Genomic DNA, 55,336 nt, shown 5'->3' on the forward strand with positions numbered 1-55,336 from the left:
AACACCCACCCTGTGTGGCCGGGGGGGCCGTTTTTTTTATAAACCACCCCCCCGTGGGCTCGGTCAGTTTGCTGGGCGCCCGCTTCCGAGCTCGGAAGCGGGCCAGAACCATGCTCACGGCGGGCGTCAGTGGCGGGTGCGGTACAGGTGCATGGTGATCGGGCCGAAGACGGCGGTGAGGACGACGGAGGCGACGAGCACCCAGACGATCTCCCCGCCGTCGGGGGTGCCGGCCATCAGCCCCCGCACGGCGGTGACGAGGTGGGTCACGGGGTTGATCTCGACGAACCGCTGCAGGGCGGCGGGCATCGTCGACGGGTTCACGAAGATGTTCGACGCGAACGTCAGCGGCATCAGCACCATCATCGACACGCCCATGACGGCGTTCGGCGTGCGCAGCAGCAGCCCCAGGATGGTGAAGATCCAGCTCAGCGAGAAGGCGAAGACGAGCAGCAGCAGCACGCCGAGCACGACGCCGACCACCCCGCCGTCGGGGCGGAACCCGAGGATCAGGCCGAGCCCGATCGTCATGACCGATGCGATCGAGTAGCGCACGGTGTCGCCGAGCAGGGCGCCGACGATGGGCGCGGGCCGCCAGATCGGGAGCGAGCGGAACCGGTCGAAGACCCCCTTGGTGATGTCGGTGTTGAGCGTGTAGCCCGTGTACACGGTGACGATGACGATGGTCTGCACCAGGATGCCGGGCAGCAGGAACTGGATGTACGCGGACGTGGACCCGGCGAGCGCCCCGCCGAACAGGTACGTGAACATCAGCGTGAAGATCACGGGGGAGACCAGCACGTCGAACAGCTGCTCGGGCACGTGCTTGATCTTCAGCAGCGCGCGCCACCCGAAGGTCAGGGTCATCGAGAGCGCGGACGGCCGTGCGGGCGGCTCGGTGAGCGCCACGGCCTGGCGCAACGTCGTGGTCGCGATCTCGGCAGGTTCCGCGGACGTGGTCATCGGGACACCTCCTGGGCGTCGGCGGGCTCGGCGGCGTCGTCGGTCGGCAGCGGCTTGCCGGTCAGGGTCAGGAACACCTCGTCGAGGCTCGGCTGACCGAGCGTGAACTCCGGCACGGCGATGCCCGCCTCCCCGAGCGCGGGCAGCAGCTGCGCCACCGAGCCCGCCCCGTCGTCGGGCACGCGGGCCGACAGGGCGTACGGGTCCGTGGGCAGCGCGGGCTCGGTGCCCAGCACCTTCTCGACGACGCTCGCCGCGGCCGACCGCTGGCCGGCGTCGGCCAGGCGCAACGACACCGCCCCCTGGCCCACGGAGCGCTTGAGCTCGGTGGAGGTGCCCTCCGCGATGACGGTGCCGTGGTCGATGACGGCGATGCGGTCGGCGAGCTGGTCGGCCTCCTCGAGGTACTGGGTGGTGAGCAGCACGGTGGCGCCGTCCGCGACGAGCACGCGGACGATGTCCCACACCTGGTTGCGGCTGCGGGGGTCGAGCCCGGTGGTGGGCTCGTCGAGGAACAGCACGCGCGGGGCCAGCACCAGCGACGCGGCAAGGTCGATGCGGCGCCGCATGCCGCCGGAGTAGGTCTTGACCTGCCGGGGGCCGGCGTCCGACAGGCTGAAGGCGTCGAGCAGCCCCTCGACGCGCCGCCGTGCCGCCGTCCCGGTGAACCCGTACAGGCGGGCCAGCATGAGCAGGTTCTCGGTGCCGGTCAGGTCCTCGTCGACGGACGCGTACTGGCCGGTGAGCCCGACGGCGGAGCGGACGGCGTCGGCGTCGGCCACGACGTCGTGCCCGAGCACGCGGGCGGTGCCGGCGTCGGGGCGCAGCAGCGTGGCGAGCATGCGCACGACCGTGGTCTTGCCGGCGCCGTTCGGGCCGAGCAGCCCGAAGACGCTGCCGGTCGGGATCCGCAGGTCGACGCCGTCGACGGCCTTGGTGACCTGCTTGCGGGTGGTGAAGTGCTTGACGAGCCCTCGGGCGTCGACGGCGAGGTCGTCGCGCGGCGGGCCGGGGTCTGACGCGGACATGGGAGCTCCCGGGATGTCGGTGACGTGCGTCACGTACCAGGCTAGGACGGCCCACCGACGCGGAACTCATCGGCGGGCGCACGGCGCGACCGTCGTGGCAGGGTGTCGCCCATGACGCCGGAGCCCGCGACCCCGCAGCCGTTCGACCCCGACCACCTCGCCGCCTGGGTCGGCACGCAGGCCGGCTTCGCGCGCGTGCCCGGCGTGCAGTACGCGGTCCGCCTCGGGGACGACACCCTCCTCGAGGGCGCGTGGGGCGTCGCGGACGTCACCACCGGGGAGCCGCTGCGCACGGACCACGTGTTCCGGGTGGCGTCGCACTCCAAGACGTTCACGGCGACGGCGGTGGCCCGGCTCGCGGAGCGGGGTGCACTGCGCCTGGACGACCCGTTCGACGCGCACCTGTCCGAGCTCGCCGGGGCCGCCGTCGGGCGGGTGACCCTGCGCGAGGCGCTCGGCCACACCGGCGGTGTGCGGCGCGACGGCACCGACGCCGACTTCTGGCAGCTCGGCGCGCCGTTCCCGGGGCGGGACGCCCTGGTGGCGGCGGTGCGCGCCGACGGTCCGGTGCTCGGCCGCGGCGAGACGTTCAAGTACTCGAACCTCGCCTACGGGCTGCTGGGGCTGGTGGTCGAGGCGGTGGCGGGGACGCCGTTCGGCCGGCACGTGCGGGACGATCTCCTCGGCCCGCTCGGGCTGGACCACACGTCCCCCGAGGTGGGGGACGGCGTGCCCGCCGTCGTCGGGCACTCCGCCCTGGGCGTCGCCGACGACGGTCGGCTGCCGGTCGCTCCCGTGCGCACGGGAGCGCTGGCCGCGGCGACGGGGTTCTCCTCGACGGCGTCCGACCTCACGCGGTGGTTCGCGGCGCACGCCGACGGCTCGGACCTGCTGCGGCCGGAGACGCGGCGCCTGCTGCAGCGGGACGAGTCGGCGATCGACCGCCCGCACGCCCGGCCGCGGCGCTACGGCCTGGGCTTCGAGACGCGCGAGATCGAGGGGCGCCGCGTCGTCGGGCACGGCGGCGCGTTCCCGGGCCAGCTCAGCCGCACCTGGGCCGACCCGGCCGGGGGCGTCGTCGTGTCCGTGCTGACGAACGCGGTCGACGGCCCCGCCGACACGATCGCGACCGGTCTGTTCGCGCTGGTCGCGACCGCCCTCGACGCCGGCGAGCCCACGGCCGACGAGGCCGCGGCCCTGGGCCGCAGCACCGGTCGGTTCGCCAACCTGTGGGGGTTGACGGACCTCGTCCGGCTGGGCCGGGACCTGTGGCTGGTCGACCCACGTCGGGAGGACCCGTTGGCCGGCGCGGAGCGGCTCGTCGTCGACGGCGACGCCCTGCGGCTGCCGGTCGAGCCGGGGTTCGGGGCGCCCGGGGAGCCGGTCGAGGTGCTGCCCGGCGACGACGGCCGCCCGGCGGGGATCGTCGTCGCCGGGGTCACCTCGTGGCGGGCCGAGGAGTACGAGGCCGGGCGCCGCGCGCAGCTCGCCGCCCGGCCCGGGGCGTGAGCGGCTACGGCTCGGGGAACGTCGGGGTGATCGGGTCGAGGCGCGGGGCGGGGGACGGGCGGGGCTCGTCGAACGTCTCGACCGCGATGGTCTCCGGCTCGAGCAGTCGGGCGACGGCGTCGTCGAGGTTGGTGCGGATCGCGGCGACGAGGCCGTCGGCGTCGCGGGCCTCGAAGCGCTCGACCAGCTCGACGTGCGACTCGGCGGCGTCCTTGCGGACCGCGTAGTCCTCGCTGACCGTGAAGCTCGCGATCCGGACCTCCACGATGAGCGTGGTCATCCAGCGCAGCAGCCAGGGGTTGCCGCTGGCGGCGACGAGCGACCAGTGCACGTTGAGGTCGGCGTCGCCCACGCGGCGCGCGTCCTCGCTGCGCTCGGCGTCGACGAGGGCGTCGTGCGCGGCGCGGACGGCGGCGACCTGGGCCGGGGTGGCACGCTCGACGGCGAGGGGCGCGGCCGACGTCTCGACGGTCGTGCGCGCTTCGTACAGCGCCCGCACCCGGTCGGCGCCGATGCGCACCACGCTGAGGCCGCGGCCGGGGGTGGAGCGCAGGAGCCCTTCTTGCACCAGGCGCTGCGCGGCCTCGCGGAACGGCCCGCGGCTGACGCCGAGCTGGCTCGACATCTCGACCTCGCGGATGGGTGATCCGACCGGCAGCGCGCCCGAGTAGACGGCGTTGCGCAGCTCGACGGTGATGAGGTCGACCGTCGACGGGCGGGTCACCGGCGACAGGAACGGCGCGCTTCCGACGGGGGCCGGCGACGATGGGGTCATCTGCTCTCCTTCCAGGCGGTCGGGGGCCGTCCGACCGGGACATATCATCCCGCGCCGCGGCCTCCCGCCAGATCGTGACCCTCTTGTGACCATGGCATGACCGCTTTTTCGGGCGTGCCGAGCCCGTCCGAAGCGATCGTTCGTCCCGGCAACGCCGCTCTGACCTGCGACGACGCCGAACGGAGCGCGTCGTGGCGGCGCGCCCTCGCTGATTGTAGACAATCCGACATGTGGATACATAGATTGTCGTAGCGTCGGCATCACGGCTACGGTGTCGCACCGTCCAGACCAACGGCCCGGCGCGGACTCTCGCCGGGCGACGAAGGGAGACACCGTGTCGTCCACCAGGACCACGAAGCGCCGCCGGGCGTTCCTCGCAGCCGGTTCCGTGCTCACCATGACCGCGCTGGCCGCCTGCTCGAGCGTCGACGACGGCGGATCGGGTGGCGGCGCGGGCACGACGGTCGAGACGCTCAAGGACGCCGGCACCGTCAACGTCGCGTTCAACGGCGAGAAGCCCTACAGCTACAAGGAGGGCGACGAGCTCACGGGCGCGACGATCGCGCTCGACAAGGAGGTCTTCGGCGAGCTCGGGGTCGCCGAGGTCGAGGGCACCCAGACCGAATGGAACTCGCTCATCCCGGGGCTGAACGCCGGCCGCTACGACACCGTGAGCGCGGGGATGTCGATCCTGCCGGAGCGCTGCGAGCAGGCGGCGTTCGCGGAGCCGACCATCATGTACACCACGGCGTTCCTCGTGCCCGAGGGCAACCCCGAGAAGCTCACGGACTGGCAGTCCGTCGAGGACTCCGGCCTCACCATCGCCGTCACGAGCGGCGCGATCGAGGACGGCTACGCCCAGCAGACCGGCGTCAAGACGATCACGGTGGGCGACTCGACCGACGGTCTCAACGCCGTCGTCTCGGGCCGCGCCGACGCCTTCGCGCTGACGGGCATCTCGATCCGGGCGCTCGCCGACAGCACCGACGAGCCGGTCGAGGCCACCGACGCGTTCGTCGCGACCATCGACGGCGTGTCGCAGGTCGGCGCGGGCGCCGAGGTGTTCCGCAAGGGCGACACCGAGCTGCTCGAGGCGTACAACGAGAAGCTCACGCCGATCCTCGAGGACAAGGACAAGTGGCTCGAGATCATGGAGCCGTTCGGCTTCACCGAGGCGGAGTACCCCCCGCCCGGCCTGACCGCGGACATGCTGTGCGAGGGCGACCTCGCGAAGATCTCCGACGAGCTGGGGCTGGATTCCTGACCACATGTCGGATGACTTCCAGGCACTGATCGACCGTCTTCCCCACCTGGGCAGCGCCGTCGTCGTCACGCTCGAGATGACGATCGGCGGTGCCGCCCTCGCCATGCTCGTCGCGCTCGTGCTGGGGTTCGGCTCGCGCACCCGCTCCCTGTGGGTGCGCGGCCCCTCCCGCGTCGTGATCGAGTTCTTCCGGGGCACCTCGCTGGTGGTCCAGATCTTCTGGCTCTTCTACGTGCTCCCGGTGTTCGGGTTCAAGATGGAGGCGCTCGCCGTCGCGATCGTCGCGCTCGGGCTCAACTACGGCGCCTACGCCGCCGAGGTGGTGCGCGGTTCCATCGAGTCCGTCCCGACCGGCCAGTGGGAGGCCGCGACGGCCCTCAACCTCGGCGCGTTCCACAAGGTGCGCCGCGTGATCTTCCCGCAGGCGTGGGCGCTGATGATCCCGCAGCTCGCCAACCTGCTGATCCAGCTGCTCAAGGGCTCGGCCCTGGCGTTCTACATCACCCTGCACGACGTGTACTGGTGGATCGACGAGCTGCAGCGCGACACGAGGGACACCTTCTTCAGCTACGGCGTCGGTCTCGTCATCTACTTCGTGATCGCGTACGTCCTCACGTGGGGCATGAACTGGCTGGAGGAGCGGGCCAAGCGCCGGCTCGGCCGCGGCACGCGCCCGCGCCTGCGTGACGTCTTCGGCCTCAAGCCGGGCGTCCCGACGGAGATCGCCCGCGTGAAGGGGGGTGTGGCATGAACGACGACGCCATCTGGAACTGGGACACGGCATGGGAGGTCCTGCCGGCCCTCCTGCGCGGCCTGGTCATCACCATCGAGGCGACGGTCGTGGGCATGGTGATCGCCTCGATCCTCGGGCTGCTCATCGCCCTGGCCATGCGCGCACCGACGCGGTGGGTGCGCGCGCCGCTGCGGTTCGTCGTCGACTTCATCCGCATGACGCCGCTGCTGGTGCAGCTCGTCTTCGTGTGGCTGCTGCTCGTCGACATCCCGCCGCTCGTGATCGGGTTCGGCGTGCTCGGCGTGCACTACGCGACCTACATGTCCGAGGTGTACCGGGCGGGCATCGAGGCGGTGCCGCGCGGCCAGTGGGAGGCGGCCACCGCGCTGAACCTGCCCAAGGGGCGCACCTGGCGGGCCGTCATCCTGCCGCAGGCGATCCGGAACACGCTGCCCGGCCTGGGCAACTACGCGATCTCCATGTTCAAGGAGACGCCGTACCTCTTCGCCATCACGGTCGTGGAGATGTACCAGGCCGCCCAGCAGTACGGCGCCCTGAACTTCTCCTACATCGAGCCGCTGACCCTGGTCGGGCTGCTCTTCCTGCTGGTGAGCTACCCGACGTCGCTGCTGGTACGCCGGATGGAGACGCGCCTTGCCTGACCCGACGACCTCCCCTGGGAGCCAGAACATGAGCAACACCTCGAACGGCACCCCTGCCATCGAGTTCCGCGACGTCACCAAGCGCTTCGGCGACAACGTGGTGCTCGACGGCCTGAACTTCTCGGTCGCGCAGGGCGACCGCGTGACGCTGATCGGCCCGTCCGGCTCCGGCAAGACGACGATCCTGCGCCTGCTGATGACCCTCGAGGAGGCGAACGGCGGGCTCATCCTCATCGACGGCGACCCGTACACGCACGAGTACAAGGGCGACAAGTGGGTCGAGATCTCGGAGAAGCGCCGCCGCGTCGTGCGCAACCGGGTGGGGATGGTCTTCCAGCAGTTCAACCTGTTCCCCAACATGACCGTGCTGGAGAACATCATCGAGGCGCCGATCCACGTGCTCGGCAAGAGCAAGGCCGAGGCGGTCCAGCGGGCGGAGGAGCTGCTCGAGCAGGTCGGCATGACCGACAAGCGGGACTTCAAGACCAACCAGCTCTCGGGCGGTCAGCAGCAGCGCGTCGCCATCGCGCGGGCGCTCGCCATGGACCCGGAGATCCTGCTGCTCGACGAGGTGACCTCGGCGCTCGACCCGGAGATCGTGGCCGACGTGCTCGGCGTGCTCCGCGAGATCGCCCGCACCACGGACATCACGATGCTGCTCGTGACCCACGAGATGCAGTTCGCCCGCGACGTCTCGAACCGCGTGCTGATGTTCGACCACGGCAAGATCATCGAGGAGGCCGACCCCGAGACGATGTTCACGCACCCCGAGCACGAGCGCACCCAGGAGTTCCTCAAGGCCGTGCTCGGGGGCTGACCCCGGCAGCGCCGAACAGGCGGTTGCTCCCGTTCTCGCGCGTCACAGCGCGTCAGAGCGGGAGCAACCGCCTGTTCGGCGTTCGGAGGTCGGCTCAGGACGCCGGGGTGGGCGTCGGCGTGGCGGCGCCGTCCTGGGCGGAGCCGGACGACGAGCCGGAGCCCTGCTCGGCGTCGGGGGCGGTGCCCCCGGTCCCGGTCCCGGCACCCGTGTCGGAGCCGGTGTCGGTGCCCCCGCCGGTGTCGTCGGAGCCGTCGGCGCCGTCGCCGGTGCCGCCGTCCGAGCCGTCGGTGCCCGTGCCGGTGCCGTCGTCCGTGCCGCCGCCCGTGGTGCCGCCGGTGGACCCGTCGGTAGGCGTGTCCGTGCCGGAGTCGGTCCCGGGGTCGGTGCCGGTCGTGCCGTCCGGGGTGGACCCGTCGGTCGGCTGGTCCGTGCTCCCGTCGGTGGTGCCGGTCGTGGACTCGTCCGGGTCCCGGTCGGTGCCGGAGTCGTCCCCGGGCACGTTCGCCGGGTCCTCGGCGGGGCTGGTCGGGGTGGGCACGGTGGTCGAGTCGTCGGAGTCGTTCGAGGTACGGCTGATGCTCGTGCCGGACCCCTCCTGGCCGCGCACCGCGTCGGACAGCGGCTTGCCGATGACGAGCTCGACGACCAGCACCACGCCCATGACGACGACGAACAGGGCGGCCGCCGACATCGCGAGCACCTTGCCCGTGCCGTGCTTCTCCACGAAGCGCAGCCAGGCGTTGCGAGGCTCGGGCTCCTCCCCCTCGGGGAGGTCGCCGTCGGGCCCCTCATCGTCGGAGCTCTCGCCGTCCGCGGACGCGAGCCCGGCGTCGACGGCGCCGACCGGTCCGAGGGGGCGGGTCTCCCCGAGCGGCGCGGTGGCGTCGAGGGGCTGCGTGCCAGGGACGGTGCCGTCGGCCAGCGTCTCCGTGACGGACCGTCGTTCGACGGTCGGCGCGTCGCCCGGGGTGCCCTCCGCCCGGGCGTCGGCGGCGTCCGACGTGCTGACCACGGTGCCCCGCGCCGTCGTGGCGGTGCCGGTGACGCGCATCGCGGCGGTGCGCGAGCGCGGGGCGGCAGGGCCGGTGCGGGCCACGACCTTGGTGACGACCGGCTTGAGCTGCTCGTGCGTCTTCTCGATCGAGCGGGTGTAGAGGAAGTTGCCGATGACCGTGACGACGCTCGCCAGGCCCGCGCCGATGATCGTCCCGGCGACGCCGAAGAAGGACATCAGCACCGTGGCGCTGACCGCGGCGAGGGCGCTCGCCACCACCTGGGTGAGCGAGAGCCGGGTCTTGGCGGGGGCTTCCTTCGCGTCGTCGTGCGGGTCGTCGACGGGGTCGCCCGGGGCGGGGTTGCGGGGGGAGGAAGAGGTCACGGAGCGTCGGGTCCAGGTCGGGGTCGTCTGTCCGACGCCCGCCGCACCCGCCGGCACGAGGGCCGCGCGCCGCGGGCTCCGGCGTCTGCCGCGGGCGTCCCCAGCAGCCTAGGCCGGGCGTGTGCAGGTCGCAGCGGGCCGTCGTGACCCGCCCCGAGAGGAAGCGCGAAGATCCTGTGATCCCGCAGGCCTGAGGTGGTGCGGGCGCTCGATCGGCTCTGTTCGTCGAGCGGGACGACGCCCCGTCGAGCGCGCGCACCGTCCCGGCGTGCTCAGGACGCGGTGGCGGCCTCCGCCGCGGCGAGCAGGATGCAGGTGGCGACGCCGTCCATCGCGACCCGCACCTCGTCCAGCGGGGGCATGGTCGGCGCGAGGCGCAGGTTCCGGTCGTCCGGGTCCTGGTGGTACGGGAACGTGGCGCCGGCCGGCGTGAGCGCGATGCCGGCCTCCTTGGCGAGCTGCACGACGCGCGCCGCGGTGCCGGGCACGACGTCGACGGAGACGAAGTACCCGCCGTCGGGCCGGGTCCAGGTGGCGACGCCGGCGTCACCGAGCCGCTCGTCGAGGATGTCGACGACGGCGCGGAACTTGGGCGCGAGGATCTCGCGGTGCTTGCGCATGTGGGCGCGCACGCCCTCCGCGTCGCCGAAGAACCGGACGTGCCGCAGGTGGTTGATCTTGTCCGGCCCGATCGAGCGGATGCCCAGGTGCTTCGTGAACCAGGCGACGTTGGCCGGGGACGCCGCGAAGAACGCGACCCCGGACCCGGCGAACGTGATCTTCGACGTCGACGCGTACAGGAGCACGCGGTCGGGGCTGCCGGCCTCCGCGGCGAGGTCGATCGCGTGCGCGGACTTCGCCTCGTGCTCCGTGAGGTGGTGCACGGCGTAGGCGTTGTCCCAGAAGATGCGGAAGTCGGGGGCGGCGGCGGGCATCGACACGAGGCGCCGGGCGACGGCCTCCGAGACGACCGAGCCGTCCGGGTTGGCGTACGTCGGCACGACCCACAGGCCCTTGACCGTCGGGTCGTCGGCGACCAGGGCGGCGACGGCCTCCGCGTCGGGGCCGTCGGGCGTCATCGGCACGGTGACCATGCGGATGCCGAGCTCCTCGCAGATCGCGAAGTGCCGGTCGTACCCGGGCACGGGGCAGACGAACGTGATCTGCTCCTCGCGTGACCAGGGCCGCTCGGAGCCGGGCACGCCGAACAGCAGGGCCTGCACGATCGTGTCGTACATCAGCGTCAGCGAGGCGTTCCCCTGCGCGAGGAGCTGGTCGACGGGCACGCCGAGCAGCTCGGCGAAGATGCGGCGCAGCTCGGGGAGCCCGGCGAGGCCGCCGTAGTTGCGCGTGTCCGTGCCGTCCTCGGCCGTGTGGTCGCCCTCGCCGGGCAGGGCCAGCAGCGGCTCGGAGAGGTCGAGCTGCTCGGCGGACGGCTTGCCCCGCGTGAGGTCGAGCCTCAGGCCGCGGGCCTGCAGGTCGGCGTACTGGCGGCGCAGGTCCTCGAGCCTCTCGGCGAGGCCGGCGGCCTGGGCGGCCTGGGCGGCCTGGGCGGTGGACGACGGCGCGGTGGAACCCTCGGTGCTCACCCCACGGACCATACCGGCCGTGGGTCGGCTGCGGCAGGGCGTCCCACGACCGTGCGGCGACCGTGCGGCGAGCGGTCGGCGCGGCCGGTCAGCGCCGGCGGTCGAGCGCCCGCGCGAGCCGGCCCAGCGAGAGGTGCATGAAGCCCCGCAGGGCGAGCCCGACCAGCGGGGCGGTGACGGCCCGGGGGAGCGGCCCCGCGAGCCAGGCCTCCTCCCACCACACGACGCGGCAGCGGCCGGCATCCATCGGGACGACGTCGAAGCCCGCCTCGCCGAGCAGCACCGGCCCCAGCTTGCGCAGCCGGGTGCGCCCCACCCGTGCGGCGGCGGTGGAGGGTCGCTCCAGCTGCTCCACGACCATCCGGTCGACGATCACCAGGCGACCCAGGGCGCTGCCCGGGTCGCGCCGCGCGCCCGGGCCGCTCGCCATCGTGCAGCGGTCGCCCAGCTCGGGGCCGTGCCCCGCAGGGCTCTGGAGCCGGGTGGCGACCATCCAGCGGGGGTGGGTGCGCAGGTCCGCGACCCAGGCGAACGCGACGGACGCCTCGACCGGGACGACGCGCGCCACCTCGACGCGGTGCGCGGCGGTCGTGCCGGGTGCCGTCACGAGGCGTCGTCCTCCGTCGCGCCGCCGCGCCCCTTGCGGCGCGGCAGCCACCGGCTCGGCGACGTGCGCCGGGGCGCGTCGAGGGCGCGCAGCGTGGGGACGTCGTCGCCCGGCTCGAGCACGAGCTCCACGACGCGGGGGAAGTGCTCGGGCGGCGGGCCGAACGCGCGCCGCGACTGCGCCACGACGCCGTGCCCGAGCGCGCGCCCGCCCGCGACGCCCACCACGAACCCGACGCCGAACGGCAGCAGCCGCCCGAGCGCGAGCGAGCCCTGCTTGGCGACCTGCCGCTTGAGGAACTGGCGGGCGAGGGTCTTGTTGACCCGCTTGATCGTGGTCTGCGGCATGGACGTGAGCAGCACCTTGCCCCACGCCACGGAGGAGCCGCCGATCGCGTTCTCCACGTCCTTCGCGCCCCGGTCGCCCAGCACGGTGGCCAGGAGCAGGGCGCGACGCCGCGGCACGTCGTCGATCTCGATGCCGTGCACGTCGGCGACGGCGAGGGCGAACGCGGCCGACGCCCCGAAGAACGTCGCGACGTCGCCCGTGGTGAGGGCCGTCGCCGCGGCCGTCCCGACCGACGGTGCGGCGGCCGCCGCGCCCACGGCGCCCCCCGCCGTCGTCAGCAGGGTCAGGTACTCCTTCTCGAGGATGCGCACGATCCCGGCCGGGTCGGCCTCGGGGTTGCGCGCCCGCAGGCGGTCCACGTGCTTGTGGATCGCGGCGGACGGGATCGTCACGGCCTTGTCGAGGAGCGCGTCGAGCAGCGGCGTCGGCCGGTACCGCGCCCACTCCTCGCGGCGCGCGGCCGGGTCGCGGACCTCGGCGACCTCGTCGCCCGGCCCGTCGCCCGCCCCGTCCGGGCGCACGACCTCGTCGCCCGGCGTCGGGCCCTCGTCACCCCTGCCGCGCGCGGTCACGACGCGGCGTCCTCCGTGTCGCCCTGCGCCTCGTCGGGCGCCGGCTGCTCGAAGACCGCCGGCGGCACCAGCGCGCCCGCCTTGAGGGTGCGGCCCACGGTGCAGGCCCTGTCGATCGAGCGCTGCGCCAGCAGCAGGGTCTTGTTCCGCGTGGCCTCGTCGAGCCCCGACAGGTCGATCTCGAAGCGTTCGGTGAGCACCGGGTAGCGGTCCTCGTCCAGGTCCTTCGCGTCCTCGACCCGGATCACGGCCTCGTACGCCTCGCCGAGCACCCGGGCGAACTTCGTGTCGCTGCTCATGCCCGCGCACGCGGCGAGGGCCACCTTGAGCAGCTCGCCCGGCGTGAAGACGGCGCCGGCCTCCACCGGTCCGATCTCCACGCTCGCGCCGCGGGCCGTGTGGCCGCGGTAGGTGCGGTTGCCGGTGCGCTCCACCCACAGCGGGTCGGTGGGCGACGGGGTCACGGGGGCTGCGGTGTCGGGCACGGTGCTCTGGTCCGTCATGAGGTGATCCTCCCACTGCTCGTCCGGGGAAGTCCGGGACGTCCCGAGGAGAACGTGCGGGCCGCGCGTCCGATTCCGGTGTGGCCGGGGTCACACGGGGGAGCTGTCACGGTCCGCCGCCGTCCCCGGTCGACAGGGTGCGGGGCGGCCACCGGGCCGTCCGCCGCAGGGACACCTCAGAAGCACCGCAGAGAGGACAGGCTCATGAAGATCGTGGTCGTCGGTGGGACGGGACTCATCGGGACGCAGGTCATCGCACACCTCACGGAGGCCGGGCACGACGCGGTCGCCGCCGCGCCCAGCACGGGCGTGGACACCCTGACCGGCGAGGGCGTGGACGCGGCGCTCGCGGGCGCCGACGTCGTCGTGGACGTGTCGAACTCGCCGTCGTTCGCGGACGACGACGTGCTGCGCTTCTTCACGACGTCGACGCGCACGCTGCTCGACGCCGAGAAGCGCGCGGGCCTGCGGCACCACGTGGTGCTCTCGATCGTGGGCACGGACCGCAACCCGGACTCCGGGTACCTGCGGGCCAAGGTGGCGCAGGAGGAGCTGGTGCGCTCCGGCGGCGTCCCGTGGACGGTCGTCCGCGCCACGCAGTTCTTCGAGTTCGCGCCGCGGATCGCCGACGGCGCCACGGTCGACGGGGAGGTGCGCATCCCGCCGGTCGGGTTCCAGCCGATCGCGTCGGCGGACGTGGCGCGGTTCGTGGCCGAGGCGGCCGCGGGGGAGCCGCGCGACGGCGTGCTCGAGATCGCCGGGCCGGAGCGGGTCCGGTTCGACGAGTTCATCGCCGCGGCGCTCGCGGCGTCGGGAGACGCCCGCACGGTCGTGGCCGACCCGGCCGCGCCGTACTTCGGGGCCGTGCTCGCCGCCGACTCGATCGTGCCGCAGGGCGACGCCCGGCTCGGTGCGGTGACGTACGCCGACTTCGCCGGGGCGCGGGCGTAGCGTGGCCGCATGACGTCGCGTCCCGACGCGCCCGAGCGCCCCGGCCCCCTCGGCGACACCGGGGGCACCGGGGCGCTCGACGCGTTCCTCGCCGTGCGGCCGCAGCTGTTCGGCATCGCCTACCGGATGCTCGGGGGCGTCGCGGAGGCGGAGGACGTCGTGCAGGACGCCTGGCTGCGCTGGCAGGGCACGGACCGCGACCGGGTCCGGAACCCGGCGGCCTTCCTCACGACGGTGACGACGCGGCTCGCGATCAACGCGGCGACGTCGGCCCGCGCCCGGCGCGAGACGTACGTGGGCCCGTGGCTCCCCGAGCCGGTCGACACGTCCGACGACCCGGCGCTGGGTGCGGAGCGCGCGGAGGCCCTCGAGCTGGCGACCCTGCTGCTCATGGAGCGGCTCACGCCGGTGGAGCGGGCCGTGTACGTGCTGCGGGAGGCGTTCGGCTACCCGTACGGGCGGATCGCGGAGATCCTCGACCTCACCGAGGCGAACGCGCGCCAGCTCGCCCGCCGTTCGCGCGACCGGCTGGGCACGCGCGAGGCGGTGCCCGTCGACCCCGGCGAGCACCGGCGCCTGCTCGACGAGCTCGTGGCCGCCGCGCACGAGGGGGATCTCGCGCGCTTCGAGCGCTACCTGGCCGACGACGTCGTCGCGCGGCCCGACGGCGGCGGGCGGGTGCACGCGTCGCGCGTGGACCTGGTCGGCCTGGCGCGGGTGTCGCTCTTCCTCGACAACGTGTGGCGCAAGTTCTGGGACGCCGGCACGGTGCGCCCCGTCGAGGCGAACGGCCTGCCCGCCGTCGTGGTCGACCTGGACGGCGCACCGTTCGCCCTCCTCGCGCTCGACGTCGCCGACGGGCGGGTCCAGCACGTGTACGTCCAGGTCAACCCCGACAAGCTGACGGGCTACGCCACCGCCTCCTGAGTGTCCCGGGCGGGACCCACCGCCTCGCCGTCGGGCGTGGTGGCCGCGGCGAAGGCGGCCCGGGGCGTCTGCACCGACGCGAGGGAGACGACGTCGCGCCCGAAGGCCGCGGCGGTGAGCCAGACCGCGAGCACGCGGGCCTTGCGCTCCCACGTCGGGATGGCGAGCAGGTGGTACCCGCGGTGCATCAGCCACGCCAGGCGGCCGCGCAGGACCAGCCGGCGGAGCTGGAAGATGCCGGACCCCAGACCCAGCGTCGCGATCACGCCGAGGCTGCCGTGCACGTACGGCCGCGACGGGCGGCCGTGCAGGCTCGCGACCAGGTTCCGCGCCAGGCGCCGGCCCTGCCGGACCGCGTGCTGCGCGTTCGGCACGGCGAGCGCGCCGGGCCGCGCGACGGCGAGGTCCGGGACGGCGGCGCCGTCGCCCGCGGCCCACGCGTCGTCCACGGGCGCGTCGTCGGTGCCGACCCGCAGGTCGGGGCGCACGACGAGGTACCCCCGCCGGTCGACCGGCAGGTCGGTGTGCGTCGCGACCACCGGGTTCGCGGCGTTGCCCGCCGTCCACACCAGCAGGCCCGACGCGAACGACTCGCCCGTCGAGAGCCGGACGACGCCGCCGGCAGCGGACTCGAGGCCCGTGCCCAGGTGCACGCGCGCGCCACGTCGTTCGAGCTGCTCCACGACCCAGCGGCCGGGGCGGTCGGTCACCTCCGGCAGGATGCGGTCGCTCAGCTCCACGAGGTGGAACCGCAGCTCGGCGGCGTCGATCTCGGGGTACCGGGGGAGCAGGTCGTGGGCGAGCGACAGCAGCTCGGCGAAGCCCTCGACGCCGGAGAACCCGCCGCCGACGAACGTCACGGTCAGCAGCCGCTCCCGCTCCGGCCCGCGCGGCAGGCTCGCGGCCCGGTCGAACGACGTCAGCAGGCGGTCGCGGATGGCCACCGCCTCCTCGACGTGCTTCATCCCGATCGCGTGCTCCGCGACCCCGGGCACGGGGAAGACGCGCGTCACCGCGCCCGCCGTCACCACGACCGTGTCGTAGGGCAGGCGGTACGGCTCGCCCGAGCGCGGCCGCACGACGACGACCCGGTCCGCGTGGTCCACGCGCACCACCGACCCGTCGACCAGCCGCGTGCGGCGCAGGTGGCCGCGGTGGGCCACCGCCGCGTGCCGCGCCTCGACGGACCCGGCCACCACCTCCGGGAGGAACGGCTGGTAGGTCATGTACGGGCGCGGGTCGACGAGCACCAGCTCCACCTCCTCGCGCCGCAGCTCTCGCCGCAGCCCCTTCTCCAGCTCCCGGGCCGCCGTGAAGCCCGCGTAGCCGCCACCGACGATCACGATGCGTCGCATCACTGCCTCCTGTGCCGCGCCCGTCGGGCGCTCTCACCACGTCGACCACGCAGCGTGCCGCTCCGTGACGGTCGGGTGGTGTGATGTCGGAGACGTCGTGGCGGACGTCGGGCGGACCGTCGGACGACGCGCGGTCCCGACGCCGCCGCCGGCCTCCCGGGGGTCGTAGGGTTGCCGCATGGCTGCCATCCCCACCCCGTACGAGGACCTCCTGCGCGACGTGCTGGAGCACGGCACGCACAAGGCGGACCGCACGGGGACGGGCACGCGCAGCGTGTTCGGCCGGCAGATCCGCTACGACCTGCAGCAGGGGTTCCCGCTGATCACCACCAAGCGGGTGCACCTGAAGTCCGTGGCGTACGAGCTGCTGTGGTTCCTGCGCGGCGAGTCCAACGTGGGCTGGCTGCAGGAGCACGGCGTGACGATCTGGGACGAGTGGGCGTCGCCGGAGGGCGAGCTGGGGCCGGTGTACGGCGTGCAGTGGCGGTCGTGGCCGACGCCGGACGGGCAGCACGTGGACCAGATCGCGGGCGTGATCGACCAGATCAAGGTCAACCCCGACTCGCGCCGCCTCGTCGTCAGCGCGTGGAACGTGGCCGAGCTCGCCGACATGGCGCTGCCGCCGTGCCACCTGCTGTTCCAGTTCTACGTGGCCGACGGGAAGCTCAGCTGCCAGCTGTACCAGCGCTCCGCCGACCTGTTCCTCGGCGTGCCGTTCAACATCGCCTCCTACGCGCTGCTCACGCACATGGTGGCCGCGCAGACCGGGCTCGAGGTGGGGGAGTTCGTCTGGACGGGCGGCGACTGCCACGTCTACGACAACCACGAGGAGCAGGTCCGCACCCAGCTGGAGCGCGACCCCTACCCGTACCCGACGCTCCGCCTCGCACCCCGGGACTCGATCTTCGACTACGCGTACGAGGACATCGAGGTGCTCGGCTACCAGCACCACCCGGGCATCAAGGCCCCGGTCGCCGTCTGACCCCGGCGACGACGTGATCGGTCTGATCTGGGCCCAGGCGCGCGACGCCGCGGGCCGGCCCGTCATCGGTGCCGCAGGCGAGATCCCCTGGCGCGTGCCCGAGGACTTCGCGCACTTCAAGGCGACGACGGCGGGGCACCCCGTCGTCATGGGGCGCCGCACCTGGGAGTCGCTGCCGCGCCGCCCGCTGCCCGGACGCACCAACGTCGTCGTGACGCGGCGGCCGGGCTGGTCCGACGACGGCGCCGTCGTCGCAGGCTCCGTCGGCACGGCCCTGGCGCTCGCCGCCGCGGCTCCCGGCGGGGACGAGGTCTGGGTGATGGGCGGCGGCGAGGTCTACGCCGCGACGCTGGCGCTCGCGGACAGGCTCGTCGTCACCGAGGTCGACCTGGAGGTCGCGGGCGACGCGTTCGCCCCTGTCGTCGACGCCCTGACCTGGAAGATCGCCGACGACGGCGCGTGGGCGACGTCGTCCGGCCCGGGCGCACTGCGCCATCGCGTGCGCACCTACGCGCGCGCCCTCGGCACCGCCTGACAGCCGGCCCGCCCTCGAGGCGGTCGGCTCGCGAGGCGCGGGCCCTCCTCGTCTCCGGACGGCCCGGCAGGCCGTGGCGCGGGCGCGCTCCCACCGCGTCCAGGCATCGCCAGATCACGATCTCGACACCGATCGGTGGAAGGCGCTTGCCGATTCCGGTACCCGTCCGGTACGTTTCCGAGAAACCGGTTACCGGCGCGTTTCACCACGGAGCGCGGACAGCTCGAGGAAGAGCAGAGGGGCACGCCAATGGTGGTTGTGATGAACGAGGGGCTGCGGCGATGAGCGCGGTCACCGCCGCGAAGACCGCGGCTCCGACGACGCCGACGTCCGGTGGCGCGACGCCGGCGCGACCGGAGCGCAAGCGGGTGTCCGCGCTGTGGAAGCACAAGGCGCTCTACCTCATGGCCGTGCCGGGGATCCTGTACTTCCTGGTCTTCAAGTACGCGCCCATGGGTGGCCTGGTCATCGCCTTCCAGGACTACATGCCCTTCCTCGGCATCGGCGGCAGCCCGTGGGTCGGCTTCGACCACTTCGTGCGCTTCTTCTCCGAGGACACGTTCCTGGTGCTGCTGCGCAACACCGTGGTGATCTCGCTCCTGCTCCTGATCTTCTCGTTCCCGGTGCCGATCATCCTGGCGCTGCTGCTCAACGAGGTCCGCACCAAGGTCTTCCAGCGCAGCGTGCAGACGGTCATCTACCTGCCGCACTTCATGTCGTGGGTCATCGTCGCGTCGATCTTCTACGTGCTGCTCTCGACCGACGGCGGCGCGGTGAACAACCTCATCGTCGAGTGGGGCGGCCAGCCGGTCCCGTTCCTCACGGACCCCGACTGGCTGCGACCGCTGTACGTGGGCCAGGAGATCTGGAAGGGCGCCGGCTGGGGCACCATCGTGTACCTCGCCGCCATGACGGCGGTGGACACGCAGCTCTACGAGGCCGCAGAGCTCGACGGCGCGGGCCGCATGCGCCAGACGTGGCACATCACCCTGCCGGCCATCCGGCCCACCATCATCGTGATGTTCATCCTCGCCATCGGGGACTTCCTGGAGCTCGGCTTCGAGCACATGTTCCTCGTGATGAACTCGCTGAACCGGTCCGTGGGCGACATCTTCGACACCTACGTGTTCACCACGGGTATCCAGAACGGGCAGCTCAGCTACGCCGCCGCGGTCGGCCTCTTCAAGGGCCTCGTCGGCCTGATCCTCGTCGTCATGGCCAACCGGCTCGCGAAGAAGTTCGGCGAAGAGGGCGTCTACTGATGTTCTCGTTCGAGGGCTTCGTCCGGATCAACACGTTCCTGACCGGCGTGTACCGGTTCGCCTACCTCAACGTGCTCTGGCTCGCGACGACCGTCCTCGGGCTCGGCCTGTTCGGCGCCGGGCCGGCGTCGTACGCCCTGGCCTGGTACGTGGACGGCTGGTTCCGCCACGGCGAGACGCCGCCGGTCGCCCGGGCCTTCGTGGCCGGCGTCCGGGAGCAGCCGTGGCGCGCCATGGTCGTCAGCTGGATCCTCGCGGGCGCGGGCGCCGTCATCGTCACCAACGTCTTCCGTGCCCCGAGCTGGACCGTGCAGGCGCTGAACGTCGTGGCGCTCGTCGTGCTCGCCGTCGCCGCCGCCTACGTGTACCCGGTCATGGTCGCGACCGACGTCGCGCCCGTCGGCCGGCAGCTCGCGAGCGCGCTGCTGATCGGCTTCGGCTCGCTGCACTGGACCATCCTCGGCACCACCGCCGTCGCCCTCACGGGCTGGCTGCTGTGGCAGTTCGCGTCGCCGTTGCTCGTGCTGTTCGGGGTGGGGATCCCGGCCTGCGCTGTCGGCGTCGTCACCCGCATCGTCTTTCGTCCCCTGGCGCAGGTCCCGGAACAGCCGGACACCCACGCGCCGTACCGCAGTTCCATCGACGCGCCTGTGACGGAGCAGGTGGCATGAGAAAGAGGAGTCGCACCATGAGGAGAGGCATGTTCGTCAAGGGCGCGGCGGCGGCAGCCGTCGCCGCGCTGGCCCTGACCGCCTGCGGCAACGGCGGGTCCGGCGACGAGGCCGAGGCCGACGACGGCCCCATCAGCTGGATGACGATGCTCCACACGCCGACGACGCCGGAGAAGGACGGCGTCATCGAGTCGGCGCTCGAGGAGTACACGGGCCAGAAGTTCGACATGCAGTGGGTGCCGGACGCCTCGAAGGAGGAGAAGATCAACTCCGCCCTGGCGTCGGGCAAGCTCGCCGACATCGTGTCCCTCACGATGACCGACAGCACCCAGGTGCGGCAGGCGCTCGGCTCCGGGCAGTTCTGGGACGTCGAGAGCTACCTCGCCGACTACCCGAACCTGGCGAAGATCGACCCCGACACGCTCGAGGCCGCGAAGCTCGACGGCAAGCTCTACGGGGTGCCGTTCCAGAAGATCAAGGCGCGCTACGGCGTCCTGGTGCGCCAGGACTGGCTGGACAGCCTCGGCCTCGAGGTGCCGCACACGATCGACGACCTCACGAAGGTGGCCGAGGCGTTCACGACGGACGACCCGGACGGCAACGGCAAGGACGACACCACCGGGTTCATCGACCGCGAGGAGAGCTTCCTCGTCGGGTTCCGGTCGCTCTCCGGATACTTCGGCGCGGGCGACAAGTTCGAGGTCACCGCCGACGGCCAGGTCGTGCCCGCGTTCACCACCGACGCCTTCAAGGAGGCGATGGAGTGGTACCGCGGCGTGTACGAGAAGGGCGCCGTGAACCAGGAGTTCGTCACCGTCCAGAAGCAGAACCAGCAGGACGCGATCGCCCGCGGCAAGGGCGGCATCGTCGTCACCGGCCTGTTCGAGGCGAAGAACTACATGGCCCTCGCGGAGAGCGCGGACCCGAAGACGCCCATGAAGTGGGCGCTGGTCAACGACATGCACACCGCTGACGTCGAGCACCGCATCCTCACCGACACGGGCGGCGGCATGGGCGGCTGGCTCGCCATCCCGAAGACCGAGGTGAAGAACGAGGCCGAGCTCAAGAAGGTCCTCTCGTTCATCGACAAGCTGCTGGACGAGGAGGCCTTCGGCCTCATGACCAACGGCATCGAGGACACGCACTACACGATCGACGGCGACGGCGTCGTGACGATCACCGACCAGACGGCGTGGGAGCAGGAGGTGCAGCCGTACTCGTCGTCCCGGCCCTCGGAGAAGGTCGTGACGTACAAGAGCACCGCGCCGTACGTCGACGAGGCGAACGAGAAGATGGCGGAGCAGGAGCCCGCCGTCGTCATCAACCCGGCGCAGTCGCTGTCGTCGGACACGTTCGACCGGCAGTGGTCGACCATCGAGGAGCAGGTCAACGACGCGTACAACCGGTACCTCACCGGGCAGATCGAGATGGCCGACTACGAGGCCGTGATCGAGGGGCTCCGCGGCCAGGGCCTCGACCAGATCATCGAGGAGTACTCCGCCGCGTACGCCAAGGTGAACGGCTGACCACCCCCTGATGCCGTGAGCGGGCGTCCGGCCCCTGTTCCGCCCCGTTCCGGGGCCGGACGCCCGCTCGCAGCACCGGGCACGACGACGACCGAGAGGCCACACGTGCACACCCTCGACGAGACCCTCGCCACGGCCACGTTCCAGGCGGCGATCGACGACGCCGCGGCCGCCGGCGGCGGCACCGTGGTGGTGCCCGCCGGAACCCATCGCACCGGGGCCCTGCGCCTGCGCTCCCACGTGGAGCTGCACCTCGAGGCGGGCGCGCTCCTCCAGTTCGTGCCCGACCCCGCGCTGTACCCGCCGGTCGACGCCCGCTGGGAGGGCGCCCCGGCCACGATCCACTCCCCGTGCCTGTACGCGGCGGGCGAGACGGACGTCGCGATCACCGGCTTCGGCACCATCGACGGCGGCGGCGCCCCCTGGTGGGACACCTTCCGTCACGACCGCGCGTCGCTGGCCCACCCGCGGCCCACGCTCGTCGGCCTGCACGACTGCACGCGGGTCACGGTGCGCGACGTGCGCCTGACCAACTCCCCGAGCTGGACGGTGCACCCGCTGCGGTGCGACGGCGTCACCATCTCCAACGTCGTCATCGTCAACCCGCCGGACTCGCCCAACACGGACGGCATCGACCCCGAGTCGTGCCGCAACGTGCGGATCAGCGACTGCCACATCGACGTCGGCGACGACTGCGTGGTCCTCAAGGCGGGCACCGAGCGCGACCCGGAGCGGATCGCCTGCGAGAACGTCGCCATCACCAACTGCACGATGGTGCACGGCCACGGCGGCGTCGTCATCGGGTCCGAGATGAGCGGCGGCGTGCGGAACGTCGTCATCAGCAACTGCGTCTTCGAGGGCACCGACCGCGGCATCCGCATCAAGTCGCGCCGCGGGCGCGGGGGCGTGGTCGAGGACGTCCGCGTGACGAACGTCGTGATGCGGGGCGTCATGACCCCGTTCGTCATCAACCCCTTCTACTTCTGCGGGCCCGACGGCAAGGAACCCCACGTCGCGGACCGCGCCCCGCACCCGGTGGGCGACGCGACGCCCGTGTTCCGCCGTATCCACCTGACGCACATCACCGCACGTGACGTGCACGCCGCCGCCGGTCACCTCTACGGCCTGCCCGAGCAGCCCCTGACGGACGTGACGCTCGACGACGTCACGATCTCCTACGCCGCCGACGCCGTGCCCGGCGTGCCCGCGATGGCCGACGGCGTGCCGGAGATGCGACGCGCAGGCCTCCACCTGGGCTTCGTCGCCGACTCCGACGTGTCGCGCGTGCGCATCGAGGGCTGCGAGGGCCCGGGCGTCGTCGTCGAGGAGAGCCCGACGCTGCGGCTGACGGAGGTGCGGGTCGATGGCGAGCGTCTCGATGCGTGACCGGGTGCGTGAGCCCGTGCGCGCCGGCGCGGCGCCGGACGGCCACGGGCCGACGATCCGGCGCACGGCCGAGACCTGGGTGACCGTCGCGGGCATGGTGACGTCGGCGGTCTTCCTCGGCGGGTTCGCGCTGGTGATGAACCGGGCGGACGAGCAGACGTTCCTCGACGCGGTGTACCCCGCGATGACGGGCGCGGGCATGCAGGTCGAGGCCGCGGACGCCTACGACGCCGCGCGCACGCTCGCCGCGTGGTTCGGCCTGACGCTCGTCGTCGTGCTGCTCGTCGCCGCCGCCGGGATCTACGTCGCCCACCGCCGTCCCGCCCGCCGGTCGACTGGCTGGTGGTTCCTCGGGGCGGGGCTGGCGTGCCTGTTCGGCAGCCAGCTCGTCCTCTACCCGATCGCCTTCCTCTTCTTCGTCGCCGCGGGGCTGTTCGCCGTGCGGCCGACCGACCCGCCCGCCGGCTCCACCGCCGCGCGGGCCACCGACCGCACGTCCGAGACCGGGAGCACCTCATGAGCAAGACCCTCGCAGCGCCGCGAGCCGCCACCCGTGAGCGCAGCCGCATCCACCGGCCCACCACCGGGATGCGCGTGTTCCGGGTGGTGAACGTCATCGTCCTGAGCGCCTTCGCGCTGATCTGCGTCCTGCCGTTCATCAACGTGCTGGGCAGCTCGCTGGCGACGCCGGGCGAGCTCGCGACCCGCCCGTTCGTGCTCATCCCGCAGACGTTCACGCTCGACGCCTACCGGTACATCCTGTCGACGTCGACGATCTTCCGGGCCATGGGCGTCTCGGTGTTCGTCACCGTGGTCGGTACCTTCGTCAGCCTGCTGCTGACGTCGCTGATGGCCTACGCGCTGTCGAAGCGGTACCTCAGGGGCCGCCGCGTCATCAACTTCCTCGTGGTGTTCACGATGCTGTTCAGCGGCGGCATGATCCCCACGTTCATCGTGGTGAACAGCCTCGGGCTCATCGACTCGCTGTGGTCGCTGATCCTGCCGGTGGCGATCAACGCGTTCAACTTCGTCATCATGCGCAGCTTCTTCCAGGGCATCCCGGACAGCCTGGAGGAGGCCGCCCGCATCGACGGCTGCTCCGACCTGGGCGTGTTCCTGCGCATCGTGCTGCCGCTGTCGCTCGCGTCGATCGCCACCATCGGCCTCTTCTACGCCGTCTACTACTGGAACACGTACCAGGCCGCGATCCTCTACATCAACGACTCCACGAAGTGGCCGATCCAGGTGCTGCTGCGCCAGATCGTCATCGTCGCGAGCGGCATGAACGCCGACGAGAGCGCCGTGGACGTCGTGCCGCCGGCGCAGTCGGTGAAGATGGCCGTCATCTTCGTCGCGACGCTGCCGATGCTGATCGTCTACCCGTTCGTCCAGCGGTTCTTCGTCAAGGGCGCGCTGATCGGCTCCGTGAAGGGCTGACGGGGCCCGGGCGGTGCCGAGCCCACCCACCGAAACGACCTGCGACGAGGCAGGTGCGACGAGAGGAGACGCATGATGCGACGAGTCCCGGTAGGGGGGCCACGACGGGCCGGTCGGGCCGGCGCGGTCGGGGCCGTGCTGGTGACGGCTCTGGCCCTCACCGCGTGCGGCGGCGGGTCGGGCGGGGGCGGCGAGGCGAGCGCCGAGGGGCCGATCACCTGGATGGCCACGCTCCACACGCCGACGACGCCGGAGGCGGACGGCCCGATCGAGTCCGCCCTGGAGGAGCACACGGGCGAGGAGCTGGAGGTGAGCTGGGTGCCGGCGGCGTCGTCGGCGGAGAAGCTCAACGCCGCCCTGTCCACGGGCAAGCTGGCCGACATCGTGTCGATGGCCCCGGCGGACAGCGCGCTCGTGCGGCAGTCGCTGAAGTCGGGCATGTTCTGGGACGTCGAGGACTACCTGGCGGACTTCCCGAACCTGTCGAAGATCGACGAGCAGACGACGGCCTCCGCCCGGATCGACGGCCACCTGTACGGCGTGCCGGTCCAGAAGAACAAGGCGCGCTACGGCGTCCTGGTGCGCCAGGACTGGCTGGACAACCTCGGGCTGGACGTGCCGCACACGATCGACGACCTGACGGCGGTGGCCGAGGCGTTCACGAAGGACGACCCGGACGGCAACGGCAAGGACGACACCACCGGCTTCCTCGACCGCGAGGAGAGCTTCGACCTGGGCTTCCGCTCCCTGAGCGGCTACTTCGGCGCGGGCGACGACTTCACGGTGGACGACGCCGGCCAGGTGCACGCGGTCTTCGCGAGCGACGAGTTCAAGCGCGCGATGGAGTGGTACCGCGGCGTCTACGAGTCCGGGGCGGTGAACCAGGAGTTCGTCACGATGCAGAAGACGAACCAGCTCGACGCCATCGCGCAGGGCAAGGGGGGCATCGTCGTCACCGGTCTCTTCGAGGCGAAGGGCTACCTCGCGACCGCCCAGGACAGCAACCCCGAGACGCCCATGGAGTGGGCCCTCGTCAACGACATGACACAGGGCGACGTGCCGCGGCGGATCCTCACCGACACGGGCGGCGGCATGGGCGGCTGGCTCGCGTTCCCCAAGGAGTACGTGAAGTCCGAGGCGGAGCTGAAGAAGGTCCTCGGGTTCGTCGACAAGCTGCTCGACGAGGAGGCCTACGGCCTCATGACCAACGGCATCGAGGGCACGCACTACGAGGTCGACGGCGACGGCGTGGTCTCGATCACCGACCAGACCCTCTGGGAGCAGGAGGTGCAGCCGTACGCGTCGTCGCGCCCGTCCGAGAAGGTCGTGACGTACAAGAGCGCCGAGCCGTACGTCGACGAGGGCAACGAGAAGATGGCGGAGAACGAGGAGTACTCCGTCGTCAACCCGACGCAGTCGCTGACCTCGGAGACGTACGACCGGCAGTGGACCACGCTCTACGGCGAGGCCAAGGACGCGTACAACCAGTACCTCGTCGGCCAGATCGACATGGCGGAGTACGAGGCGCTCGTCGACGGTCTCGGGGGCCAGGGGCTCGACCAGATCCTCGAGGAGTTCACGGCCTCCCACGCCGAGGTGAACGGCTGACGCCCGCCGGCTGACGCCGCCCCACCCTGGCCGAGCCCGTCGGGACCCTTGGTCCCGGCGGGCTCAGCCGTCGCTCGGGGCGAAGGCGGCGTGGAACGTCCACCGCGGGTCGAGGGTCTCCCCGAAGCCCTGCGACTGGACGGCGAGCGTGCCGTCGTCGGCGAGGGCCAGGCGCAGCCGGAGCGTGGCCAGCTCGTCGCCGTGCGTCCCCGCGCGCACGTCGAGGGTGCCGGGGGCGGACCAGCCGGCCGTGACGACCGCCGCCTCGGCGCCGATCGCGGTGGTCAGCGGGCCGGCGGTGTCGAGCGTGATCGACCAGCCGTCGGACGACGCGAGGGTGCCGCCGCGGGCCCCGACGGCGAGCGTGAGCTCCGCCGGACCCGCGCCCGGGGTGCGGCTGGTCCAGGTGCCGCCCAGCGGGCGGACGTGTGCGGCGTCGTGCCGTGGGGCGGGCCAGGCGAGCGTCGTGACGGCGGCAGCGGCCGGAGGAGCGGCGGCGCCGCGGCCCGCCCGCGCCAGCCCGCGCGCGGGCTCGACGAGGTGGTCGAGGACGAGGTCGAGCAGCTTCTGGTCGCCGCTCGCCGCGGCCTGGGAGTCGGCCGTGACGACCACGGCGACCCGCAGCTCCGGGTCGCCGTAGACGATCTGCCCGCCCAGGCCGAACATCAGCCAGCCGCCGACGGGCGGCAGCCACAGCTGGTACCCGTACCCCGCGCGGAAGGGTCCGCCCCACGTCTGCGTGGCGGGGTGCGACTGCGGCGCCGTCGCGGCCGCGAGGTAGTCGGCCGGGAGCAGCCGCGCGCCGTCGTGCACGCCGCCGTCGTTCAGGAGCCGGGCGAGCCGTGCCAGGTCGTCGGGGGTGCAGATCAGGCCGGAGCCGCCGTGGCTGAAGCCGTCGGGGCCGGGCAGGAAACGCAGGCCGGGGGAGACCCCGAGCGGGTCGAGCACCCGCGGGCGCAGGTAGTCGGCGAGCGTGCCGCCGGTGGTCCGCTCCACCAGCGCGGCCAGCGTGTACGACGCGCTGGTGTCGTACGTGAACAGGGTGCCCGGCGGGTGCGTGGGCCCGACGCGGAAGTACGACTCCAGCCAGCCGCCCTCGCGGACCTTGTACGTCGTCGAGCGGTGCGGGCCGACCATCGCCAGCATGTGCCGCAGGGTCGTGGCCTCGAGCCAGGGGTGGGCGGGATGGCCGTCGACGAGGTCCGGGAAGTGCTTCACCACGGGGTCGTCGAGGGAGAGGCGCCCCTCCGCGGCGAGCAGCCCGACGGCCAGGCCCGTGACCGTCTTTGACACCGAGTACATCCGCTGCGGGACGTCGTGGCCTCGGGTCGGGGCGCTGGCCGCGACCGGTCGGTCGTCGCCCACGCGCACGTCGACGGTGTGCAGGGCGATGTCGAGCGCGACGGCGCGCTCGACGAGCGGGATCAGGTCGATCATGCGGTCAGCCTAGTAACCGCTTTCCGGTCGTGACCAGGGCCCTCGCCGCCCCGTCGGGGTCGCGGCGAGGACCCGGCTCAGACCAGGTCGCGGACGGCGGCGTACTGCTCGCGCACCACGGGCCGCGGGTCGGCGTCGAGGGTGGTGGCGACCGTCGTCGACCAGGAGGGCGCCGCGGCGGCCGGGTCGGCGGCCGCCGAGAGCACCCATGCGGCCTGGCGCGCGGCGCCGTCGGCCACGTACTCGCCCGGCTCGGGCACGCCGATCGAGAGGCCGAAGACCTGCGTGGCCACCTGCTGCACCGCGGGGGACTGCGCGGCGCCGCCGATGAGCATGACGCGCTCGATCGGCACGCCCTGGGCGCGCAGCGCGTCGAGCCCGTCGGCCAGGCCGCAGAGCATGCCCTCGACGTACGCGCGGGCGAGGTGCTCGCGGGTGGACGTCGCGAGGCGGACACCGTGCAGCGTGCCGGTGGCGTCGGGGCGGTTGGGGGTGCGCTCGCCCTCGAGGTAGGGCACGAGGACGAGGCCGTCGGCGCCCGCGGGTGCGGCCAGCGCGAGGTCGGCGAGCTCGTGCACGTCGACGCCGAGCACGGCCCGGGCGGCGTCGAGCACGCGGGCCGCGTTGAGCGTCACCGCGAGCATGAGCGCGTTGCCGGTGGCGTCGGCGAAGCCGTTGATGGCGCCGGAACCGTCGGCCGTCCGCGTCGGCGCGACCGCGGACACGACGCCCGAGGTGCCGATCGAGATCGCGATGTCGCCGGGCGTCATGCCCAGTGCGAGCGCGGCGGCCGCGTTGTCGCCGGCGCCGGGGCCGATCAGGGCCCCGCCGTCGACGTCGGCGCCGGCGACGGACGCGTGCGCGACGCCGCCCGACTCGGCCGGGCCGAGCACGCGGGGGAGCGTGACGTCGTCGCGCCCCAGGGCGAGCTTGAGCAGGTCGGGCCGGTAGGCGCCCGCGCCGCCGTCCGCCTCGGCGTCGTAGTAGCCGGTGCCGGAGGCGTCGGAGCGGTCGGTGAACAGGGCGTCGAGCTGCGGGCCGAGCGGCGACTCGCCCTCGGGCCCGTAGCCGGCGATGCGCCAGCTCAGCCAGTCGTGGGGGAGCGCGACGGCCGCCACGCGTGCGGCGTTCTCGGGCTCGGCGTCCCGCAGCCAGCGCACCTTGGTGACGGTGAGGGACGCGACGAGCACGGAGCCGACGGCGTCGGCCCAGGCCTGGGCGCCGGCCTCGCGGTCGCTGTCGCCGAGCTCGGCGATCAGGTCCTCGGCCGCCGCGGCGGAGCGGGTGTCGTTCCACAGGATGGCGTCGCGGACCACGCGCCCCTCGGCGTCGAGCGCGACGAGGCCGTGCTGCTGGCCGCCGACGGCGATCGCGGCGACGTCGTCGAGGCCGCCGGCCTCCTGCGCCGCGGCGCGGAACGCGTCCCACCAGTGCTGCGGGTCGATCGACGTGCCGTCGGGGTGCTTGGCCGTGCCGGAGCGCACGAGCCGCCCGGTCTCGGCGTCGCGGACGACGATCTTGCAGGACTGCGTGGACGTGTCCACGCCGGCGACGAGGGGCATCGTTGCTTCCTTCGAGGTCTCTCTGGGTGGGACGAGGACACCGGCCCGGCGTCCTCGCTGGTCGAGCCTGTCGAGACCGTGTCTCGACAGGCTCGACCAGCAGGGTCGACAGACGGGTTGTCAGCCGATGAGGTGGCGCAGCGCGAGCTGGTGCAGACGCACCAGACCGTAGTCGCGCTCGGCGACCGCGTCGATGTCGACGTCCTCGTAGGCGGAGCGGTCCGCGAGGAAGGCGTCGAACGACTCGCCCTCGGCCAGGGTGGGCTCGCCCAGCTCGAAGATGCCGGCGTGCTCGAACGCCTGCTGCACCTCGGCGTCGGCGCGGTACGCCTTCGCCTTGGCGGCGAGCATGTCGTACGTCTCCATGTTCGCCTTGGCCGACTCCCACACGCCGTCGAGGTACTCGGTGCGGCTGGGCTTGTAGTCGAAGTGGCGCGGGCCCTCGTAGCGCGGGCCGCCGTTGGGGAAGCCGTTCTCGAGCATGTCGACCGTGAAGAAGGCGCTCAGCAGGTCGCCGTGACCGAAGACCAGGTCCTGGTCGTACTTCGGGCCGTGCTGGCCGTTGAGGTCGATGTGGAAGAGCTTGCCCGCGTACAGCGCCAGCGCGAGGCCGTGCGTGTAGTTGAGGCCGGCCATCTGCTCGTGGCCCGTCTCCGGGTTGAGGCCCACGATGTCGCCGTTGTCGAGCGTGTCGATGAGGGCGATGGCGTGACCGATGCTCGGCAGGAAGATGTCGCCGCGGGGCTCGTTCGGCTTGGGCTCCAGCGCGATGCGCAGGTCGTAGCCCTTCTCCTTGATGTAGGCGGCGACGGTGTCGATGCCCTCGGCGTAGCGGGCGTGCGCGGCGTGCAGGTCCTTGGAGTTGTCGTACTCCGTGCCCTCGCGGCCGCCCCACATGACGAAGGTGGAGGCGCCCATCTCGGCGGCCAGGTCCGCGTTGCGCAGCACCTTGCGCAGGCCGTAGCGGCGCACCTCGCGGTTGTTCGAGGTGAACGCGCCGTCCTTGAAGATCGGGTGCGTGAAGGTGTTGGTGGTGACCATCTCGCAGACGAGGCCGGTCTCCTCGGAGGCCTTCTTCACCGAGTCGATGTGCTTCTGGCGGTCGGCACCCTCGGCGCCGAACGGGAAGACGTCGTTGTCGTGGAACGTGAAGCCCCAGGCGCCGAGGTCGGCCAGCTTGCGGATGGACTCCGCCGGGTCCAGGTCGGGGCGGGTCGCGGTGCCGAACGGGTCGGCCGCCGGCCAGCCGACGGTCCACAGGCCGAACGAGTACTTGATGTCGCTCACGGATCTCTCCTCGTCGAGTTTTGTTGTACGGCTGAACTATTGCGCGTCGCTGGGCTAGAGTCAACACGTGCCAGCCACCTCGACGACGACGCCCGCAGCGGCGCCCCGCGTGCCCGACGGCGGGGCCGCGTCGCGCCAGCACACGCTCCGCGAGCGGAACCTGCGCCTCGTCGCCGCGGCCGTGTTCGAGGCCACCGCACCACCGTCGCGCGCCGACGTCGCCGCCGCCACCGGCCTCACCCGGGCCACCGTCTCGACCCTCGTCGACCGGCTCGTCGCCGGCAGGCTCGTGGCCGAGCTGCCGCCCGTCGCCGCCCAGCGCGCCGGCCGCCCCGCCGTGCCGCTCGTGCCCGCCGGGCGGTCCGTCGTCGGGCTCGGCCTCGAGGTGAACGTCGACTACCTCGGCGCGCGCGCCCTCGACCTGGTGGGCGACGTCGTCGCCGAACGAGTCGTCACCGGGTCGCTGCACGACTCCGACCCCCGCGAGGTGCTCGCCCGGCTCCGGACGATCGCCACCGAGGTGATCGCCGAGGTCGAGGCCGGCGGCATGCGCGTCGCCGGGGCGCGGCTCGCGCTGCCCGGGCTCGTCGACGTGCGCGGCGCGCGGCTGGAGGTGGCGCCCAACCTGGGCTGGTCGTCGGTCGAACCCGTGCCGGAGCTCGACCTGCGGGCCGGCGACGGGAGCGCGCTCGACGTCGAGGTGGCGAACGAGGCCAAGCTGGCCGCCCTCGCCGAGCTGGCCGGCGACGTGCCGTCGTCCTTCCTCTACGTCTCCGGCGACGTCGGCGTCGGCGCGGGGATCGTCGTCGACCGGCACCTGTTCCTGGGGGAGCGGGGCTGGAACGGCGAGATCGGGCACGTCGTCGTGGACCCCGCCGGCCCGCGCTGCTCCTGCGGCGCCACGGGCTGCCTCGAGCAGTACGCCGGCAAGGAGGTGCTGCTGCGCGGCGCCGGCCTGCCGTCGTCGGCGCCCGTGCACGCGATCGTCGACCTGCTGCGCGCCGGCGACGACGCCGCCCTCGCCACCGTGCGCCGCGGCGGCCGGGCGCTCGGCGCCGCGCTCGCGACGTTCGTCAACCTCGTCGACGTCTCCACCATCGTGCTCGGCGGCGCGTACGCCGAGCTGTTCGGCTGGGTCGGGCACGTCGTCGAAGGGGTCGTCGAGGAGCGCGCCCTCGCCGCGCCCTTCGCGCCCGTCGACGTGCGCCCCGCCGCCGCCGGACCGCACGCCGCCCTCACCGGCGGAGCGCGCGAAGTGCTGCGGTCGGTGGTCGCCGACCCGGCGCGCTGGGTCTGAAGGCGGGTGGCCCTCCTGGTCGAGGCCGCCTTAGCGGCAGGCGGTCGTCGGCGCCGCGCGAAGCGGGCGCTAGGCTGTGGGTCGCCTTCTTCGTCGAAGGTGCCGGCGCTTGTAGCTCAGTGGATAGAGCAACCCTCTCCTAAAGGGTAGGTCGGAGGTTCGAATCCTCTCAGGCGCACTTTGGTAAGGCGTTCGCAATATGCGCAGGTCAGGAGTTCGGGCGGCTGCGCGGCTCGTGCGGGGAAGCAGGCTTACGCTGACGTCGTGACTTCCCCCGACGTCGAACCTCGCCTGGACACCGCCGATCCCGCAGAGCAGTTCGCCGCCTACCTCGACTACTACCGTGCCGCCGTGGCGCGGAAGTTCGAGGGCCTGACGGACGACCAGCAGCGCACGAGCCTGCTGCCCTCGGGGTGGACGCCGCTGGAGCTGCTGACGCACCTGGTGCACATGGAGCGGCGCTGGTTCGTCTGGGGCTTCCTGGGCGAGCAGGTCGCGCATCCGTGGGGCGACAACGTCGACGACGCCCCGGAGAGCCGGTGGCACGTGCCCGACGACGTGGGCCGCGACGATCTCATCGCGGCGCTGCACGCGGGCGGAGCGCGGACGCGCGACATCCTGGCGAGCCGCGACCTCGCCGCGCGGGCCGCCGTCGGTGGGCGGTTCACGGCGGACGGCGAGGTGCCGACGCTGCTGTGGATCTGCTTCCACGTGCTGCAGGAGTACGCCCGGCACGCAGGGCACCTCGACGTCGTCCGGGAGCTGGCCGGCGGCGCGACAGGCGAGTAGCGCGGTGCTTTCCCATGCGCACCTACTTGCCGTATTGGAAAGTGGTTGATACTTTCGCGAGCATGACGGACGACCTCGCGCCACGCCCCGCCGAGGCCGCCGCCCTGCTCGAGCAGGCCGAACGAACCACCCTCGTCGGGAGGGTGGATCGTGTGGTGTGGACGTGGGTGGCCGTCGCGGTCGGGGCGCTCTGGGGCGGGTTCTCCCTCGCCCGCTGGTTGCTTCCCGGCCGGACGACGGAGCCGGTGCAGTACCTCGTCCCGCTGGCGGTGTTCGTCGGGTTCGTGGTGCTGCTGTGGCGTGTGGCCGACCTCCGGTCCCGCGCCACCCCGCACATCGGCTGGATGACGCGGATGTGGCCCGCGCCGCTGCCCCTGCTCATGTATGTCCCGACCGATCTCGTCGTGCACCATGCCGGGCTCGACCCGATCCGGCCGGTCGTGGTGGGTCTCTGTGCGTTCCTCGTCGCGCTGCCGTGCCTGGCCGCGGCCCATCGCATCTGGTGGGACTCCTGGGTCCCGGGACGGGGTACCCGGTGAGCGACCCGACCCCGCGCGAGGCGCGTCGGCTACTGGATCGGGCGGTCGCCGTCCAGATGGCGTACCTCGTCGCGATCGTGGCGTTCGCCCGGCACCGGGAGCGGGCGGCGTGGACGGTGCCGCGCGGCGCGCGCCGCATCGCCGTCGTCGCCGGGGCGTGGATCCGGAAGGAACCGGGCCGATGAGCGCCGACGACGGCGCCCAGGAGCACCCTCGCCACCGCCTCGACGACGTGATCCACGCGCCGGTGCGGTTCAGCATCGTCGCGGCGCTCGCGAGCGTCGACGAGGCCGTCTTCGGCGTCGTCCGCGACGCCGTCGGTGTCAGCGACTCCGTCCTGTCGAAACAGGTGTCCGCGCTCGAGCAGGCCGGCTACGTCGCGGTCCGCAAGGGCGCCGTGGGCCGCAGGCCGCGCACCTGGCTGCGCCTGACCCCCGCCGGGCGCCGGGCGTTCCGGAGCCACCTGGACGCGTTGCGCGACATCGCCGCGACCGGGCTCGACGACAGCGCCACCGAGGAGTAGCCGAGCTACCTCGCCGGGATCTGAGCTACCTCGGGGCTCGCGGTACTACCTCGCGGGCTCTGGAACTACCTCGCGGAACTTTCCACAACCTCGTGGAGTCTCGGACCACCTCGTGGTCAGTCGGCCTGGGCGTGCGCGATGTGCGCGAGCTGGCGCCACACGAGCACCAGGGTGAGCCCGGCGCCGACGAAGCCGAACCACATGGGCGCGGTGAGACCCCAGTGCTCGGCGAGCACGCCGCCGATCGCGTTGCCCACGACGATGCCGCCGAACACGCACATCATGTAGACCGACCCGACCCGGCCCTGGAAGCGGGTGGGGGTGGCGCGCTGCCGCACCGTGTTGGACACGGTGCCCCACACGAAGGAGTAGGCGCCGAAGACGAACAGGATCGCCATCGCGGCCCAGCCGGTCGTCGCGAGGGCGAGCGCGAGGTGGAACAGCACCTCGAGCGTCAGGCACACCTTCATCAGGGCGGACAACGACCATCGCCGCTCGAGCGAGCCGTACGAGAACGTGCCGATCAGCCCGCCGACGGCGGCGGCCGTGGTGAGCAGGCCGTACCCGACGGGTCCCATGTGCAGGTAGTCGAGCGAGTACTTCACGAGGATGCCCCACGGCGCGGCCCACGTGGCGTTGAAGACGAGGATCACCAGCGCGAGGGTGCGCACGGGCGGGTTGGTCCAGATCCACCGCAGGCCCTCGGAGATGTCGTGCCGCACGCGGCGGCGGCCGTCGTCCAGCCTCGCGTCGGGCGCGGGCGGCACGGGTGTGAGCACGACCTTGCTCACCAGCAGCACCGCGAGGAGCACGGTCAGCACCTGCGCGGCGAACGGCCACGCGGCTCCGGCGGCGAAGAGCGCCGCTCCCAGCGGGGGCCCGACGAGCTGGTTGGCGGTGAGGAACCCGGCCTGCAGCCGCGCGTTGCCGATGCCCAGGTCGGCGGGGCGCACGAGCATGGGCAGCAGGGTCTGCGAGGTGGTGTCGGCGAACACCTCGGCCACGCCCATGAGCAGCATCGCCGCAAGGACCACGCCGATGTTCACGTGCCCGGTCACGATCACCACACAGAGCGCGGCGACGACGACGGCGCGCAGCAGGTTGGCGACGATGACGAGGCGGCGCCGGTCCAGGCGGTCGGCGAGCACGCCGGCCCACAGGCCGAACACCAGCCAGGGCAGGCGCTGCAGCATCGCGGCGAGGGCGACGAGCATGGCGGAGCTCGTCTGCGACGCGACGAGGAGAGGGCCCGCGGCGAGGGCGACGCCGTCGCCGATGTTGCTCACCCAGGACGCAGACATCAGCCACCGGAACCCGATGCCCATGCGGGCGGGAGCCACCGCCTCGACCACTCGTCTCACGGGCGTCCAGCCTAGGTGCCCGGGGCGGATGACCCCCCTCTGATATTCCTCAGACCGCTTGCAAGGTTCGCCCCCGTGCCTTATTGACGAGGTCACGACGGCGCGGCACACTCTCGGGTGACGGCGCGCATCGCCCGCCCCCTGCGCGGTGCGCGCTGTCCCTTGCCGGGCCGAGCCCGGCCCGACGCCCCTTCGGACCCCCCGCCGAGGGGGCGTCAACACGCTCCCGTCCTCCACGCCCCCTTGCGGGTCGCTCGGAAGCGCGTGCTCCGGCGGTCCTCGGCGCGCCGACACCGGCGCGGGGGCCGCCCGTTCTACCGTGCTGGCGTGAGAGCCGCCCGACGATCCACCGCCACGACCGCGGTCGACCCCTCTGCCGGGGCACCCGCCGCGCCGGACCCGTCCCTGCGGACGGGCGCGGACGGCGGCCCGGCGACGGGAGCCGACACCCCCGACGACGCCTCCGCGCGCGGAGGCGACGACCGTCAGGCCCCGCGACCACCCGGGACGCCCGGCACCGACGGCCGCCGCGCGAGCGCGTCGTCCGAGGCGGCGGCGTCCGTCGAGGCCGCCACGCGCCGCTGGCGCGCGTCCCTGGTGGAGATGGTGGGCGGCTCGTCGCTGTCCGACGTGGGCCTGCTCGGGGAGGCGATCGTCGATCTCTCGAAGGCGCACCCGAACGGGGTCGCCGGGCTCTTCGCGGGGCGCCCGACCCGGCTGTCGAACCTGGTGCGCGAGGGCGAGGCGCTGCCCGCCGCGCGGCGTCGGGCGCGGGCGGTGGCGGCTCGTGCGGCCGAGCACGCGTCGCGGTACGGCGTCGCGCCCACCTACCTCGCGATCGGCGTCGCCACCTGGACCGAGCACGACGACGGGCCCGAGGTCCCGTTCGGCGGCGGCGGACCGCAGCGGCACGACGTCGCGGCGCTCGCGCGGGTGGCGTCGTCGGGCACGACGGCGGCCCCCGGCGCGGACGGCGACCCCGCCGACGACGCCGATCGCGGGAACGGCGACGCGGACGCCCACGGTGCGGCACCGGGCGCGGCGTCGTCGACCGACCAGGACGGCGGTCCCGCGACCGCCGAGGGCCCCGCGGCACCGGAGGACCAGGACGCCGAAGGGCCCGCGCTGACGACGTCGATCCCCGTCGTGTCGATGGCCGCCCGCGAGCCTGCCGCCGCGCCGCGCGCGACGCCCTCGGACCCCGACGCCGCGGCGCCCGCCGGCCGTGTGGTGCACGCGCCCGTGGTGCTGCGGCCGGTGACGCTCACCCCGCGCGGGGACGGCGGCGCCGACTACGACCTCACGCTGGAGCCGACGGTCGAGATCAACCCCGTCGTGGCGCGCACGCTGCGCGCGCACGGGGCGCTGCTCGACCCGGCGGCGCTGGCCAAGGCGACCTTCACGCTCGCCGGCTTCGACCCGACGGACGTGCTGGCGCGCGTGGCGGCGCTGGGCGAGGCCGTGCTGGACGACTTCGAGCTCGACCGGCGCGTGCTCGTCGGCACCTTCGTGCACCCGGGGCAGGCGCTGGTGGACGACCTCGACCAGCTCGCGCCGTCGCTGCACCGGCACGAGGTGGTCGCGGCGCTCGCCGGCGTGGACGACGCGGCGCAGCGGCTGTCCGCGCTGGAGCTCCCCGCCGTGCGCCGGGGCGACGCGGACCCGACGCGCGAACGCGGCGTGGGCGACCTCGACCCGCAGCAGCGCTCCGTCCTGGACGCCCTGGCCACGGGTGGCCACCTGTTCGTCGACGCGCCCGTCGGCTCCGACGTCGCGGGCACGCTCGCGGCCGTCGTCGGCGAGGCGACCGCCGCGGGCCGCTCCGTGCTCTACGTGACGGGCCACCGCCGCGCCGCGGACCGGCTCGCGCTGCGGCTCGAGTCCCTCGGCCTGGAGAGCCTCTTGCTCGACGTGCCGCCGCACCCGACCTGGCGCGAGGACGTGACCCGCCGGCTGCTGTCCGCGATGGCGAGCGAGCCGGAGCAGGTCGACGTGGACGGCGCCGCGCGCGTCCGCGACGCGCTGATCGGCACCCGCTCCCAGCTCACCGGCTACATCGAGGCGTTGCACCAGCCGCGCTCGCCCTGGCAGGTGTCCGCGTACGACGCGCTGCAGGCGCTCGCGCGCCTCACCGCCGAGCGGCCTGCGCCGTCCACCACCGTGCGGCTCGCCTCGGAGTCGGTGCTCGCGCTGCTGCCGGAGCGGCGCCGCGAGATCGCCGCCGGCCTGGAGCGGGCCGCGGCGTTGGGCGCGTTCACCCTGCGACCGTCGTCGACCCCCTGGTACGGGGCCCAGCTGCTCTCCGACGACGACGCGCGGCAGACGCTGGTGCGCGTCGAGCGGCTGCGCGACGTCACCCTGCCCCAGCTGCGCCGCCAGCTCGCGTACACGGGCGAGGTCACCGGCCTGACGACGCCGACGACGGTGCGCGGCTGGGGCGAGCAGCTCGCGATGCTCGGCGGCATGCGCAGCACGCTCGACCTGTTCCACCCGATGGTCTTCGAGCGGACGGCGGCCGACCTCGTGCAGGCGACCGCGTCGCGGCGCTGGCGCGCGGAGCACGGCATCGAGATGGGCTGGTTCGCGCGCCGCCGGCTGCGCAAGCGCGCCAAGGACATGGTGCGGCCCGGCGTCCGGGTGCCGAACCTGCACGAGGCGCTGGTGCAGGTGCAGGAGCAGCGCGACGTCTGGGCCGAGCACGCGCAGCGCGGCGGCTGGCCGACGCTCCCCGAGGGGCTGGCCTCCATCGAGGACACCTACGAGGCCGTGCGCATCGACCTCGAGGCGCTCGAGCCGGTGCTGGCGTCGACCACCCTGGGCGGCCACCTGCTGGACCTCGACCTCGACGGCCTCGCCGAGCGGCTGCAGCGGCTCGCGGGCGACTCGGACGCGCTGACCGTGCTGCCCGAGCGGACCAGCCTGCTGCGCGCGGCGCGGTCCGCGGGCGTGGGCGACCTCGTGGACGACCTCACCGACCGGCGCGTGCCCGGCGACCTCGTCGCCGCGGAGCTCGAGCTCGCCTGGTGGTCGTCCGTCTTCGAGCAGCTGCTCGCCGCCGACCCGGTGCTCGCCGGTCAGGACGGCGTCGGGCTCGACGCGCTCGCCCGCCGCTTCCGCGACCTCGACCGTGAGCACCTCGCCGCGCTGTCCCAGCCGGTGCGGGTCGCCGCCCGGGCGCACCTCGGGTCGGCGATGCGGGAGGACCGGGACTCTGCCGAGGCCCTCTTCACGGAGCTCATCGAGGGCCGGATGACGACGCTGCGCGACCTCGCGGAGCGGCACGGCGACATCCTGCGCCGCCTCCGGCCCGCGCTGGTCGCGACCCCCACCCTGGTGCCGCACCTGCTGCCGGAGCACCGCACCGCCGACGTCGTGATCCTCGACGCCGTGCAGCACGTGCCCACCGAGGTCGTGGTGCCGGCGCTGGCGCGCGGGCGGCAGGTCGTGGTCGTGGGCGACCCGCGGTCGGCGTCGGGCTCCAGCGTGCACGAGCTGTCCGCGCTGCTGCCCACGGTGACGCTGCAGCCGCACGAGCACAGCCGCGACCCGGAGCTCACCCGTCTGCTCGCCGCGCACGGCTACGAGGGGCTGCTGCGGCCGGCGCCGCTGCCGCGCGCCGAGTCGCTGGTGCACCTGGACGTCGTGGAGGGCACCGGCATGCCGGACCCGGTCTCCGGCAGCGTCGAGAGCACGCAGGCCGAGGTCGACCGCGTGGTCGAGGTGTCGATCGAGCACGCCCTGACCCGACCGGAGGAGACGTTCGCGATCGTCACCGTGACGGCCGCGCACGCGGACCGGGTGCGCGAGGCGCTCCTGGCCGAGGTGCGTTCGAACCCCGCGCTGGCGGCGTTCTTCTCGGGCTCGCGGCCCGAGCCCGTCGTCGTCGCGGACATCACCGGGGTGGCGGGGCTGTCGCGCGACACCGTGCTGCTGTCGGTCGGCTTCGGCCGCACGCCGCACGGCCGTGTGCTGCACCGCTTCGGCGTGCTCGGCGAGGCCGGGGGCGAGGCCATGCTGGTCGGCGCGCTGGGCGCCACCCGCAAGCGGCTGCACGTCGTGTCCTGCTTCACCGCCGACGCGCTGGACCCCGAGCGCCTGCGCAGTGCCGGCCCCCGGCTGCTCGTCGAGGCGCTGGAGCTGGCCGAGCGCCGGTCCGGCGTCGCCGACCAGGTGCGGCTCGGCAACGGCGTCGACGTGGGTCGCGCGCCCGACCGGCTGCTCGTCGACCTCGGCGAGCGGCTGTGGAAGCTCGGCTACCTCGTCGAGACCGACTACGGCGCCCCGGACGGCGACCGCATCCCGCTGGTCGTGGGGCACCCCGACCTCCCGGGCGAGCTGCTCGTCGCCGTGCTCACCGACGACGCCGCGTACGTCGCGGAGCCGTCCGTGCGGGTGCGCGACCGGCAGCTCGCGGAACGGCTGGAGCGCCTGGGGTGGGTCGTCACCCAGGTCTGGTCCGCCGCCGCGTTCCTCGACCCCGACGGCGAGGCCGACCGCGTGCGCCGCCTCGTGCAGCGCGTGCGCGACGAACGGATCGGCACCGCGGGCGGCGTCGTGCCCCCGCGCGAGGTCGTCGTCCCGGTGCTGCCGGACGAGGACGAGCCGCCCGCCGACCTCGGCGTCCCGCCCGACGTCGTCGTCGAGGTCGCCCCGGAGGTCTCGGCGGAGGACGTCGACACGGAGGTCTGGGTGGAGGACGTCGTCACGGAGGGTGTGTCGGTCGACGGCGTCGAGGCGTCGCGCGACGAGGCCCCGGAGCACGAGCCCTCGGAGCACGAGCCCTCGGAGCGCCAGGGTGCCGAGGCCGTGAGCGACGTGCCCGAAGGTGACCTGGCCGAGGGTGTCGTGGCTGAGGGCGACGCGAGCGCGGGCGAGGGCGGGCCGGAGGACATCGCCGTGGGCCTCGACGCCGTGCACACCGACGCCGACTCAGACACCGACACCGACAAAGACACCGACGCCGACAAAGACACCGACGCCGACACCGACGCCGACACCGACGCCGACACCGAGACGGATGCCGACGCCGGGACGGACCGCGGGTCGCGTCCCGACGCCTGACCGCCCGCCTCCGGCGGACGACGGCGGCCGACGGGCGATGCCCGACAATGGTCGGGTGAGCGAATCCTCCGACCAGCCGCGTCCCGAGACCGGCGGCCCGACGGACGCGGCGGTCCCGCGCAGGCGCGTGCGTCGCCGCGTGGTCCGGCAGGGCACCGAGCGGGAGACGGTGCCGGGCGAGACCGCCGACGACCGTGGCGGTCACGACGACAACGACGACCGCCTGCTGCGCGACGTGCCGCCGCACTGGGGCCGACGCTGACGCCGCCGCCGGTCGGGCCCGGAGACGAGGTCTCGACGCGCTCGGCCGGCGGCGCGTGGCGGTATCGCGGGGGTCAGTACTGCGAGCGGCCGGACTGCGCGGCGAGCAGGTCGCGGATCTCCTGCAGCAGGACGGTGTCCTGCGCCAGCGGCTCCGGCTCGACCTCCTGGCCGCGCGCGCGGCGCTCGGCGAGCTTGTTCAGCGGCATCACGATGGCGAAGTACAGCGCCGCCGCGACGATGAGGAAGCTGAGGACGGCGTCGAGGAAGCCGCCGACCGACAGCACCGAGGCGCCGATGCCGTCGTGCGGGCCGCGCAGCGTGATGTCCCAGAGGTTGGTCAGGTCGGGCTTGCCGAAGATCGCGCCGATGATCGGGTTGAGGATGTTGTCGACCATCGCCGTCACGACGGCCGTGAACGCGCTGCCGATGATGATGCCGACGGCGAGGTCGACGACGCTCCCGCGCATGATGAATTCCTTGAAGCCTGCGAGCATGCCCTTCACGTGATTCCCCCTGTGGTGTGTGCGCCCGGGCGAACCAGGCGTGGACTGACGGTCGCCGATTCTCGCGGGGGATGCGGCGGGCTGCAACGCCAGGGGTGGTCGTGTCACCGCACGAGCACCGCTCCGACGGTGCCCCACCCGGAGGCGGCGGACAGCCCTGGGGCCTCGTCCTCGGTCACCGCCACGAGGGTGACGTCGGCGCCCTGGGGCGTCCTGGTCGCGCCCGACAGCAGGCCGCCGTCGGCCGGCTCGGCGGCGTCCGGTCGCGGCAGGACGAGCGCCCGCCGCGCGAGGTAGGCGTCGTCCGGGTCGGTGTCGTCGGTGTCGTCGCTGCCGGAGGCCCGCGCGGCCTCGCCGGTCAGGACCAGGTCGACGCGGTCGCCCGGACGCAGCCAGCCCGCCGCGGTGTCCTCCAGCCGTACGGGAACCACGACGGTCCCCCGCGGGGCCTGCGCGACCACGCCGCCACCGGGCAGCAGCCCGAGGTGGAGGGGGAGCCCGGCGGGCAGCGCGGTCACCGGCGTGCGCCCGACGAGCTCGGCGGGGTCCGTGGCGACGCCGTCGGGGGCGAGGGCGACGTCCACGGCGACCGTGGTGAGGTCCGCGGCGGCGACGGGTTCGCCCGCGGGGAGCGCGCGGGCGGGGACGACGACGTCCAGCGTGGGCGGCGGAGCCGGCCGCACGGCCTGCACGACGGCGGCGGCCGCGAGGCCGCAGCACGCGGCGGCGAGCACGAAGCGGGCCCGCCAGAGGACGGACCGCAGCCGGCGCGCGGCCCGGCGTCGTCCTCCCGGGCCGCCGGGCTCCGGCGGGCGCGCGGACCCGGCCCGTGGTTCCGGGCCGCGGCGGGCGGCGGGTCGGGGGAGCGTGTCGAGCAGCGGCATGGCGGCGACGCTAGGTCGCCCGGCCTCCGCGCGTCGGCGTGGTGCGCAGGCCTGTGGACACCGCCGGCCTGGGGGCAGCGTCCACGCTCGGGAGCGCCGCGGCGTCGTCGTCGGCAGGGTGCCGCCGGACGGTCAGGACGAGGCGGCCTTGGAGGTGCTGGACGACCCGGACGACGAGGTGCTCGACGAGCTCGACGTGCCGGTCGAGGACGAGCCGCTCGAGGACTCCTTGCCGGACGAGCTGCCGGAGGAGCTGCCGGTAGAGCTGCTCGCCGAGGAGGAGCTGGAGCCCTTGCCCGACCCGGAGCGCGAGTCGGTGCGGTAGAAGCCCGATCCCTTGAACGTCACACCCACGGAGCCGTACTGCTTGCGCAGCGTCCCGCCGCACTCGGGGCAGACGGTCAGCGAGTCGTCCGTGAACGACTGGTGGACGTCGAAGGCGTGGCCGCAGTCGGCACACCGGTACGCATAGGTGGGCACGTGATCTCCTCGGGGCGGACGCCGGCACCCTCGCCGGGACGGCGGGATGCTGGCACTCAGGTGATGCGAGTGCCAATCATACGCCGGACGGTAGTCTCGCCTGCGTGTCAGCGACCGTCACCCCTGCAGAGCCCGGAAACCCGTCCGACCCCGACCCCTCCCAGGACGTGACGGAGACCGAGGAGGCACCCCGCCGGCGCTCGCGGCTCCGCAGCGCCGTCGTCGGTGTCGCCGTCGTCGTGGTGCTGGCTCTCGTGGCCGGCACCGTCTTCACCGTCGTCACGCTGCGCCGGCCGCTGCCGGACCACAAGGGCTCGCAGCAGGTGCCGGGTCTGAGCGCCGCCGTCGAGGTGCGTCGCGACGCCCAGGACGTGCCGCAGGTCTACGCGGACAACCCCGAGGACCTGTTCCGCGCCCAGGGCTACCTGCAGGCGCAGGACCGCTTCTTCGAGATGGACTACCGCCGCCACGTGACGTCCGGCCGCCTCGCCGAGCTGGTCGGCGACGTCCCGGCGGCGATCGAGGCGGACAAGGTGACCCGCACGTTCGGGTGGCGGCAGGTGGCCGAGCAGGAGTGGCACCTCATCTCGGACGACTCGCGCGACTACCTGCAGGCCTACGCGCAGGGCGTGAACGCGTACCTCGAGAGCCGCGACCCGGAGGAGCTCGGCGTCGAGTACACCGTGCTCGGGGCGCGCGTGGACGTCGCCGAGCCGGAGCCGTGGGACCCGGTCGACTCGCTCGCCTGGCTCAAGGCCATGGCCTGGGACCTGCGCGGCAACTACGACAGCGAGCTCGATCGCGCCCTGGCGTACAGCACGCTGGGGGAGACGGACCTGGTCGACGAGCTCTTCCCGGCGTACGGGGAGAGCGGCAACCGGCCGGTGCTGCGCAACCGCGACCTGGCCAACGAACGCCCCGCGGCGCAGCAGCAGGGTGACGGCGCTGGGGCCGACGCAGGGACCGACGCGGGGACGGACGCCGAGCTGACGTCGGCCCTCACGGGCCGCGCGGTGGGCGGCGGTGGCGAGGCCACCGCCGCGCTGGGCGCCGCCGTCGAGTCGACGCGCAGCGTGCTGGAGGCGGTGCCGGTGCTGGTCGGCAGGGGCGACGCGGCGGGCTCCAACTCGTGGGTCGTGTCGGGGGAGCACACCGAGTCGGGCGAGCCGATGCTCGCGAACGACCCTCACCTCGCGCTGTCCGCGCCCGGGATCTGGTCCCAGGTGGGCCTGCACTGCAACGAGGTCTCCACGGAGTGCCCGTTCGACGTCGCCGGCTTCTCCTTCGCGGGCTTCCCGGGCGTGGTCATCGGGCACAACGGCGACCTCGCGTGGGGCCTGACCAACATGGGCGCCGACGTCACGGACTTCTTCATCGAGCGGGTGCGCGGCGACACGTGGCTGAAGGACGCCGGCGCGGAGCAGTGGGAGCAGCTCGACACCCGCGAGGAGACCATCCGGGTCGCGGGCGGCACCCCGGTCGACCTCACGGTCCGCAGCACCGAGCACGGCCCGATCGTCTCGGACGTGCTCGACGTCGGCGACGTCGTGGGCTCGCCGACCTCGGAGGGTACGGAGTTCGGCGAGTACGCCGTCGCCCTGCAGTGGACGGCGTTGCAGCCCGGCCGCACGGCCGACGCCGTCTTCGCGTTCGACACGGCGAAGGACGCCGACGACGTGCGTGCCGCGGCCGCGCTGTTCGAGGTGCCGGCCCAGAGCATCGTGTTCGCCACGACGGACGGGCACATCGGGTACCAGGCGCCGGGCCGCATCCCGGTCCGGTCCGAGGTGAAGGGCCCCGTGCCGTCGGACGGCACCTGGCCGCGGCCCGGCTGGGACCCGCGCTACGACTGGCAGGGCTGGGTGGACGCCGACGACATGCCCCGCGCCCTCGACCCCGAGGAGGGCTTCGTCGTCGCGGCCAACCAGGCCGTGCTGCGCGACGGGACGCGCCCGTACCTCGCGGACGACTGGGACTACGGGTACCGCTCGGAGCGCATCCGCACGCTGCTCTCGCAGCAGATCGCGGCCGGCAGGCCGTTCACGGCCGAGGACATGAACCGCATCCAGAACGACGACTGGTCGGCGTTCGCGGAGGCCCTGGTGCCCACGCTGCTCGACATCGACCTCGACGACTCCTACGTCGCGGCGGGGCAGGACCTGCTCGCGGACTGGGACTACCGGATGGACGCGGACTCCCCGGCGGCCGCGTACTTCGCCGCGGTGTGGCGCAACCTCCTGCAGGAGGCGTTCTGGGACGACCTGCCCCCGAGCATGCGTCCCGACGGCGGGTCGCAGTGGCTCCTGGTGGTGAAGTCGATGCTCGACCGGTCCGAGGACGCGTTCTGGGACGACCGCACGACGGCGAACGTCGTCGAGTCGCGCGACGAGATCCTCACGCGGGCCCTGACCAGCGCGCGCCGCGACCTCACGGTCGAGCTGTCGAAGGAGCCGACCGACTGGGACTGGGGCACGCTGCACACGCTGCAGCTCGAGCACCCGGTGATCGGCGGCGAGGGCGTGCCCGCCCTGGTGCGCGACCTCGTCAACCCCGACCCGGTGCGGATGCCCGGCGGCTCGTCCATCGTCAACGCCACGGGGTGGGACGCCGGCACGGGCAGCTTCGCCGTGACGACCGGCCCGTCCATGCGGATGGTGGTGGACCTGGCCGACCTGGACGCGTCGACGTGGGTGACCGTCACCGGGGTGTCCGGCCACCCGGCGTCGTCGCACTACGACGACCAGCTCGACGACTGGGCCGCGGGGAAGACGTTCGCGTGGCCCTTCACCCGCGAGGCGGTCGAGGAGGCGGCGGAGACGCGCACGACGCTCGTCCCCTGACCGCCCCGCGGCGGGGCCCTGACCGCGGCGCCGGGATCAGAAGTCGTCCGCGAAGGCCTCGCCGTAGGCGTCGGCCCACGACAGCTGTTGCGCCAGGTCGCGGGCGTCGGTGACCTGTCCCGATGCCGCGGCCGGCGGGGTCCCGGAGTCCTCGAGCAGCGTGATGCCGATGACGGCGGTCGCGGTCGCTGCGACGAACGCCACCCCGAGCGCCACGGCCGTGCGGCCCGGGCCGCGCAGCCAGCGGCGCACGAGGCCGTGCGGGCCGGACGGGTCGTCGGCCCGACCCCCCTCCGAGGTGTCGCGGCTGCTGTCGCCGGCGCTGCCGTCGGCCGCGAGGAGGGCGTCGAGCTGACGAGGCGTGAGGCGCTCGAACGCGTCGACGACCGCCGGCGAGAGGCTCCGGCCGGCCCGGCGGTCGACCTCGCGGAATCGGTCGAGCGCGTCCCGGTCGGCGCGGTCGAGGCGGGGTGCGGTGGTCATGGTCGGATCTCCTGGTTCTCGGCTGCGGCTGGTGTCAGCGGCCCGGCGCGCGGGTCACGACCTGCTGGAGCACCCAGCCGTTGCCGTCCGGGTCGGCGAACGACGCGTAGGTGGCGTAGCTGTCCGCGGCCGGGTGCGGCCCGGGCACGCGGTGGGCGTCCCCGGCCCAGTGGAAGACGCCGTCGGCGTCGTGCCACAGCTCGCTCACGTCGGCGCCGCGGCCGCGGAGCTCCTCGCGGGCCGCGGCGATGTCGGTCGTGACGAGGTGCAGGCCCTCGAGCGAACCGGGGGCCGCGTCGGTGAGGTGCTCGCCGAAGATGATCGACGTCCCGGAGCCCGGGGGCGTGACCTGGACGACGCGCAGACCGCGGTCGCTGCGGAAGTCGGCGTCGAGCCGGAAACCCAGCCCCGTGTAGAAGTCCTTGGCCCGGTCCACGTCGGAGACGGGCAGGACGACGATCTCGAGCGTGAGCTCCATGGTGTTCCTCCGGTTCGGCGACCGGCGTTACCGGTCTGACTGGTGACGACTCTGCTCTCGGTCGCGTCACCTGTCAAAGTGGTGATGATCACGCCGTGCTCGACTTGCGGGCACACCTCGTCACCGGCCAGGATGGTGACGTGATCCATGCCTTCCCCTGCGGCACGCCGGCGCTGGACTTCGTCGGCACGCTCCGCGCGCGCCGCAACGACGAGCCCACCGAGAAGCTCGCGTCCGTCGCCGACCTCGACGCCTGGTGCGCGGAATCGGGCCTGCTGGACGGCGCCCCGGCGCCGGACGCGGGCGACCTGCGGCACGCCGTCGAGCTGCGCGAGGCGATCTACGCGCTGGTCCGGGCGCGCCTGCTGGACCGCCCCCTGCCCGCCGAGGCGGTCGGGACGGTCAACCGGTACGCCGCGCACCCTCCGCTCACCCCCGTGCTGACGGAGGCGGGATGGTCCCGGGTCGGCAGCGCCGCACAGGTGCTGTCCCAGCTCGCGCGCGAGGCCGTCGAGATCGTGGGCGGGGACGCGGCCGCGCTGCTGCGCGAGTGCGGGCGGCCGGAGTGCACGCAGGTCTACCTCGACCACTCCCGCGGGCGGCGCCGCGAGTGGTGCTCGATGGCCACCTGCGGCAGCCGGATGAAGGCGGCGGCCTACCGTGCGCGCCGGCGCGCGGGCGTGGACGCCTGAACCGTCAGGCCTCGCCGACGGCGGGAAGCTCCCGCCAGCCGTCCGGGGTGACGACGGCGTGCACGGGCACGTCGTGCTCCTCCGCGGGCAGCGGGTGGGTGGCGGAGTCGTAGAGCTCCTCGGGGAAGACGAGCGCGACGACGGGGACGCCCGGGCGGCGGATCTTCAGCAGCCGGTCGTACCAGCCGCCGCCCTGGCCGAGGCGGACACCGCGGTCGTCGACGGCGAGGGCGGGCGCCACGACGACGTCGGCCTGGGTGATGGCCTCGGCTCCGAGGGCGGGTCCGCTCGGCTCGGGCGGCCGTCCCGGGGCGCGCTCGAGCAGGTCGTCGGGGCCGGTGTACTCGGCCCAGTCGCGGGCCAGGCCCGCGCCGAGCACGGGCAGGAGCACCCGGGCGCCGCGCGCGGCGAGCCGCTCCAGCAGGACGTGCGTGCCCGGTTCCGTGGGACGCGAGACGTAGGTGGCGACGACCGCGGCGTCGCGGACGGCGGGCACCGTGGCGAGGACCTCGGCGAAGGCGTGCGCGGCCTCGTCCCGCAGGCGCGGGGAGCGCTCGGCGCGGTGCGCGCGGATGGCCCGGCGGAGCTCCTCCTTGGCGTCCGCGGCCTCCATCCCGGCGACGACGGGGTAGGGCTGGTGTGCTCTCGATCCGTTGCGGTCGCCGTGCATGGGGCCATTGTGGCAGGGTCCCGTCCGGGGAGTTCCCGGCGCGCGCCGGAGACGCACAGAACGGCTCCGGCCCGCGGGCAGGGGTGGAGCGTCGGGACGGAACGAGGTGGCATGACGCACAAGCTCGCCCGGGGATGGGCCGTGTCCCGGCCCTGGCCGGTCACGCTGCGCGAGGACGGGCCCTCGGGCACCGTCGTGCTGCGCCCGCTGCGCCGCAAGGACGGCCCCGAGTGGCTGCGCCTGCGGTCGGCGAACGCGAGCTGGCTCGAGCCGTGGGAGGCGACCTCGCCGGGGGAGCGGCCCGCCGCGTCGACGTTCGGCGACTACCTGCGCGCGCTGTCCGCGCAGGCGCGCGCCGGGACGACGCTGCCGTTCGCCGTCGAGCTCGACGGCGCCCTGGTCGGGCAGCTCACCGTGTCCCAGATCGTCTACGGCTCCCTGTGCTCCGCGAGCATCGGGTACTGGGTGTCGCGCGACGTCGCGGGCCGCGGCGTGATCCCGACGTCGGTCGCGATGGCGGGCGACTACTGCCTCGCGATGCTCGGGCTGCACCGCATCGAGATCAACATCCGCCCCGAGAACGCCCCGAGCCTGCGGGTCGTGGAGAAGCTCGGGTTCCGCGACGAGGGCGTGCGCGAGCGCTATCTGCACATCCAGGGCCGGTGGCGCGACCACCGCACCTTCGCCCTCACCACCGAGGACGTGCCGGAGGGCCTCCTGGCCCGTTGGCAGCAGGTGCGCGACGGCGACTGACGCCGTCGCGCGGGTCCCGGACCCGCGACCCGACCACGGACACGCCGCGACGGCGTGCGTCCGCGGCGTCGTCGCGTCCCCTACCGTCGTGACGTGGAAACGTCGGCGGCAGGACTCGCGGTGCTCGCGCTGTTCGTCCTGTGGCTGGGCTTCTGGGTGCCGCACCGGCTGCGGCACCGCCAGCAGTTGCAGGACGCGCGGGTGGAGGACAGGTTCTCCGGCGGGCTCCGGGTGCTGGCGGTGGCGGGTGCGGGCGGCACGCGCGGGGTGACGACCCCGACCGGCGGCGCGACGCCGCTGCTGGTGCCCGGCACGTCGTCGGAGGGCGGACGAGGGGAGCGACCGATGGGTCTGGACGACGACGGGGGCGCGTCGCGTGCCCTGACGGCCCCGCGCGCCACGGGGCAGGGCGATCGACCGCGCGAGTCCCGCCTCGCCCTGCTCGAGCAGCGCGCCGCGAGGGCACGCCGTCGGCTCCTGCTGACCGTCCTCCTGCTCCTTGTCACGATCGGCGGCTGGGTCGTCGTCGGCCTCGGCCTGGTCGGCTGGTACGCCGGGGCCGCGCCCACCGCGCTGCTGCTCGTCGTGCTGGTGCTGGGCCGGGTCGCGGTGCTGCAGGCCCGGCGTGCCGACGCGCGGTGGGTCGCGGAGCGCAAGGCCGCCCAGCGGCAGGCGACCGAGGCGCGGGCGCTCGCGAACGGAGGGCCGCACGCGCCGCGCAACCGCCCCCGGGTGACGGGCCACGCGGTGCGCCCGTCGACGACGCACACGCAGCTCATCCCGCGCGTGGCGGCGCCCGCCGACCAGTCCGCCGCCCGCACCTCCCCGCGGGCGACGCGGCGCACGGAGCCCGCCTCCCCGGGCCCGCGCGCGACCGTCCCCGCCGCCGACGCCCGTGGCGAGGAGAGCGCGGAGCCCGAGCCGGTCACGGTCCGCCGCGCCGCCGCGTCGTCGGAGCGCCTCGTCTTCGACGTCCGCGCCGACGAGCCGGCGGCGACGCCGGAGCCCGTCGTCGTCGTCGACCCGGGGGAGCGGGGTGACGGAGCGCCCGCCGGGCCGCCGCCGGTCGGCAGCGAGCCGTGGGAGCCCGTGCCCGTGCCCCTGCCGACCTACGTCACGAAGCCGGCGGCCCCCCGGCGCGAGCCGCGGCCGCTCGCGGCCCCGGGTGTAGGCCGTACGTTCCCGGCGGGCGACGCCGCGCGCGGCGCGGCGCTGGCCGCGACCGTCCGCGCGACGCTCGGCCCGACCGCGACGCCCGCCGGGGCACCGGTCGCCGAGCGGGCTCCCGGCACCCTGGGCGCCGCGTCGTCGACCGCCGACGGCACGACGGACCTGGCAGCGGCGGACGAGCCGCGACCGCGCACCGAGACCCTCGGCCTGCCGCTGGACGAGATCCTCGCCCGGCGTCGCGCGGCGGGCTGAGCCGATTTGGCGACCTGCGGTGACCGGGTGCTAATGTTGGCACCGCTCTCGGGGCTATGGCGCAGTTGGTAGCGCGTCTCGTTCGCAATGAGAAGGTCGGGGGTTCGAATCCCCCTAGCTCCACCGAAGGCCGACGGCCGCCGCACCTGGTGCGGCGGCCGTCGTCGTTCCCGGGCGCCTTTCGAACCCGCCGCGGGTCAGGCCGTGCGACGCGAGAGCAGCGCCGCGACGAGGAAGCAGAGCGCGCCGGCGAGCGTCCCGGCCTGGTCCCACCACGCGCTGAGGTAGGTGCCCGTGGAGGGCTCCACGTACGCCCCGACGGCAGAGGCGGCGAACGCCACCGAGCCGACGGCGTTGAGCCAGGTGCCGTGCCAGGTCCGGGCGTCCAGGTCCCACAGGTGCCCGCGGTCGCGGGTCGCGACGATCGCGCACGCCGACGAGACGAGGAACGCGACCGAGCCGTACGCGTCGGGCTTCCAGCCCGCGCCGAGCCGTCCCGGGTCCGCGACGGACGCGGCCAGGGCAGCGACCGTGCTCACGTTGAAGCACACCGTGCCGACGAGCTGGACCGCGGCGGCCCACCAGTCCCACCGGTCGGCGGGGTGCGTGCCCCTTCGGGGCGGGCGCCGGCCGCTGAGGCTCAGCTGCACGACCGCGGCGGCGGTGAAGAACACCGACCCGACGACGAACGTGACGCCCGCCCCGACCTCGCCGACCGCGTCGGCGTAGGGCGGGAGCGCCCCGACGAGGAAGCACAGCGACCCGACGGCGAAGCCCCACGCCTCGCGGCGCAGGCGCCGGCGCGAGGTGCTGTCGACGTCCTGGCCCGCCTCGGACACCTCTGCAGCGTAGGAACGGGGGCGGGCGGCCTCAACCGCCCGGCCGCTTTTCACCCCGGTGCGGTCCTCACCAGCGGCGGCGCACCGTCGCCTTGCCGCCGGTGACGAGGCTGCGGGCCGGCACGTCGTCGGCGACGACGGCCCCGGCGGCGATCACGGAGTCCCGGCCGATGGTCACGCCCGGCAGGACGGTGGCCCCGGCGCCGATCCACACGTTCTCCTCGACGACGATCGGGCCGCCGGTGAGCCACACCCTGCGGTCGTCGGTGTCGACCGGGTGGCCCACGGTGATGAACGTGACCTTCGGCGCCACCATGACGCGCTCGGCCAGTCGGATCCCGGCATAGTCGAGGAACGTGCAGTTCTGGTTGACGAACACCCGCTCGGCGAGGTCGAGGTTCAGCCCGTGGTCCGTGTAGAAGGGCGGGTAGATCGTCGTCCTCGACGGCAGCGGACGGCCGAGGATCTGCTCGAACAGCTCCGCCTTGCCCGCCTCGTCGTCGAACGGCAGCACGTTGAGGCGGGAGGTGAGCTCGGTGGCGCGCAGCACCCGCTCGGACATGGTGCGGAACTCGGGGCCGTGGATGCGCAGGAGGAGGTCGCTCGGCATCCCCCGATGGTGCCGGGCGGGTGCGACATCGCCTGCTCACGACCGTCGGGACCCGGGCGCCTCCCAGGGGAGCCGGGTGGTCACCGGCTCGGGCGCGGGCAGCGGCGCGCCGACCGTGCCACGAGCGGCCGGTCGCGGGGCTGCGCCGAGGCGGACGACGGCGGTGCGGTCGTCGATGCGGACGGCGGCGAAGGCACCGTGCGCCGGCACCTCCGGCGGCACCGGGACGGCGTGCCGTCCGGCCGGCAGGTCCGCGTCGACGAGCGCCACGGCGTGGGGGACCGGGTCGGGCGGGACGGGCACGGCCCAGAGTGCCGTGGCCGTGACGTGCGCGGGGTCGGCCAGCGTGACGTGCAGCTCGCGGGCCTCGGCGTCGTGATCGACGCCGGGCACCGGGCCGCCGACGATCTGCTCCACCTGGGCGGTGAGCAGCGGCGCCATGCCGCCGAGCCCGCTGTGGAACCGGACGTCGGGGTTGCGACGGAGCAGCTCCGCCTCCAGGAGCTCGCGCTGCCGAGGCGGCACCTGGCCGCCGAAGAGCACGAGGTCGAGGTCGCGGGAGTCGTAGTCCTCGAGCACCCGGTCGAACTGGTTGGTCGCGTTCGCCGCGATGCCGCGGGCGCGCAGCATCGCGACCGTCTCGGTGAGGGCTCGGGCGCTGCGGCCCACCACGAGGACCCGCGTCGTGCTGTCGCTCATCGTCCTGCTCCTTTGTTGGAACGTCCAAGATTGGTACAACCAACATACATCAATCGTGGGTCGTCCCAACATCCAGCTAGGCTCGGGGCATGCGCGAGCCACTCCCTCCCCGCCGCACGCCCGACCGGCAGAAGGATCGGCCGACGTGGCTGCTGGGGCGCGCCGCGGCGCGGTCGTCCGCCTTGCTCGCCGGCGCGTTCGCCGAGCACGGCGACGGTCTGCGTGGCTACCACTACCGGCTCCTGGCCGCGCTCGAGCAGTGGGGGCCGGAGAGTCAGGCCGACCTCGGGCGGGACACCGGCATCGACCGGAGCGACGTCACCGGCGCGCTCCGGGAGCTCGAGGACCGCGGCCTGGTGCGGCGGGAGGCGGACGCGACGAACCGGCGCCGCAAGATCGTGTCGGTCACGCCGTCCGGCCTCGCGGTGCTCCGGGAGCTCGACGGCGTCCTCGACGGCGTGCAGGAGGCGCTCCTCGCGCCGCTCTCCGCCGCCCAGCGGCGGCAGTACGCGGAGATCATGGCGCTGCTCGCAGGCTCCTGACCGGCGCGGCGTCCCGACCGTCCGGCGCGTCCTGCCGCGCGGGTGTGACGAGGTCGTGGAGGCCGTCGACCAGCGGTCGGTGGATGCGCAAAGATGAGGGGCGTGCCCCTCCGGAACGTCCGATTCGTCCTGCCCGTCGTCCTGACCGGTGCACTCGCCCTCACCGGCTGCGCGGCCTCGCCGCCCGGCGAGGCGGCGAGCCCGTCGACGGGCGCCCCGGCCGTCGCGGTGCGCGACCTGTCCACGCACACGGTGCTCCTCGACGCCGCCGACCCGGCCGATCTCGCGCTCACGACGAGCCAGACGGTCTTCGCTCGCTCGGAGGTCGTGGTCCTCGCCGACGCGGACGACGCGGGGGCGCGGGAGGCCCTGGCCGCCGCGGCGGTGGCCCTGCACGCCCCGGCCCTGCTGGCCGACGGCGCCGGGCCGGGCGTCACCGAGGAGATCGAGCGGCTCGGTGCGCGTGCGGCGGTCGTCGTCACGGGTGACCAGGCGGGACCGGGCGACGGGGACGCCGACGGCACGGACGCCTCGGAGGCTCCCGACGGTGACGCCGAGGCCGACCCGGGTGCGGCGGCGCGCCAGGTCGCGGACGCCGCGGGCGTCCAGGCGATCACGGTGAGCCCCGACGTCGTCGTCGGCGAGGACGGCGAGGAGACCGAGGGCGACGGCGCGGGCCCGACGCTCGAGGACGACGACCTGGAGGATCTCGTCGATCGCCTCGACTCCCTGCTCGGCGGGGGCCCGGGGGCCTCCCCGTCCGCGTCGGGGGGGACCGAGGGCGCGCCGCGGCTGCTGCGAGAGGTGCTGGCGCTGGTCGACCCGCAGGAGGGGCAGGAGGCCGCGATCGCCTCGCTGCGTGCGGCGGGGGCCGTGACGACCGAGGTGCGCGGCGGTGACCTCGCGTCCCGGCGCGTCGTCGAGACCGTGGACCGGGCGCAGGCGCTCACCGTCGTGGGGGTGGGTCGGTCGTTCGGCGACGCCGGCACGTTCGCCTGGCGCGTCGCGGCCGCGGAGCGCGCCGCGCTGCTGCCCACCGGCTCGCAGCACCTGCTGCCGGCGCGGTATGTCGCCGTCGACGCGACGGTCTGGGACGACCCGGCCGCCGCCGTCGCCCGCGCACAGGCCGCGGCCGCCGCGTACGCGCCGGGCGAGGACGCGCCGGACGACGCTGCGGACGACCCCGTGGTCCCGACGCTCGTGCTGCCGGTCAGCGCGACCGCGAGCGGCCCGGGCGAGGACGGCGACTGGGTGACGCAGGAGGACGTGGAGTCCCTGCGCCCGCTGGTCGACGCGGCGCGGGACGCCGGGGTGTACGTGCTGCTCGACGTCGGCGCCGGCACCGCGCCGGTGGTCGAGCAGGTGCGGGCGGCCGAGGCGCTGCTGCGGACGCCCGGGGTGGGGGTCGCCCTGCACCCTGAGGCCCGGGTCGGCGACGGCGCCGCGACGACGTCCCACCAGATGACGGCGGCCGAGGTCGGCGAGGTGACCACCTACCTGGCCGACCTGGTGTCGCGGGAGGGCCTTCCGCCGGCCCTGCTGGTCGTGCACCAGACGCGACCGGAGTCCGTGCCCGACCGGTCCCTGCTGCGCTCGGTGCCCCAGGTGGAGACGCTCGTCCTCGCCGACCTGACCGGCGGTGCCACCACCGGGGAGTGGGTGTGGAACCAGGTGAGCGCCGACCTGCCCGACGGCGTGCACCTCGGGTGGTCGGGTCCGGCGTCCGGGGTGACGGGGCCGGTCGTGCCGTCCGATCCCGCGCCGGTGCTGATCGCCACCTCCTGACGGGCGGCGGTCGTCGCGCGGCGTCGTTGACAGGGGTTCGGCCGATTCGGCAGGATCGCTAACGTAACGTTTCGATCCTCCGTCGGCGCCGACCGGGTGCCGTCGGCCCGCGCCCCTGGAGACCGATCATCGTGCTGTCCCTGATCCCGTGGCCCACCGTCGTCGACGGGCAGGACGCCGCCCCGCTCGCCCTGGACGTCGCCCGTCTCGTCGTGCCCGACGACGCCCTCGCCGTCGTCGCGGCCGAGCAGCTCGAGGCGGTGGGCGTGCGTGTCGTCGACACGGTGCCGGGCCAGGAGCCCGCCGAGGCGGACGGCGCCACGCCTGTCGTGCTGCGGCTCGACGCCGCCGCCGGGCCCGAGGGCTCCGACAACCCCGAGCGATACACGCTGCGGGTCACGACGGCGGGCGTCGAGGCCACCGCGCCCGAGCCGGTCGGCCTGCTGCACGCGGTGCGCACGCTGCGCCAGCTCGTCCCCACCGCGGGCGAGGCGGGTGCTGCGCGCGAGGTCCCCGCCGTCGTCGTGCACGACGCCCCCCGGTACGGCTGGCGCGGGCTGTCGTTCGACGTCGTGCGGCACTGGTTCGGGCCCGAGGACATCCGCGCCGTCGTCGACCTGGTCGGCGCGTTCAAGCTGCGCGTGCTGCACCTGCACCTCACCGACGACCAGGGCTGGCGGATCGAGACGCCGTCGCGCCCCGAGCTGGAGAAGGCGTCCGACAGCCAGGTGGGGGGCGGCACGGCCGGGTTCCTCACGGTGGACGACTTCCGCGAGCTGCAGGAGTACGCGGCGGCGCGGTTCGTGACGATCGTGCCCGAGTTCGACATGCCCGGGCACATCAACGCGGCCACGCAGGTGTACGGGGCGCTGACGAAGGACGGCCTGCCCACCGAGCCGTACGACGGCATCGAGGTCGGCTTCTCCCGGCTCTGGTTCGACAACCCGGCCACCGAGCCGTTCCTGCGCGACGTCATCGGCGACGTCGCCGCCATGACGCGCGGCGACTGGGTGCACGTCGGCGGCGACGAGGTGCACACGATGGAGGTCGAGGAGTTCGCGAGGTTCGTCGAGCTCGCTGCCCGGATCGTGCGCGAGCACGGCAAGACGCCGATCTTCTGGCAGGAGGGCGCGCGCGGCCCCGTCGAGCCGGGCACGCTGCTGCAGTACTGGGAGCCGAAGGGCGAGGAGTTCGCGCGCTTCGTCGCGGCGGCGCAGGCGGGCGCGCGGTTCATCATGTCCCCCGGGAACCACGCCTACCTCGACATGAAGTACACGCCGGAGCACGAGCTCGGCCTGCACTGGGCGGGGTACGTCGAGCTGCGCGACTCGTACGACTGGGAGCCGACCGCCGTCATCGACGGGCTGCCCGCCGACGCCGTCGAGGGCGTCGAGGCCGCCGTCTGGACCGAGACGATCACCACCCGCGACGAGCTGTTCTCCATGCTGCTGCCGCGCCTCGGCGCCGTCGCCGAGGTCGCCTGGACCGCTCCCGAGCGCAAGGACTGGGACGGGTTCCGTGCCCGCACCGCGGCGCAGGCGCCCGCCTGGCGTGCCGGCGGGTGGGCGTTCCACCAGACCCCGCAGGTCGACTGGCCGACCGTCTGAGCGAGGGGAGCGCCGTCAGGCCCCGGGGCGCACGGACTGCCGGAGGAACTCGAGCACCGCGGCGACGCGGTTGTTGGCCCCGTCCGGCAGGTCCAGGCGCTTGTAGACGCTGGTGAGGTGGGCCTCGACCGCCTTCGGCGTGATGCCGAGCTCGGCGGCCACCCGGCCGTTCCCACGTCCCTCCGCGACGAGCTGCAGCACCCGGAACTGCGCCACGGACAGCAGCGCCAGGGGCGTGTCCGACCGCGGCACCGAGCGGCTCACCAGGGCCGGGTCGATCACGACCCGGCCCTTCCCCACCGCGGTCACGGCCCGCACGAGCTCGCCGGGCTGGGCCGACGACCGCTTGGACAGGTAGCTCCACGCGGTCGGGGCGGCGGCGCTGATCGAGCGCACCAGGGCGAGGAGGTTGTGGCTGGACACGAGCAGGATCCGCAGCGCGGGGTCCCGCTCCTGGAGGGCGCGCCCGAGGGCGATGCCGTTGCCGTCCTCGAGCTCGATGTCGAGGAGGGCGACGTCGGCCTCGGCCGGCCGGATG

53 protein-coding genes, 2 tRNA genes and 1 pseudogene (1 of these 56 cut by a window edge) are annotated in these 55,336 nt (G+C 73.9%); 33 read left to right on the forward strand and 23 right to left on the reverse strand.

Annotated features, from left to right (window positions below):
* Positions 1 to 126 precede the first annotated feature (126 nt).
* Entirely contained in the window at positions 127 to 963 is an 837-nt protein-coding gene (locus tag ACFQ8Y_RS02810; RefSeq protein ID WP_430548663.1) for an ABC transporter permease, read from the reverse strand.
* Positions 960 to 1,991, reverse strand: a complete 1,032-nt coding sequence (locus tag ACFQ8Y_RS02815) for an ATP-binding cassette domain-containing protein (RefSeq protein WP_430584544.1) — start codon at positions 1,989 to 1,991, stop codon at positions 960 to 962. The genes ACFQ8Y_RS02810 and ACFQ8Y_RS02815 overlap by 4 nt, the downstream gene beginning before the upstream one ends.
* 111 nt (positions 1,992 to 2,102) lie before the next feature.
* Here ACFQ8Y_RS02815 and ACFQ8Y_RS02820 point away from each other — a divergent pair, with 111 nt between their 5' ends.
* The gene (locus tag ACFQ8Y_RS02820; RefSeq protein ID WP_430584545.1) at positions 2,103 to 3,500 is read left to right on the forward strand and encodes a serine hydrolase domain-containing protein; all 1,398 of its coding nucleotides are present in this window, start codon (positions 2,103 to 2,105) and stop codon (positions 3,498 to 3,500) included.
* 4 nt (positions 3,501 to 3,504) lie between these two features.
* Here ACFQ8Y_RS02820 and ACFQ8Y_RS02825 read toward each other — a convergent pair whose 3' ends face one another.
* Entirely contained in the window at positions 3,505 to 4,275 is a 771-nt protein-coding gene (locus ACFQ8Y_RS02825; protein ID WP_430548666.1) for a GntR family transcriptional regulator, read from the reverse strand.
* A gap of 334 nt (positions 4,276 to 4,609) precedes the next feature.
* On the opposite strand from ACFQ8Y_RS02825, the gene ACFQ8Y_RS02830 reads away from it, so the two are divergent.
* Genes ACFQ8Y_RS02830 through ehuA form a run of 4 tightly spaced genes read left to right on the forward strand, consistent with a single transcriptional unit; the run spans position 4,610 to position 7,751 of the window.
* Entirely contained in the window at positions 4,610 to 5,539 is a 930-nt protein-coding gene (locus ACFQ8Y_RS02830; RefSeq protein ID WP_430584546.1) for a transporter substrate-binding domain-containing protein, read from the forward strand.
* 4 nt (positions 5,540 to 5,543) lie between these two features.
* Positions 5,544 to 6,290, forward strand: coding sequence for an amino acid ABC transporter permease (locus tag ACFQ8Y_RS02835; protein ID WP_430584547.1), 747 nt, complete (start codon positions 5,544 to 5,546; stop codon positions 6,288 to 6,290).
* Positions 6,287 to 6,934, forward strand: a complete 648-nt coding sequence (gene ehuD, locus ACFQ8Y_RS02840) for an ectoine/hydroxyectoine ABC transporter permease subunit EhuD (protein ID WP_430565167.1) — start codon at positions 6,287 to 6,289, stop codon at positions 6,932 to 6,934. The genes ACFQ8Y_RS02835 and ehuD overlap by 4 nt, the downstream gene beginning before the upstream one ends.
* 28 nt (positions 6,935 to 6,962) lie before the next feature.
* Positions 6,963 to 7,751, forward strand: a complete 789-nt coding sequence (gene ehuA, locus ACFQ8Y_RS02845) for an ectoine/hydroxyectoine ABC transporter ATP-binding protein EhuA (protein ID WP_430584548.1) — start codon at positions 6,963 to 6,965, stop codon at positions 7,749 to 7,751.
* 94 nt (positions 7,752 to 7,845) lie between these two features.
* Here ehuA and ACFQ8Y_RS02850 read toward each other — a convergent pair whose 3' ends face one another.
* The 5 genes from ACFQ8Y_RS02850 to ACFQ8Y_RS02870 form a co-directional block, all read right to left on the reverse strand.
* Positions 7,846 to 9,132, reverse strand: coding sequence for a hypothetical protein (locus ACFQ8Y_RS02850; protein ID WP_430584549.1), 1,287 nt, complete (start codon positions 9,130 to 9,132; stop codon positions 7,846 to 7,848).
* Positions 9,133 to 9,404: 272 nt separating this feature from the next.
* Positions 9,405 to 10,721: an aminotransferase class I/II-fold pyridoxal phosphate-dependent enzyme gene (locus ACFQ8Y_RS02855; protein WP_430584550.1), complete on the reverse strand. Its 1,317-nt coding sequence runs from the start codon at positions 10,719 to 10,721 to the stop codon at positions 9,405 to 9,407.
* An 88-nt stretch (positions 10,722 to 10,809) separates the two neighbouring features.
* Positions 10,810 to 11,328 carry an SRPBCC family protein gene (locus tag ACFQ8Y_RS02860; protein ID WP_430548673.1) on the reverse strand — a complete coding sequence of 173 codons (519 nt, stop codon included), beginning with the start codon at positions 11,326 to 11,328 and terminating at the stop codon, positions 10,810 to 10,812.
* On the reverse strand, positions 11,325 to 12,248 hold the full coding sequence (locus ACFQ8Y_RS02865) for a hypothetical protein (RefSeq protein ID WP_430548674.1): 924 nt from the start codon (positions 12,246 to 12,248) through the stop codon (positions 11,325 to 11,327). Before ACFQ8Y_RS02865 ends, ACFQ8Y_RS02860 begins: the two co-directional genes overlap by 4 nt.
* Positions 12,245 to 12,751, reverse strand: a complete 507-nt coding sequence (locus tag ACFQ8Y_RS02870) for an OsmC family protein (protein WP_430548675.1) — start codon at positions 12,749 to 12,751, stop codon at positions 12,245 to 12,247. Before ACFQ8Y_RS02870 ends, ACFQ8Y_RS02865 begins: the two co-directional genes overlap by 4 nt.
* Positions 12,752 to 12,955: 204 nt before the next feature.
* Here ACFQ8Y_RS02870 and ACFQ8Y_RS02875 point away from each other — a divergent pair, with 204 nt between their 5' ends.
* Entirely contained in the window at positions 12,956 to 13,702 is a 747-nt protein-coding gene (locus ACFQ8Y_RS02875) for an SDR family oxidoreductase (RefSeq protein ID WP_430584551.1), read from the forward strand.
* Positions 13,703 to 13,711: 9 nt separating this feature from the next.
* Positions 13,712 to 14,629 (forward strand): RNA polymerase sigma factor SigJ, encoded by a 918-nt coding sequence (sigJ, locus tag ACFQ8Y_RS02880; RefSeq protein ID WP_430584552.1) that lies wholly within the window; start codon positions 13,712 to 13,714, stop codon positions 14,627 to 14,629.
* Here sigJ and ACFQ8Y_RS02885 read toward each other — a convergent pair.
* The gene (locus ACFQ8Y_RS02885) at positions 14,611 to 15,984 is read right to left on the reverse strand and encodes an NAD(P)/FAD-dependent oxidoreductase (RefSeq protein WP_430584553.1); all 1,374 of its coding nucleotides are present in this window, start codon (positions 15,982 to 15,984) and stop codon (positions 14,611 to 14,613) included. The two genes, sigJ and ACFQ8Y_RS02885, sit on opposite strands and share 19 nt — an antisense overlap.
* A 178-nt stretch (positions 15,985 to 16,162) precedes the next feature.
* On the opposite strand from ACFQ8Y_RS02885, the gene ACFQ8Y_RS02890 reads away from it, so the two are divergent.
* From ACFQ8Y_RS02890 to ACFQ8Y_RS02930, 9 genes are all read left to right on the forward strand, one after another.
* The gene (locus ACFQ8Y_RS02890) at positions 16,163 to 16,966 is read left to right on the forward strand and encodes a thymidylate synthase (protein ID WP_430548679.1); all 804 of its coding nucleotides are present in this window, start codon (positions 16,163 to 16,165) and stop codon (positions 16,964 to 16,966) included.
* A gap of 13 nt (positions 16,967 to 16,979) precedes the next feature.
* Positions 16,980 to 17,501, forward strand: a complete 522-nt coding sequence (locus tag ACFQ8Y_RS02895) for a dihydrofolate reductase (RefSeq protein ID WP_430584554.1) — start codon at positions 16,980 to 16,982, stop codon at positions 17,499 to 17,501.
* Between the two features lie 281 nt (positions 17,502 to 17,782).
* On the forward strand, positions 17,783 to 18,763 hold the full coding sequence (locus ACFQ8Y_RS02900) for an ABC transporter permease (protein ID WP_430584555.1): 981 nt from the start codon (positions 17,783 to 17,785) through the stop codon (positions 18,761 to 18,763).
* The gene (locus ACFQ8Y_RS02905; RefSeq protein WP_430584556.1) at positions 18,763 to 19,434 is read left to right on the forward strand and encodes a YesL family protein; all 672 of its coding nucleotides are present in this window, start codon (positions 18,763 to 18,765) and stop codon (positions 19,432 to 19,434) included. Before ACFQ8Y_RS02900 ends, ACFQ8Y_RS02905 begins: the two co-directional genes overlap by 1 nt.
* A gap of 17 nt (positions 19,435 to 19,451) precedes the next feature.
* The gene (locus tag ACFQ8Y_RS02910) at positions 19,452 to 20,960 is read left to right on the forward strand and encodes an extracellular solute-binding protein (protein ID WP_430548683.1); all 1,509 of its coding nucleotides are present in this window, start codon (positions 19,452 to 19,454) and stop codon (positions 20,958 to 20,960) included.
* 105 nt (positions 20,961 to 21,065) lie between these two features.
* Complete coding sequence (locus ACFQ8Y_RS02915; protein WP_430584557.1) at positions 21,066 to 22,346, forward strand: glycoside hydrolase family 28 protein; 1,281 nt, start codon at positions 21,066 to 21,068, stop codon at positions 22,344 to 22,346.
* Entirely contained in the window at positions 22,324 to 22,866 is a 543-nt protein-coding gene (locus ACFQ8Y_RS02920) for a hypothetical protein (protein WP_430584558.1), read from the forward strand. The genes ACFQ8Y_RS02915 and ACFQ8Y_RS02920 overlap by 23 nt, the downstream gene beginning before the upstream one ends.
* A complete protein-coding gene (locus ACFQ8Y_RS02925) occupies positions 22,863 to 23,783 on the forward strand; it encodes a carbohydrate ABC transporter permease (protein ID WP_430565015.1) in 921 nt (306 codons plus the stop codon). The genes ACFQ8Y_RS02920 and ACFQ8Y_RS02925 overlap by 4 nt, the downstream gene beginning before the upstream one ends.
* Positions 23,784 to 23,924: 141 nt before the next feature.
* Positions 23,925 to 25,391 carry an extracellular solute-binding protein gene (locus tag ACFQ8Y_RS02930; protein ID WP_430584559.1) on the forward strand — a complete coding sequence of 489 codons (1,467 nt, stop codon included), beginning with the start codon at positions 23,925 to 23,927 and terminating at the stop codon, positions 25,389 to 25,391.
* Between the two features lie 63 nt (positions 25,392 to 25,454).
* On the opposite strand, the gene ACFQ8Y_RS02935 is transcribed toward ACFQ8Y_RS02930, so the two are convergent.
* The 3 genes from ACFQ8Y_RS02935 to xylA all read right to left on the reverse strand — a co-directional run bounded on the left by ACFQ8Y_RS02935 (position 25,455) and on the right by xylA (position 29,677).
* Positions 25,455 to 26,828: a serine hydrolase domain-containing protein gene (locus ACFQ8Y_RS02935; protein ID WP_430584560.1), complete on the reverse strand. Its 1,374-nt coding sequence runs from the start codon at positions 26,826 to 26,828 to the stop codon at positions 25,455 to 25,457.
* Between the two features lie 77 nt (positions 26,829 to 26,905).
* The gene (locus ACFQ8Y_RS02940) at positions 26,906 to 28,390 is read right to left on the reverse strand and encodes an FGGY family carbohydrate kinase (protein ID WP_430584561.1); all 1,485 of its coding nucleotides are present in this window, start codon (positions 28,388 to 28,390) and stop codon (positions 26,906 to 26,908) included.
* Between the two features lie 120 nt (positions 28,391 to 28,510).
* Positions 28,511 to 29,677 carry a xylose isomerase gene (xylA, locus tag ACFQ8Y_RS02945; RefSeq protein ID WP_430548692.1) on the reverse strand — a complete coding sequence of 389 codons (1,167 nt, stop codon included), beginning with the start codon at positions 29,675 to 29,677 and terminating at the stop codon, positions 28,511 to 28,513.
* A 67-nt stretch (positions 29,678 to 29,744) separates the two neighbouring features.
* On the opposite strand from xylA, the gene ACFQ8Y_RS02950 reads away from it, so the two are divergent.
* The 6 genes from ACFQ8Y_RS02950 (at position 29,745) to ACFQ8Y_RS02975 (ending at position 32,825) form a co-directional block, all read left to right on the forward strand.
* Positions 29,745 to 30,974, forward strand: coding sequence for an ROK family protein (locus ACFQ8Y_RS02950; protein WP_430584562.1), 1,230 nt, complete (start codon positions 29,745 to 29,747; stop codon positions 30,972 to 30,974).
* Positions 30,975 to 31,079: 105 nt separating this feature from the next.
* A tRNA-Arg gene (locus tag ACFQ8Y_RS02955) sits at positions 31,080 to 31,152 on the forward strand.
* 86 nt (positions 31,153 to 31,238) lie between these two features.
* On the forward strand, positions 31,239 to 31,763 hold the full coding sequence (locus tag ACFQ8Y_RS02960; RefSeq protein ID WP_430584563.1) for a DUF664 domain-containing protein: 525 nt from the start codon (positions 31,239 to 31,241) through the stop codon (positions 31,761 to 31,763).
* Between the two features lie 62 nt (positions 31,764 to 31,825).
* Positions 31,826 to 32,302, forward strand: coding sequence for a hypothetical protein (locus tag ACFQ8Y_RS02965; protein WP_430548695.1), 477 nt, complete (start codon positions 31,826 to 31,828; stop codon positions 32,300 to 32,302).
* Positions 32,299 to 32,487: a hypothetical protein gene (locus ACFQ8Y_RS02970; protein WP_430584564.1), complete on the forward strand. Its 189-nt coding sequence runs from the start codon at positions 32,299 to 32,301 to the stop codon at positions 32,485 to 32,487. The genes ACFQ8Y_RS02965 and ACFQ8Y_RS02970 overlap by 4 nt, the downstream gene beginning before the upstream one ends.
* Complete coding sequence (locus tag ACFQ8Y_RS02975; protein ID WP_430548697.1) at positions 32,484 to 32,825, forward strand: winged helix-turn-helix domain-containing protein; 342 nt, start codon at positions 32,484 to 32,486, stop codon at positions 32,823 to 32,825. Before ACFQ8Y_RS02970 ends, ACFQ8Y_RS02975 begins: the two co-directional genes overlap by 4 nt.
* Positions 32,826 to 32,941: 116 nt before the next feature.
* On the opposite strand, the gene ACFQ8Y_RS02980 is transcribed toward ACFQ8Y_RS02975, so the two are convergent.
* Positions 32,942 to 34,186 carry an MFS transporter gene (locus ACFQ8Y_RS02980; protein WP_430584565.1) on the reverse strand — a complete coding sequence of 415 codons (1,245 nt, stop codon included), beginning with the start codon at positions 34,184 to 34,186 and terminating at the stop codon, positions 32,942 to 32,944.
* Positions 34,187 to 34,513: 327 nt separating this feature from the next.
* On the opposite strand from ACFQ8Y_RS02980, the gene ACFQ8Y_RS02985 reads away from it, so the two are divergent.
* Together ACFQ8Y_RS02985 and ACFQ8Y_RS02990 are read left to right on the forward strand one after the other, a co-directional pair.
* Positions 34,514 to 39,247 (forward strand): hypothetical protein, encoded by a 4,734-nt coding sequence (locus ACFQ8Y_RS02985; protein WP_430584566.1) that lies wholly within the window; start codon positions 34,514 to 34,516, stop codon positions 39,245 to 39,247.
* 55 nt (positions 39,248 to 39,302) lie between these two features.
* On the forward strand, positions 39,303 to 39,509 hold the full coding sequence (locus tag ACFQ8Y_RS02990) for a hypothetical protein (RefSeq protein WP_430548700.1): 207 nt from the start codon (positions 39,303 to 39,305) through the stop codon (positions 39,507 to 39,509).
* Positions 39,510 to 39,582: 73 nt separating this feature from the next.
* Here the strand turns inward: ACFQ8Y_RS02990 and mscL are convergent, their stop codons facing one another.
* Positions 39,583 to 40,005 (reverse strand): large conductance mechanosensitive channel protein MscL, encoded by a 423-nt coding sequence (gene mscL / locus ACFQ8Y_RS02995; protein ID WP_430548701.1) that lies wholly within the window; start codon positions 40,003 to 40,005, stop codon positions 39,583 to 39,585.
* Between the two features lie 113 nt (positions 40,006 to 40,118).
* Positions 40,119 to 40,898: an RcpC/CpaB family pilus assembly protein gene (locus tag ACFQ8Y_RS03000; protein WP_430584567.1), complete on the reverse strand. Its 780-nt coding sequence runs from the start codon at positions 40,896 to 40,898 to the stop codon at positions 40,119 to 40,121.
* A 148-nt stretch (positions 40,899 to 41,046) separates the two neighbouring features.
* On the opposite strand from ACFQ8Y_RS03000, the gene ACFQ8Y_RS03005 reads away from it, so the two are divergent.
* The gene (locus ACFQ8Y_RS03005) at positions 41,047 to 41,223 is read left to right on the forward strand and encodes a hypothetical protein (RefSeq protein WP_430584695.1); all 177 of its coding nucleotides are present in this window, start codon (positions 41,047 to 41,049) and stop codon (positions 41,221 to 41,223) included.
* Positions 41,224 to 41,237: 14 nt separating this feature from the next.
* Here the strand turns inward: ACFQ8Y_RS03005 and ACFQ8Y_RS03010 are convergent.
* Positions 41,238 to 41,378 (reverse strand): annotated as a pseudogene (locus tag ACFQ8Y_RS03010) (FmdB family zinc ribbon protein); the annotation flags it as partial.
* 104 nt (positions 41,379 to 41,482) lie between these two features.
* On the opposite strand from ACFQ8Y_RS03010, the gene ACFQ8Y_RS03015 reads away from it, so the two are divergent.
* Positions 41,483 to 44,218, forward strand: coding sequence for a penicillin acylase family protein (locus ACFQ8Y_RS03015; protein WP_430584568.1), 2,736 nt, complete (start codon positions 41,483 to 41,485; stop codon positions 44,216 to 44,218).
* A gap of 36 nt (positions 44,219 to 44,254) precedes the next feature.
* Here the strand turns inward: ACFQ8Y_RS03015 and ACFQ8Y_RS03020 are convergent, their stop codons facing one another.
* Together ACFQ8Y_RS03020 and ACFQ8Y_RS03025 are read right to left on the reverse strand one after the other, a co-directional pair.
* A complete protein-coding gene (locus ACFQ8Y_RS03020) occupies positions 44,255 to 44,701 on the reverse strand; it encodes a hypothetical protein (protein WP_430584569.1) in 447 nt (148 codons plus the stop codon).
* A 34-nt stretch (positions 44,702 to 44,735) separates the two neighbouring features.
* Entirely contained in the window at positions 44,736 to 45,179 is a 444-nt protein-coding gene (locus tag ACFQ8Y_RS03025) for a VOC family protein (protein ID WP_430584570.1), read from the reverse strand.
* A gap of 140 nt (positions 45,180 to 45,319) precedes the next feature.
* Here ACFQ8Y_RS03025 and ACFQ8Y_RS03030 point away from each other — a divergent pair, with 140 nt between their 5' ends.
* Complete coding sequence (locus tag ACFQ8Y_RS03030; RefSeq protein ID WP_430584571.1) at positions 45,320 to 45,871, forward strand: CGNR zinc finger domain-containing protein; 552 nt, start codon at positions 45,320 to 45,322, stop codon at positions 45,869 to 45,871.
* Between the two features lie 4 nt (positions 45,872 to 45,875).
* Here the strand turns inward: ACFQ8Y_RS03030 and ACFQ8Y_RS03035 are convergent, their stop codons facing one another.
* On the reverse strand, positions 45,876 to 46,541 hold the full coding sequence (locus ACFQ8Y_RS03035) for a 5-formyltetrahydrofolate cyclo-ligase (RefSeq protein WP_430548708.1): 666 nt from the start codon (positions 46,539 to 46,541) through the stop codon (positions 45,876 to 45,878).
* A 111-nt stretch (positions 46,542 to 46,652) separates the two neighbouring features.
* Here ACFQ8Y_RS03035 and ACFQ8Y_RS03040 point away from each other — a divergent pair, with 111 nt between their 5' ends.
* The 3 genes from ACFQ8Y_RS03040 to ACFQ8Y_RS03050 all read left to right on the forward strand — a co-directional run bounded on the left by ACFQ8Y_RS03040 (position 46,653) and on the right by ACFQ8Y_RS03050 (position 48,839).
* On the forward strand, positions 46,653 to 47,294 hold the full coding sequence (locus ACFQ8Y_RS03040; RefSeq protein ID WP_430548709.1) for a GNAT family N-acetyltransferase: 642 nt from the start codon (positions 46,653 to 46,655) through the stop codon (positions 47,292 to 47,294).
* A gap of 93 nt (positions 47,295 to 47,387) precedes the next feature.
* The gene (locus tag ACFQ8Y_RS03045) at positions 47,388 to 48,716 is read left to right on the forward strand and encodes a hypothetical protein (RefSeq protein WP_430584572.1); all 1,329 of its coding nucleotides are present in this window, start codon (positions 47,388 to 47,390) and stop codon (positions 48,714 to 48,716) included.
* A 50-nt stretch (positions 48,717 to 48,766) separates the two neighbouring features.
* A tRNA-Ala gene (locus ACFQ8Y_RS03050) sits at positions 48,767 to 48,839 on the forward strand.
* A 74-nt stretch (positions 48,840 to 48,913) separates the two neighbouring features.
* On the opposite strand, the gene ACFQ8Y_RS03055 is transcribed toward ACFQ8Y_RS03050, so the two are convergent.
* From ACFQ8Y_RS03055 to ACFQ8Y_RS03065, 3 genes are all read right to left on the reverse strand, one after another.
* Positions 48,914 to 49,555 carry a hypothetical protein gene (locus tag ACFQ8Y_RS03055; protein WP_430548711.1) on the reverse strand — a complete coding sequence of 214 codons (642 nt, stop codon included), beginning with the start codon at positions 49,553 to 49,555 and terminating at the stop codon, positions 48,914 to 48,916.
* A 67-nt stretch (positions 49,556 to 49,622) separates the two neighbouring features.
* On the reverse strand, positions 49,623 to 50,165 hold the full coding sequence (locus ACFQ8Y_RS03060; RefSeq protein WP_430548712.1) for a sugar O-acetyltransferase: 543 nt from the start codon (positions 50,163 to 50,165) through the stop codon (positions 49,623 to 49,625).
* A 36-nt stretch (positions 50,166 to 50,201) separates the two neighbouring features.
* On the reverse strand, positions 50,202 to 50,864 hold the full coding sequence (locus ACFQ8Y_RS03065; protein ID WP_430584573.1) for a hypothetical protein: 663 nt from the start codon (positions 50,862 to 50,864) through the stop codon (positions 50,202 to 50,204).
* Positions 50,865 to 50,953: 89 nt separating this feature from the next.
* Between ACFQ8Y_RS03065 and ACFQ8Y_RS03070 the strand changes: the two genes are divergently transcribed.
* The 3 genes from ACFQ8Y_RS03070 to ACFQ8Y_RS03080 all read left to right on the forward strand — a co-directional run bounded on the left by ACFQ8Y_RS03070 (position 50,954) and on the right by ACFQ8Y_RS03080 (position 54,798).
* Positions 50,954 to 51,406 (forward strand): MarR family winged helix-turn-helix transcriptional regulator, encoded by a 453-nt coding sequence (locus ACFQ8Y_RS03070; RefSeq protein WP_430584574.1) that lies wholly within the window; start codon positions 50,954 to 50,956, stop codon positions 51,404 to 51,406.
* A 102-nt stretch (positions 51,407 to 51,508) separates the two neighbouring features.
* Complete coding sequence (locus ACFQ8Y_RS03075; RefSeq protein WP_430584575.1) at positions 51,509 to 53,191, forward strand: hypothetical protein; 1,683 nt, start codon at positions 51,509 to 51,511, stop codon at positions 53,189 to 53,191.
* A gap of 131 nt (positions 53,192 to 53,322) precedes the next feature.
* Positions 53,323 to 54,798 (forward strand): family 20 glycosylhydrolase, encoded by a 1,476-nt coding sequence (locus ACFQ8Y_RS03080; protein WP_430584576.1) that lies wholly within the window; start codon positions 53,323 to 53,325, stop codon positions 54,796 to 54,798.
* A gap of 15 nt (positions 54,799 to 54,813) precedes the next feature.
* Here the strand turns inward: ACFQ8Y_RS03080 and ACFQ8Y_RS03085 are convergent, their stop codons facing one another.
* On the reverse strand, positions 54,814 to 55,336 hold the 3' portion of the coding sequence (locus ACFQ8Y_RS03085; RefSeq protein WP_430584577.1) for a response regulator. The gene runs 143 nt beyond the window's last position; 523 of the gene's 666 nt are visible here — the last part of the coding sequence; the start codon falls outside the window, past its right edge; the stop codon is at positions 54,814 to 54,816.

Origin of the sequence: Isoptericola sp. NPDC056605 (assembly GCF_042792795.1) — a bacterium.
GTDB lineage: Bacteria > Actinomycetota > Actinomycetes > Actinomycetales > Cellulomonadaceae > Isoptericola.

Excerpts from the sequence above, each read along its gene's own strand:
- ACFQ8Y_RS02810 (WP_430548663.1), bottom strand. The coding sequence starts at position 963 with ATGACCACGTCCGCGGAACCTGCCGAGATCGCGACCACGACGTTGCGC.
- ACFQ8Y_RS02815 (WP_430584544.1), bottom strand. The coding sequence starts at position 1,991 with ATGTCCGCGTCAGACCCCGGCCCGCCGCGCGACGACCTCGCCGTCGAC.
- ACFQ8Y_RS02820 (WP_430584545.1), top strand. The coding sequence starts at position 2,103 with ATGACGCCGGAGCCCGCGACCCCGCAGCCGTTCGACCCCGACCACCTC.
- ACFQ8Y_RS02825 (WP_430548666.1), bottom strand. The coding sequence starts at position 4,275 with ATGACCCCATCGTCGCCGGCCCCCGTCGGAAGCGCGCCGTTCCTGTCG.
- ACFQ8Y_RS02835 (WP_430584547.1), top strand. The coding sequence starts at position 5,544 with ATGTCGGATGACTTCCAGGCACTGATCGACCGTCTTCCCCACCTGGGC.
- ehuD (WP_430565167.1), top strand. The coding sequence starts at position 6,287 with ATGAACGACGACGCCATCTGGAACTGGGACACGGCATGGGAGGTCCTG.
- ehuA (WP_430584548.1), top strand. The coding sequence starts at position 6,963 with ATGAGCAACACCTCGAACGGCACCCCTGCCATCGAGTTCCGCGACGTC.
- ACFQ8Y_RS02870 (WP_430548675.1), bottom strand. The coding sequence starts at position 12,751 with ATGACGGACCAGAGCACCGTGCCCGACACCGCAGCCCCCGTGACCCCG.
- ACFQ8Y_RS02875 (WP_430584551.1), top strand. The coding sequence starts at position 12,956 with ATGAAGATCGTGGTCGTCGGTGGGACGGGACTCATCGGGACGCAGGTC.
- sigJ (WP_430584552.1), top strand. The coding sequence starts at position 13,712 with ATGACGTCGCGTCCCGACGCGCCCGAGCGCCCCGGCCCCCTCGGCGAC.
- ACFQ8Y_RS02885 (WP_430584553.1), bottom strand. The coding sequence starts at position 15,984 with ATGCGACGCATCGTGATCGTCGGTGGCGGCTACGCGGGCTTCACGGCG.
- ACFQ8Y_RS02890 (WP_430548679.1), top strand. The coding sequence starts at position 16,163 with ATGGCTGCCATCCCCACCCCGTACGAGGACCTCCTGCGCGACGTGCTG.
- ACFQ8Y_RS02900 (WP_430584555.1), top strand. The coding sequence starts at position 17,783 with ATGAGCGCGGTCACCGCCGCGAAGACCGCGGCTCCGACGACGCCGACG.
- ACFQ8Y_RS02905 (WP_430584556.1), top strand. The coding sequence starts at position 18,763 with ATGTTCTCGTTCGAGGGCTTCGTCCGGATCAACACGTTCCTGACCGGC.
- ACFQ8Y_RS02910 (WP_430548683.1), top strand. The coding sequence starts at position 19,452 with ATGAGGAGAGGCATGTTCGTCAAGGGCGCGGCGGCGGCAGCCGTCGCC.
- ACFQ8Y_RS02920 (WP_430584558.1), top strand. The coding sequence starts at position 22,324 with ATGGCGAGCGTCTCGATGCGTGACCGGGTGCGTGAGCCCGTGCGCGCC.
- ACFQ8Y_RS02925 (WP_430565015.1), top strand. The coding sequence starts at position 22,863 with ATGAGCAAGACCCTCGCAGCGCCGCGAGCCGCCACCCGTGAGCGCAGC.
- ACFQ8Y_RS02935 (WP_430584560.1), bottom strand. The coding sequence starts at position 26,828 with ATGATCGACCTGATCCCGCTCGTCGAGCGCGCCGTCGCGCTCGACATC.
- ACFQ8Y_RS02940 (WP_430584561.1), bottom strand. The coding sequence starts at position 28,390 with ATGCCCCTCGTCGCCGGCGTGGACACGTCCACGCAGTCCTGCAAGATC.
- ACFQ8Y_RS02965 (WP_430548695.1), top strand. The coding sequence starts at position 31,826 with ATGACGGACGACCTCGCGCCACGCCCCGCCGAGGCCGCCGCCCTGCTC.
- ACFQ8Y_RS02975 (WP_430548697.1), top strand. The coding sequence starts at position 32,484 with ATGAGCGCCGACGACGGCGCCCAGGAGCACCCTCGCCACCGCCTCGAC.
- mscL (WP_430548701.1), bottom strand. The coding sequence starts at position 40,005 with ATGCTCGCAGGCTTCAAGGAATTCATCATGCGCGGGAGCGTCGTCGAC.
- ACFQ8Y_RS03000 (WP_430584567.1), bottom strand. The coding sequence starts at position 40,898 with ATGCCGCTGCTCGACACGCTCCCCCGACCCGCCGCCCGCCGCGGCCCG.
- ACFQ8Y_RS03020 (WP_430584569.1), bottom strand. The coding sequence starts at position 44,701 with ATGACCACCGCACCCCGCCTCGACCGCGCCGACCGGGACGCGCTCGAC.
- ACFQ8Y_RS03025 (WP_430584570.1), bottom strand. The coding sequence starts at position 45,179 with ATGGAGCTCACGCTCGAGATCGTCGTCCTGCCCGTCTCCGACGTGGAC.
- ACFQ8Y_RS03035 (WP_430548708.1), bottom strand. The coding sequence starts at position 46,541 with ATGCACGGCGACCGCAACGGATCGAGAGCACACCAGCCCTACCCCGTC.
- ACFQ8Y_RS03040 (WP_430548709.1), top strand. The coding sequence starts at position 46,653 with ATGACGCACAAGCTCGCCCGGGGATGGGCCGTGTCCCGGCCCTGGCCG.
- ACFQ8Y_RS03060 (WP_430548712.1), bottom strand. The coding sequence starts at position 50,165 with ATGCCGAGCGACCTCCTCCTGCGCATCCACGGCCCCGAGTTCCGCACC.
- ACFQ8Y_RS03065 (WP_430584573.1), bottom strand. The coding sequence starts at position 50,864 with ATGAGCGACAGCACGACGCGGGTCCTCGTGGTGGGCCGCAGCGCCCGA.
- ACFQ8Y_RS03070 (WP_430584574.1), top strand. The coding sequence starts at position 50,954 with ATGCGCGAGCCACTCCCTCCCCGCCGCACGCCCGACCGGCAGAAGGAT.